Origin of the sequence: Chryseobacterium sp. JV558, from assembly GCF_033712365.1 — a bacterium.
Classification (GTDB): Bacteria; Bacteroidota; Bacteroidia; order Flavobacteriales; family Weeksellaceae; genus Chryseobacterium.
The window spans coordinates 57,672-115,342 of record NZ_WJHU01000008.1 but is presented as its reverse complement, the minus strand read 5'-3'; the positions used below and the strand labels follow the sequence as shown (position 1 = coordinate 115,342).

53 protein-coding genes and 3 tRNA genes (2 of these 56 cut by a window edge) are annotated in these 57,671 nt (G+C 36.2%); 32 read left to right on the top strand and 24 right to left on the bottom strand.

The window, feature by feature from the left end:
• From GFU89_RS20665 to GFU89_RS20655, 3 genes are all read right to left on the bottom strand, one after another.
• Window positions 1–347, bottom strand: the 5' portion of a protein-coding gene (locus tag GFU89_RS20665) for a T9SS type B sorting domain-containing protein (RefSeq protein WP_318848920.1). It extends 2,740 nt beyond the left edge of the window; only the first 347 of its 3,087 coding nucleotides appear in the window; the start codon lies at window positions 345–347; its stop codon lies off the left edge, out of view.
• A gap of 57 nt (window positions 348–404) precedes the next feature.
• Complete coding sequence (locus GFU89_RS20660) at window positions 405–3,569, bottom strand: T9SS type B sorting domain-containing protein (RefSeq protein WP_318848919.1); 3,165 nt, start codon at window positions 3,567–3,569, stop codon at window positions 405–407.
• Window positions 3,570–3,647: 78 nt separating this feature from the next.
• Entirely contained in the window at window positions 3,648–5,942 is a 2,295-nt protein-coding gene (locus tag GFU89_RS20655; RefSeq protein ID WP_318848918.1) for a fibronectin type III domain-containing protein, read from the bottom strand.
• Between the two features lie 386 nt (window positions 5,943–6,328).
• Between GFU89_RS20655 and GFU89_RS20650 the strand changes: the two genes are divergently transcribed.
• The 4 genes from GFU89_RS20650 (at window position 6,329) to GFU89_RS20635 (ending at window position 10,819) form a co-directional block, all read left to right on the top strand.
• The gene (locus tag GFU89_RS20650) at window positions 6,329–7,972 is read left to right on the top strand and encodes an AraC family transcriptional regulator (RefSeq protein WP_318848917.1); all 1,644 of its coding nucleotides are present in this window, start codon (window positions 6,329–6,331) and stop codon (window positions 7,970–7,972) included.
• The gene (locus GFU89_RS20645) at window positions 7,972–9,105 is read left to right on the top strand and encodes a hypothetical protein (protein WP_318848916.1); all 1,134 of its coding nucleotides are present in this window, start codon (window positions 7,972–7,974) and stop codon (window positions 9,103–9,105) included. Before GFU89_RS20650 ends, GFU89_RS20645 begins: the two co-directional genes overlap by 1 nt.
• Before the next feature lie 387 nt (window positions 9,106–9,492).
• Entirely contained in the window at window positions 9,493–10,080 is a 588-nt protein-coding gene (locus tag GFU89_RS20640; protein WP_318848915.1) for a Crp/Fnr family transcriptional regulator, read from the top strand.
• 55 nt (window positions 10,081–10,135) lie between these two features.
• Window positions 10,136–10,819, top strand: a complete 684-nt coding sequence (locus tag GFU89_RS20635; protein ID WP_318848914.1) for an MBL fold metallo-hydrolase — start codon at window positions 10,136–10,138, stop codon at window positions 10,817–10,819.
• Between the two features lie 419 nt (window positions 10,820–11,238).
• Here the strand turns inward: GFU89_RS20635 and GFU89_RS20630 are convergent.
• From GFU89_RS20630 to GFU89_RS20620, 3 genes are all read right to left on the bottom strand, one after another.
• A tRNA-Arg gene (locus GFU89_RS20630) sits at window positions 11,239–11,312 on the bottom strand.
• Window positions 11,313–11,344: 32 nt separating this feature from the next.
• Window positions 11,345–11,419: transfer RNA gene (locus tag GFU89_RS20625), tRNA-Pro, on the bottom strand.
• 16 nt (window positions 11,420–11,435) lie between these two features.
• A tRNA-Ser gene (locus GFU89_RS20620) sits at window positions 11,436–11,520 on the bottom strand.
• Window positions 11,521–11,655: 135 nt separating this feature from the next.
• Between GFU89_RS20620 and GFU89_RS20615 the strand changes: the two genes are divergently transcribed.
• The 4 genes from GFU89_RS20615 to GFU89_RS20600 all read left to right on the top strand — a co-directional run bounded on the left by GFU89_RS20615 (window position 11,656) and on the right by GFU89_RS20600 (window position 16,227).
• Complete coding sequence (locus GFU89_RS20615) at window positions 11,656–12,681, top strand: N-acetylmuramoyl-L-alanine amidase (RefSeq protein ID WP_318848913.1); 1,026 nt, start codon at window positions 11,656–11,658, stop codon at window positions 12,679–12,681.
• 72 nt (window positions 12,682–12,753) lie between these two features.
• Entirely contained in the window at window positions 12,754–14,154 is a 1,401-nt protein-coding gene (gene aspA, locus GFU89_RS20610; RefSeq protein ID WP_318848912.1) for an aspartate ammonia-lyase, read from the top strand.
• Between the two features lie 82 nt (window positions 14,155–14,236).
• On the top strand, window positions 14,237–15,091 hold the full coding sequence (locus GFU89_RS20605; protein ID WP_318848911.1) for a glycosyltransferase family 2 protein: 855 nt from the start codon (window positions 14,237–14,239) through the stop codon (window positions 15,089–15,091).
• Between the two features lie 92 nt (window positions 15,092–15,183).
• Window positions 15,184–16,227, top strand: a complete 1,044-nt coding sequence (locus tag GFU89_RS20600) for a hypothetical protein (RefSeq protein WP_318848910.1) — start codon at window positions 15,184–15,186, stop codon at window positions 16,225–16,227.
• Here the strand turns inward: GFU89_RS20600 and GFU89_RS20595 are convergent.
• From GFU89_RS20595 to GFU89_RS20560, 8 genes are all read right to left on the bottom strand, one after another.
• On the bottom strand, window positions 16,220–16,909 hold the full coding sequence (locus tag GFU89_RS20595; RefSeq protein WP_318848909.1) for a TMEM175 family protein: 690 nt from the start codon (window positions 16,907–16,909) through the stop codon (window positions 16,220–16,222). The genes GFU89_RS20600 and GFU89_RS20595 overlap by 8 nt on opposite strands.
• Window positions 16,910–16,976: 67 nt before the next feature.
• The gene (locus GFU89_RS20590) at window positions 16,977–18,476 is read right to left on the bottom strand and encodes a lipopolysaccharide biosynthesis protein (RefSeq protein ID WP_318848908.1); all 1,500 of its coding nucleotides are present in this window, start codon (window positions 18,474–18,476) and stop codon (window positions 16,977–16,979) included.
• Between the two features lie 9 nt (window positions 18,477–18,485).
• Window positions 18,486–19,280: an FkbM family methyltransferase gene (locus GFU89_RS20585; protein WP_318848907.1), complete on the bottom strand. Its 795-nt coding sequence runs from the start codon at window positions 19,278–19,280 to the stop codon at window positions 18,486–18,488.
• A 285-nt stretch (window positions 19,281–19,565) separates the two neighbouring features.
• A complete protein-coding gene (locus GFU89_RS20580) occupies window positions 19,566–20,231 on the bottom strand; it encodes a DUF2461 domain-containing protein (protein ID WP_318848906.1) in 666 nt (221 codons plus the stop codon).
• Between the two features lie 96 nt (window positions 20,232–20,327).
• Window positions 20,328–21,557, bottom strand: coding sequence for an ABC transporter permease (locus tag GFU89_RS20575; protein WP_318848905.1), 1,230 nt, complete (start codon window positions 21,555–21,557; stop codon window positions 20,328–20,330).
• A 23-nt stretch (window positions 21,558–21,580) separates the two neighbouring features.
• Entirely contained in the window at window positions 21,581–22,330 is a 750-nt protein-coding gene (locus GFU89_RS20570) for an ABC transporter ATP-binding protein (protein ID WP_318848904.1), read from the bottom strand.
• A 94-nt stretch (window positions 22,331–22,424) separates the two neighbouring features.
• The gene (locus GFU89_RS20565) at window positions 22,425–23,690 is read right to left on the bottom strand and encodes an efflux RND transporter periplasmic adaptor subunit (RefSeq protein WP_318848903.1); all 1,266 of its coding nucleotides are present in this window, start codon (window positions 23,688–23,690) and stop codon (window positions 22,425–22,427) included.
• 3 nt (window positions 23,691–23,693) lie between these two features.
• The gene (locus GFU89_RS20560) at window positions 23,694–25,004 is read right to left on the bottom strand and encodes a TolC family protein (protein ID WP_318848902.1); all 1,311 of its coding nucleotides are present in this window, start codon (window positions 25,002–25,004) and stop codon (window positions 23,694–23,696) included.
• A gap of 227 nt (window positions 25,005–25,231) precedes the next feature.
• Between GFU89_RS20560 and GFU89_RS20555 the strand changes: the two genes are divergently transcribed.
• The 7 genes from GFU89_RS20555 to GFU89_RS20525 all read left to right on the top strand — a co-directional run bounded on the left by GFU89_RS20555 (window position 25,232) and on the right by GFU89_RS20525 (window position 32,297).
• Window positions 25,232–26,947, top strand: coding sequence for a DEAD/DEAH box helicase (locus tag GFU89_RS20555; RefSeq protein WP_318848901.1), 1,716 nt, complete (start codon window positions 25,232–25,234; stop codon window positions 26,945–26,947).
• A gap of 151 nt (window positions 26,948–27,098) precedes the next feature.
• Window positions 27,099–27,737 (top strand): DUF47 domain-containing protein, encoded by a 639-nt coding sequence (locus GFU89_RS20550; protein WP_042723220.1) that lies wholly within the window; start codon window positions 27,099–27,101, stop codon window positions 27,735–27,737.
• A 20-nt stretch (window positions 27,738–27,757) separates the two neighbouring features.
• Window positions 27,758–28,900: an inorganic phosphate transporter gene (locus GFU89_RS20545; RefSeq protein WP_318848900.1), complete on the top strand. Its 1,143-nt coding sequence runs from the start codon at window positions 27,758–27,760 to the stop codon at window positions 28,898–28,900.
• Between the two features lie 100 nt (window positions 28,901–29,000).
• Window positions 29,001–29,972 carry a polyprenyl synthetase family protein gene (locus tag GFU89_RS20540; protein WP_047374128.1) on the top strand — a complete coding sequence of 324 codons (972 nt, stop codon included), beginning with the start codon at window positions 29,001–29,003 and terminating at the stop codon, window positions 29,970–29,972.
• Between the two features lie 76 nt (window positions 29,973–30,048).
• Window positions 30,049–30,999: a GSCFA domain-containing protein gene (locus tag GFU89_RS20535; RefSeq protein WP_318848899.1), complete on the top strand. Its 951-nt coding sequence runs from the start codon at window positions 30,049–30,051 to the stop codon at window positions 30,997–30,999.
• Window positions 31,000–31,527: a DUF4269 domain-containing protein gene (locus GFU89_RS20530; RefSeq protein WP_318848898.1), complete on the top strand. Its 528-nt coding sequence runs from the start codon at window positions 31,000–31,002 to the stop codon at window positions 31,525–31,527.
• A gap of 5 nt (window positions 31,528–31,532) precedes the next feature.
• Window positions 31,533–32,297 carry a TatD family hydrolase gene (locus GFU89_RS20525; protein WP_318848897.1) on the top strand — a complete coding sequence of 255 codons (765 nt, stop codon included), beginning with the start codon at window positions 31,533–31,535 and terminating at the stop codon, window positions 32,295–32,297.
• A gap of 57 nt (window positions 32,298–32,354) precedes the next feature.
• Here the strand turns inward: GFU89_RS20525 and GFU89_RS20520 are convergent, their stop codons facing one another.
• The 6 genes from GFU89_RS20520 to GFU89_RS20495 all read right to left on the bottom strand — a co-directional run bounded on the left by GFU89_RS20520 (window position 32,355) and on the right by GFU89_RS20495 (window position 37,632).
• A complete protein-coding gene (locus GFU89_RS20520) occupies window positions 32,355–33,650 on the bottom strand; it encodes a DEAD/DEAH box helicase (protein ID WP_318848896.1) in 1,296 nt (431 codons plus the stop codon).
• Window positions 33,651–33,829: 179 nt separating this feature from the next.
• Complete coding sequence (locus GFU89_RS20515; RefSeq protein WP_318848895.1) at window positions 33,830–34,468, bottom strand: porin family protein; 639 nt, start codon at window positions 34,466–34,468, stop codon at window positions 33,830–33,832.
• A 97-nt stretch (window positions 34,469–34,565) separates the two neighbouring features.
• A complete protein-coding gene (locus tag GFU89_RS20510; RefSeq protein ID WP_318848894.1) occupies window positions 34,566–35,054 on the bottom strand; it encodes a DUF6438 domain-containing protein in 489 nt (162 codons plus the stop codon).
• 261 nt (window positions 35,055–35,315) lie between these two features.
• Window positions 35,316–36,299 carry a GTPase ObgE gene (gene obgE, locus GFU89_RS20505; RefSeq protein WP_318848893.1) on the bottom strand — a complete coding sequence of 328 codons (984 nt, stop codon included), beginning with the start codon at window positions 36,297–36,299 and terminating at the stop codon, window positions 35,316–35,318.
• 62 nt (window positions 36,300–36,361) lie between these two features.
• On the bottom strand, window positions 36,362–36,940 hold the full coding sequence (locus tag GFU89_RS20500) for an adenylate kinase (protein WP_318848892.1): 579 nt from the start codon (window positions 36,938–36,940) through the stop codon (window positions 36,362–36,364).
• Between the two features lie 137 nt (window positions 36,941–37,077).
• The gene (locus GFU89_RS20495; RefSeq protein ID WP_318848891.1) at window positions 37,078–37,632 is read right to left on the bottom strand and encodes a phosphoribosyltransferase; all 555 of its coding nucleotides are present in this window, start codon (window positions 37,630–37,632) and stop codon (window positions 37,078–37,080) included.
• 398 nt (window positions 37,633–38,030) lie between these two features.
• Here GFU89_RS20495 and GFU89_RS20490 point away from each other — a divergent pair, with 398 nt between their 5' ends.
• Window positions 38,031–39,620, top strand: coding sequence for an ABC-F family ATP-binding cassette domain-containing protein (locus GFU89_RS20490; protein ID WP_318848890.1), 1,590 nt, complete (start codon window positions 38,031–38,033; stop codon window positions 39,618–39,620).
• A gap of 147 nt (window positions 39,621–39,767) precedes the next feature.
• Here the strand turns inward: GFU89_RS20490 and GFU89_RS20485 are convergent, their stop codons facing one another.
• The 4 genes from GFU89_RS20485 to GFU89_RS20470 form a co-directional block, all read right to left on the bottom strand.
• Complete coding sequence (locus tag GFU89_RS20485) at window positions 39,768–40,286, bottom strand: hypothetical protein (RefSeq protein WP_318848889.1); 519 nt, start codon at window positions 40,284–40,286, stop codon at window positions 39,768–39,770.
• Between the two features lie 91 nt (window positions 40,287–40,377).
• Window positions 40,378–40,935, bottom strand: a complete 558-nt coding sequence (locus tag GFU89_RS20480) for an AAA family ATPase (protein WP_318848888.1) — start codon at window positions 40,933–40,935, stop codon at window positions 40,378–40,380.
• A gap of 42 nt (window positions 40,936–40,977) precedes the next feature.
• Complete coding sequence (locus tag GFU89_RS20475) at window positions 40,978–41,904, bottom strand: alpha/beta fold hydrolase (RefSeq protein ID WP_318848887.1); 927 nt, start codon at window positions 41,902–41,904, stop codon at window positions 40,978–40,980.
• 61 nt (window positions 41,905–41,965) lie between these two features.
• A complete protein-coding gene (locus GFU89_RS20470) occupies window positions 41,966–42,364 on the bottom strand; it encodes a hypothetical protein (RefSeq protein WP_318848886.1) in 399 nt (132 codons plus the stop codon).
• 179 nt (window positions 42,365–42,543) lie between these two features.
• Here GFU89_RS20470 and GFU89_RS20465 point away from each other — a divergent pair, with 179 nt between their 5' ends.
• From GFU89_RS20465 to GFU89_RS20390, 16 genes are all read left to right on the top strand, one after another.
• Window positions 42,544–43,830 carry an adenylosuccinate synthase gene (locus GFU89_RS20465; protein ID WP_318848885.1) on the top strand — a complete coding sequence of 429 codons (1,287 nt, stop codon included), beginning with the start codon at window positions 42,544–42,546 and terminating at the stop codon, window positions 43,828–43,830.
• Between the two features lie 167 nt (window positions 43,831–43,997).
• Window positions 43,998–44,285: a hypothetical protein gene (locus GFU89_RS20460; protein WP_318848884.1), complete on the top strand. Its 288-nt coding sequence runs from the start codon at window positions 43,998–44,000 to the stop codon at window positions 44,283–44,285.
• Between the two features lie 242 nt (window positions 44,286–44,527).
• Window positions 44,528–45,376, top strand: coding sequence for an energy transducer TonB (locus GFU89_RS20455; protein WP_318848883.1), 849 nt, complete (start codon window positions 44,528–44,530; stop codon window positions 45,374–45,376).
• A gap of 164 nt (window positions 45,377–45,540) precedes the next feature.
• The gene (locus tag GFU89_RS20450) at window positions 45,541–46,314 is read left to right on the top strand and encodes a ParA family protein (protein ID WP_103231733.1); all 774 of its coding nucleotides are present in this window, start codon (window positions 45,541–45,543) and stop codon (window positions 46,312–46,314) included.
• Between the two features lie 69 nt (window positions 46,315–46,383).
• Window positions 46,384–47,274, top strand: a complete 891-nt coding sequence (locus GFU89_RS20445; RefSeq protein ID WP_318848882.1) for a ParB/RepB/Spo0J family partition protein — start codon at window positions 46,384–46,386, stop codon at window positions 47,272–47,274.
• The gene (locus tag GFU89_RS20440; protein WP_318848881.1) at window positions 47,274–47,912 is read left to right on the top strand and encodes a DUF5683 domain-containing protein; all 639 of its coding nucleotides are present in this window, start codon (window positions 47,274–47,276) and stop codon (window positions 47,910–47,912) included. The genes GFU89_RS20445 and GFU89_RS20440 overlap by 1 nt, the downstream gene beginning before the upstream one ends.
• A 60-nt stretch (window positions 47,913–47,972) precedes the next feature.
• On the top strand, window positions 47,973–48,674 hold the full coding sequence (gene dapB / locus GFU89_RS20435; protein ID WP_318848880.1) for a 4-hydroxy-tetrahydrodipicolinate reductase: 702 nt from the start codon (window positions 47,973–47,975) through the stop codon (window positions 48,672–48,674).
• A 135-nt stretch (window positions 48,675–48,809) separates the two neighbouring features.
• Window positions 48,810–50,453, top strand: a complete 1,644-nt coding sequence (lepB, locus tag GFU89_RS20430; protein ID WP_318848879.1) for a signal peptidase I — start codon at window positions 48,810–48,812, stop codon at window positions 50,451–50,453.
• Window positions 50,453–51,127 (top strand): signal peptidase I, encoded by a 675-nt coding sequence (gene lepB, locus GFU89_RS20425; protein WP_318848878.1) that lies wholly within the window; start codon window positions 50,453–50,455, stop codon window positions 51,125–51,127. Before lepB (GFU89_RS20430) ends, lepB (GFU89_RS20425) begins: the two co-directional genes overlap by 1 nt.
• 11 nt (window positions 51,128–51,138) lie before the next feature.
• On the top strand, window positions 51,139–51,756 hold the full coding sequence (locus tag GFU89_RS20420) for a WbqC family protein (RefSeq protein ID WP_318848877.1): 618 nt from the start codon (window positions 51,139–51,141) through the stop codon (window positions 51,754–51,756).
• 89 nt (window positions 51,757–51,845) lie between these two features.
• Complete coding sequence (locus GFU89_RS20415; protein WP_318848876.1) at window positions 51,846–53,528, top strand: S8 family serine peptidase; 1,683 nt, start codon at window positions 51,846–51,848, stop codon at window positions 53,526–53,528.
• A gap of 124 nt (window positions 53,529–53,652) precedes the next feature.
• Window positions 53,653–54,144 (top strand): lipocalin family protein, encoded by a 492-nt coding sequence (locus GFU89_RS20410; RefSeq protein WP_318848875.1) that lies wholly within the window; start codon window positions 53,653–53,655, stop codon window positions 54,142–54,144.
• 25 nt (window positions 54,145–54,169) lie between these two features.
• Entirely contained in the window at window positions 54,170–54,859 is a 690-nt protein-coding gene (locus GFU89_RS20405; protein WP_318848874.1) for an OmpA family protein, read from the top strand.
• Window positions 54,860–54,966: 107 nt separating this feature from the next.
• On the top strand, window positions 54,967–55,854 hold the full coding sequence (locus GFU89_RS20400) for a decaprenyl-phosphate phosphoribosyltransferase (protein WP_318848873.1): 888 nt from the start codon (window positions 54,967–54,969) through the stop codon (window positions 55,852–55,854).
• Entirely contained in the window at window positions 55,851–57,170 is a 1,320-nt protein-coding gene (locus GFU89_RS20395; protein WP_318848872.1) for an FAD-binding oxidoreductase, read from the top strand. Before GFU89_RS20400 ends, GFU89_RS20395 begins: the two co-directional genes overlap by 4 nt.
• On the top strand, window positions 57,170–57,671 hold the 5' portion of the coding sequence (locus tag GFU89_RS20390) for an SDR family NAD(P)-dependent oxidoreductase (RefSeq protein WP_318848871.1). The gene runs 224 nt beyond the window's last position; only the first 502 of its 726 coding nucleotides appear in the window; its start codon is at window positions 57,170–57,172; its stop codon lies off the right edge, out of view. The genes GFU89_RS20395 and GFU89_RS20390 overlap by 1 nt, the downstream gene beginning before the upstream one ends.

The window sequence follows — 57,671 nt, the reverse complement described above, 5'->3', positions numbered from 1 at the left end:
TCCGAAAACCTGTAAGTCGCAAAGAAAGGTAAATCACCGTGAAGGTAAAGTCCTCTGGTTTTTACACTCATGGCATCAGTAGTATTTTGCCCGGTCATCAGATTCCATGGTACATCAAATGTCTGTGGACTTCCTTTGCTGATGGTGACTGTTCCTATTACCGTATTATTATTGTAAATCGTAACCGGGAAAGGAGTAGTACTATCCGTGGAAAGATACAAAGCCTGTTTGGGAGAACCGTTAGAAGAACTCACAACCATAGGAGCAAACCAGTGATCCGTATCCCGTTGTGCATATGCAGAAGAGGAAAGAACTAACAGTATAAAAATGAATAAGATCCTTTTCATAGATTTTAGGGAAGATTAAATTAATTTGAGTATAACAGCTGTTGTGTAAACTTTGGACTACTCTTTATTTTTCAATAAGATCCATCCGGTGTATTTAATAATGGCATCTTGCAGAGCAGACTCTTTCCAGGTAATTACGTACCAGTAGGTTCCGGTAAACAGTTTTTTATTGCTGAATAAGCCATCCCATGTGTAATTATTAAAGCGTGTACCTGTAAAGACATTGTTCCCATATCGGTCATAAACCATAAAGGACAAGTCTTTTTTATAAGCAAAATCTGCGTAGGAAATAGTGTCATTAATATTATCTCCGTTGGGAGTAATAGCGCTGATAAGATTGATGACCGTTAATTCTACTTTTATCGGTTCACAGTTGTAAGAATCTTTTACATAAAACTTATTCTGCCCATTAGGAAGACCTGTGAATATATTAGAACTCTGCCAGTTGATCCCATCAAGAGAATACAGATAGGGTGGCTGCCCTCCGGTTACAGTAAGAGTGGCCTTGTTGTTTTCAATATCAATATTGTTGATAACAGGTTTGGATGCTGCTTTTACCGTAATATTCTGTTTGGTAAAACAATGATCATGTCCTAAAATGACCCAGTAATTTCCCACTCCTACATTGGAGATAGAGGAAGTGGTATCTCCTGTATTCCATTCATAAGAATCATAGCCAGGTCCGGCATCTAATGTTGTTGTAGAATTAAAACATATGAATTGATCTTTAAGCAATGGGGAAGGATGAGGCAACGTGACAGTAAGAGTTACTGTCGCAATAGTATAACATCCTGTAGGATTGATTACTTTAATATATACTGTTCCGCTGGAGGAAAGATAGACATTAGGATTTAGAATAGCATTGATCCCGGATACTGCATCCTGTAGGGTTTTATAATATTCTTTTGTAATACCGGTTTCACTGGTAACAGATGCCTGGGTAAGGTTAAAACTTCCTTTATCCGGAGCTGAATCAATATAACAAGACGTTAAAGATGCATTCCGAACCTGTGGTGAAGAACTGAACAGAAGAGTGATCTTTGCCTGAGCAAAACACCCTTCAAGGGTTGATACTTTTACATAAATATCTTTAGGAACAGAGGATACATAAGCATTGGCCGGAATAATTTCATTGGTTCCCGCAGCCAGATCTGTAGAAGTAGGATAATATTTTTTAATACTTCCCGATGGACCTCCTACATTGGCAGAAGTAAGATCAAAAAGTCCGCTTCCATTATTGCTGCAGGCTTTAATAGAGGTATTTGTTACTGTGACAGTTTGTACTGTAATATTTACTTTTACTTCTTCACAATCTGTAAATTCAGGAACATTGCCGCAGAATTTATAGGTGAAAGTGTCCGCAGTTCCGGTATTAGCTGTATAAGTAAGTATTCCTGTTGTTGGGTTTACAGTGAGTGTACCGTTGGCAGGCGGACTGATGATTTGTACCGTTCCCGGAACCAGAGTTTGGGATGAATTGGTAAAAGCAGGAGTTATGTTTACAGGAGTTCCTGTTGAACATAATGTTAAAGCTTTTGTGGTATGAGCTAAACAGGAAAATGCCTTGTAAACTGGTGTTGTGACAGGAGGGCAGCTTCCTCCCACAGAAACGGTAACGGTATAATTTCCTGGTTGGGTAGGCGTATATGTATTAGTATTTGCTCCCGGAATAGCACTTCCGTTAAAATTCCACTGATAAGTTGCATAGCTGTCATCTGCTTCCAGAGTCATCCCCGGAATGCAGGTTCCGTTTTTCTTAGAAATAACAGGGACAGAAGAAAATCCGGCAAAATAACCACCGTAACCAACAGCATCATATCCAGCTACAATTCCTGCTGTAACAGCTTTGGTAGATTGAACGGTGATATTGCCTGTAACGTTTTCTACAGAATAGGTCTGCCAGTTTGCATTTCCTGTAACGGGATAAGGCCCCTGAACACCGGATAAAGTATTTCCATTTACAGATACGGTTGCGCCGGATTCAGTAATGATCTGTAATCTTACAGTGGGAGTCATGGGTGTGAAATAGGGAAGAACATTAATCATCCCGATTTCATCAATTTTCTTGGGTAAAAAACAGTTGAGTGGTGGAATGTAATTAGCTCCACCTGTATTGTAATATGTTCCGGAAGTACCGCCGGACATTAGCTGATAAACATATATTTTTTTAGTAGAGCGGATACGCATATTGTAATGCCCGCTGAAATTCTGGCTGATATACCCCGTTGAGCTTATTCTGTAGAATTGTCCCTCATTCAATGTCGCTTTTGGAATTGTTTCATCGTTTAGGTAGACTTGTGTGTTATTCTCAGTAGCTACAACAATAGCTCCTTCAAGTTCATAAGATAGAGGAGCTGTTCCTTTCATTAATACAAACTCATCTCCCAGACGCTCCACAGGAACTGACTGATCCATAAATATATCGCTTCCCCCTGCGCCATTACCAATAAGAGTCTGCTGTCCGTTAAAATTACCATTAGTAACTGTGATCGGTTTGTTTGACTCAATTTTAGCCCCAATGAAACCAGTAAGATTTCCTGCTGCAGAGCCTTTGCCGTCAATGGTATAAGATTGTCCTTTATTTAAAGTAATAGTCATGGAAGGAGTGGTTGTTCCTGTATTTCCGTTGGAGAACTGTACAGCCGGATTATATCCTGATACGGTAACCGTGGTATTATCTTCCGTGGCTAAAATACCACACGTGAAATTAAAAGTAGAATCAGGCTGTGGTAAGTTGACGTGAGCGACATAGAATTTTGTTCCGATTCCTGCTTTTCCTTTAGAAGTAAGTATTTCTCCATGTTTGTCTATCGAAAATCTGAAAGTACAGAAAAAAGGTTTCTCCCCTTTTACATAAAGCCCACGGGTTGTGGTTGTAAATACCTGTGACTGGGATTCTGTAATCATATAATCTTTAAGAATATCAAAAGACTGAGGGTTTCCCTTACTGATGGTAACAGTTCCAATGACGGTATTATTGTTATAAATCGTAACAGGAAAGGGAGTAGTAGAGTCTGTAGATAGAAACAATGCCTGTTTGTTGGTGTCAGCTGTAAAGCCTTGTTTTATAGGAGCAAACCAATGTTCCGTATCTCTCTGGGAAAAAAGCATATTGCTTGCAAAAAATAAAATAAGCACTGCAAAAAGAAGCTTTCTGACCAATAGAAGCCAGTGCTTTCCGGTTTCGGAAGCAGGCTTATAAACGAAGTAAAAGTCTTTCATTGAATAAGTTTAAGGAGGATAAAACTGTCATAAAAGCGATGGACGAGTTCCCACCGCTTTTGATGACAGAGACAACATTTATTTCTTTATGGCTTTTACGGTATGAGAACTACCGTCTTTCATAATCATTTTTACTAAATAGACTCCTGATGTCAAGTCTTTTAATGAAATAGTATGGTCAGGATTTCTGATCTCAGTGATGAGTTTACCCGAATCATCATAAACCGTTACTGATTGTAGATTTTTACTATCAGTGATCGTAATTATATCCGTGAAAGGATTAGGGTAAATGCTTGGTTTTGATCTCACTGCGCTGTCCTTTACGTTCATGGTTTGTGTAGGAGCCCATGAAATATTATCCCAATAGTAGAGTGCATTCCCTGAAGTTGCATACGTATCTCGGATAGCTAGCCTTGCCCCTGTTGGAACAGTATTTGGAATGGCAACAGTGTATTCACTAGTTCCTGTAGCTGGAGTATAGGAGGTATTGATAATATTTAATTGCTGGATCAGTGTAAAAGAAGAAGCATCAGTAGGATTGGTCATATATCCAACCTCTAATTTTCCTGTATTCACACTGCAATAAGCATTAAGTTTCAAAGAATGAGTACCAGCATTGATATTGGTAAATTCAGGCAATACAGCAATTGATATATCTCCCGCAGAAATACTGCGTTGTAAAATATGTCTTGTGCCGGAAAGAGCTCCGTTTCCATTAAGGTTTACATTCGCTATCCCTGTTACAAGTCTTCCCCAGCATGGAGCATTGGTTAATAATCCTGTAGCATAAGAATCAAAATTTTCTGATAGTGTTGCTGCAGGTGCACAAAGAGTCAGCACCGATGCAATATTGCTCCATAGACTCTGATCAGAAGCGCTGCATCTTGATCTTACCCATATATAATAGGTTGTTGCAGAGTTTAATCCCTGAATGGTATAAGGATTTGCGGTTACACCTGTTATATTAGGTACAGTAGATGAGGTTGGGGGAGTATTGCTTGTACTGTAATAGATGTCATATCCCATTGCTGGTGCAGCTGCAGGAGCTGTCCATGCTATATTCGCTGTTGCGCTGGTTGCATTGGATAAAACGATATTTGTTGGAGTAAGGCAGGTAGGTTTAGGTTCCCAGTATACATTATCCCAGTAGATATTTACTGAAGGAACACCTCCATGTCTTACGGCTAGTCTTGCGTTGGCAGGAACAGTATTGGGAATCACGACACTGTATTCAAATCCATCATAAACAGTATTGCTGATATTCACAGACTGGATATTCACAAAAGAAGAAGCATCCGTATCATTAGTAACATAGCCTATGTCTAATACGCCTGCAGTGCTGCTTACTCTAGCTTTAAATCTCAGCCAGTGAGTTCCCGCATTTACATTACTGAACATTGGGAGTACTGAAATCACTGTATTGGCAGCTCCATTGGCACTTTGATACATTGCTTTGCTACTGTTCACACCACTACTGGAAGCAATATTCTGATATCCTGATCCCAAAATAATTCTATCCCAGCAGTCAGCGTTATTTGCCCCGTTTGCTGTACTTTCAAAATCTTCAAACATTGAAGTTTTAGCATCGCACTTGGTTTTAAATATCCCCCTCAAAGACCATGCACTTTTGTTAGATGTACTGCAAACTGATCTTACATAATAATAGTATGTAGTAAAAGACGAAAGTCCGCTGACAGGTGCTGAGATTGTATTACTGGTTCCCGATATTGGAGTAGAGGCATCCGGAATAGTGGTGGAAGAAGTATAATAATATTCATAGCTTCCCGGTGCTGTTGCAGGAGCACTCCAGGAAATCATTGCAGAATTGTTGGTAATATTGGAGGAAGTAAGTGTTGCAGGAACAAAACAGGTTGGAGAAGGATCTATCTTCAAGCTGAAATCTACAAAATTACCATAATTGTTAGGACCGCATGGGTTTACAGGATTCGGAAATGAAGTTCCGCTTTGTACCCTGATTCTATATATTCCTGCTGCCTGAGTAGGTGGAACAAAAAACTGGTCATCAATAACCGAATAGCTTGAAGGCCCTAAGGGATTCTCATAAAAATCATCAAAATCGCCATCATTGTTCCAATCGATCCAGACATAAGATTTTGTTGCAGACCCCGCGAAATCCAGATGAACATTCACTGTTCCTCCCGGATATGAAGTTACTGTCTGGCTTGAAGAATTGTCAACGTATGCCTGATAGGTTGCAGCCGTATAATATAAAGCTCCCTGATCTGAAAATATGGCATTTTTTAAATAATTAGCCTGGCTGGAAGTTCCGGCTGTAGGAACACAGTAAGTCTGTGCATTCAGTTGATGGGCCGAAAAGAGGAAAATCATCCATAATAAGTAGTGTTTTCTCATTTTATTTCTATTTTTTTAGGGTTACATATACCGGCTTTATTATCAGATTTTTGAGCGGTAGAATTAATTGTTGTAATACTTTTTTAATTTCTTTTTCTATATCAATGGGTAATGATCCATTGAATTATATCTTAAAAATCATATCTTAGATGATTATAAGATTATCTTTAATTTTTTATAATGATAATGCTTAATAAATGTGATGGGTTCATTGAAATTTGAGAATAAGTCTAATATTTTGAATCGACTTAAAGGTTTGAACAATATTAGCGTTATATTTGCCCTTCGTCAAGAAATAAGCTTGCATAATTCGTTGAATTTACAAGAATTTAAAAAATAAAATATTGTAAATCAATACTTTGTGTTTGTGTAGTTTAAAAGGAGTAATGATAGAAATATCAGATAAAAACAATGGGGAAATGATCCTTATGTTCAAAAAAATACTTAAAAATAATATATCAATATTGTTTTTCATTCTGTGGTGCCCGGTTTTTATACATGGGCAGGCTGCTCCGGATTTTAGTATTTTAACCGATAAAGCTTTTCAGAAATTATATCAGAATCCCGAAGAATGTATCAGCTATTCACAGAGCCTTTTGATCAGTGACAAAAACATTGAGCATAAAGTGATTCTCCGGAATATTATTTCCCAGGCTTATGCCTTGCAGGGAAACTATGTACAGTCTGTAAGTATTTCCAATCAGAAAGAAGACGATGACAAAAAAGGGACCCTTTCCCATTTTATCCAGTTATTTGATGATTATAACCTTGCAGATCAGTATCAGAACTTAGGACTATACGGACAGTCGAAAAAAATCATTGCAGGTATTTTAAAAGATCCGGAACTTTTAAAAAGCAGCAACCCAAAAGAACGGATGGTGCTCGCTAAACTTTTCCAGCTTCAGGCGATCAATGCCGGAATTTCCAGAAACTATAATTCCGCTTTACTGAATGTTGATAAAAGTGATTCCTACCTTAATAATAACAATGAAGAGAACAGGATTATCAAATGGGAAAATATTATTTTCCGGTCTACTTTTCTGATGAGGCAGAATAAACTGGGAGAATCAAAAAAATTACTTGATGATGTTATTCAGGACATTGAAAAACATGATAATAATGCTTTTATCTCTGCGTTTGCCTATGAAAGTATGTCTCGTTATTACTTTCTGAAAGGTGATTATAATGGAGCTGTAAAACAACTGGAAAAAGGATTTTCGGAAATCGAAAACCTTCCTTATAATGATCTGAAAATCATATTTTATGAATTGTTTGCCCGGAGCTATCTGGCACTTAATAATGATGAAAAATACTATTATTACAATAATTTATACACAGATTTAAAAGCAAAACTGGATTCTAATAAAAAAGAAGGCATACAGTATGTCGTTAAACTGCTTGAAACATATCATCATAAAAACCTTGAATTCCAGGAACAGAATAAAGAGAAGCAGCTTAAAACCGTCGGTATTATTATTTTAATTCTTATTGCAGGAATCATTGCGTATCTCCTGAGTGAATCAGCAAGAAGCAGACACCTTAAAAAACAGCTTGACTTCTTTGAAAAACTGAAAATAAAAGAAGAATCTTCAATCGTTGAGGTTGAGAGACTGAAAGATGAAGCGGTAAAAGAGATTAAAAATCAGGAAAAGGATCCATCAAAAATTTCAAAAGAAAAAGAAGAAGAAATTCTACAGAAACTCAAAGACTGGGAAAAATCTGACAGTTATCTGAATAAAAATATGTCACTGGCCATTCTTTCTGCCCAGATAGGAATAAATACTAAATATCTGTCTGAAGTCATCAATAATAATAAAGGAAAGAACTTTAACGGCTATGTTAATGAACTGAGAATTGATCATATCGCGCGCCTTTTGAAAACAGATCCGGCTTATCTGAATTATAAAGTAAGTTATCTGGCAGAATATGCTGGATTTTCATCTCATGGTGCATTTACGAACGTTTTCAAATCCATTACAGGAATGTCACCGAATACCTATATTCAGGAAATTATAAAAAATAAAAACTGATGAAACTCTTTATCCATATCGTTTTGATGGGTCTTCTGCTTTTTCAGGCACCTCTTGCCGGGCAGAAAATTTCTGATGATTCCCTGATGAAGATTGCTAATCAGGAAATTTATAACAATCCTGACAATGCCATAAACATTGGAAAGAGACTGCTCCGAAAAGAAAAAGATCTCAATAAGTCCATTAAAATCTATCTGATTTTGTCCACCGCAGGAATTGCCAAGAGAAACTTTGACGAATCTCTGCAATATATTCTGAAAGCAAGGGAACTGGTGCAGAAAACGAATGATCCCAAGATTCAGACCAGCTTTTTGATAGCAGCAGCTATGCAGTACCAGCAGATGGAGCTCTTCAGCAAAAGCTTAGAAACATTGGACGAAGCTGATGAATATTTGGTAAAACTGCCCGAAGATTCCTATCTGAAACATTTTGAAACAGCCAGAAGCTTTGCTCTGCGCGGGATGATCTATAAAAGCCAGTCGAATCCGGAAATTGCCCTTCAGGAATTTTTAATTGCCATCAGAAACTTTGAGAAAATCAAAGAAAAAAAAGAGAAAACATACTTTAACCAGAGTATCATTTACTACAATATAGGTCATTGTTATCTCAATCTCAATCAGCCGGACAATGCCGGAACAGCTTTCATGAAATCTATGAGTCTGGCAGGTTTAATCAAAGCTAAAAGCCTTGAAGCATTTGCTTTAAAAGGACTGGCAGAGATGAACAAGCAAAAACATCAAAATCAGGAAGCATTGAAACTGTTAATAAAAGCAGAAAACTTAGGCAAAGAAGCAGGAGATCTATCCCTTAATGAAGGTATTTATAAAGAAATGGCAGATAATTATCTGGCGATGGGAAATCCTAATCTTTATCAGGTTTACAGCAGGAAATACTTTGAAACAAAATTTAAAAGAGAACAGAGCGAATTGAGCTCTATCAATCACGCTATTGATGTTCACAATATAGAAACTGAAAAGAAAAGCGAAAGAGTAACCGCCAGATATAATTATTTTATTGCAGGGATAATTCTTTTGGGACTTTTTATACTAAGTATCTTTTCCTATTTCGTCATGAAGATCAGAAAACAGAATAAGAAATACCAGGATGAGATTAAGCAGCTTATCAGGGATTAAACAGAAGTTCTTTTAGTTTTGAATTAAGAATACAGCTATCTGGAAACTTTGGTGTCTTTAATTGTCTTATCTTTTATAAGTTTAGACTAAATCATGTTCCTATTGAACGTGGTTATTTATGTTGAGTAAACTTGTTGTGACGTTTTTTCATTGTCTGAAGCCATGATTAACGAAAAACCTCACCGCTTCTAGTGAATTTTTAAGTGAGCGCAAAAGAATGTAAAGCTTTGCGGTCAATCAGGATATTGATCTTAATTAGGTTTTAAGGGTTTTTTGTTGAATTTTAATACTTTTGTTGAGTCTACGATAATTGTTAGATTTGGATGTCAAATTTGGTATGTAATCATAGAAGGTTAGAAGAAAATTAAAGGACAAAAAAATTACGAAATGGTTGACGTATTTGAACATTACCTATTCTCAACAGGAGAATTATCCACTGAAGAAATCAACCTTTCTGCGCAATTCTTCAAACCAATCCGCTTAAAAAAGGGCGATTTTTTTATTAGTGAAGATGAACCCTGCTGTCATGTTGGATTTATTGCTAGTGGCGCTGTAAAAGCATACGCTATCGACAAAGATGGAAAGGAAAATATAACCTGCTTCAAGTTTGAAAAGGAATTTGTCACCTCGTTTCTGGAGTTTGTGAAGCAGGAAAAATCTAGAAGGAGTATCAGAGCTGTAGAAGATAGCGTAATCTATAGAATAAGCTACCCGGACTATCAGCAACTGCTTGGTCAGGTCACCGCTTGGAACGGAGTCATTAAATCCGTGATGGAGCAGGAGTACAACCAAAAGGAAGGTTATCTGTTGAACTACAATAATAAATCGACTGTGGATAAATACCGTCATGTATTGTCTAACGAACCGATGCTCGTTCAGCGCATAGCAACGCAGGACTTGGCATCGTACCTGGGCATTACACAACGATCACTTACACGGGCGAAGGGACAAATACATAGACCCAACGTATTATAGGACAAATGTCCTTATCCAGTACTGATCAGTGATATAGATTTGCATAAAAAAAACGATGCTACGTCAAATTGCTCCCGAAGTGTTCCAGATTTCACTGATGCCAAGAAACAGTATTAACTGTTATATTATCGATGGTGTATTGGTAGATTCCGGAATACGGAGTTCGTATACTACTGTAAAGAAAGTTCTCCAGAAAATCCCTGTTTATCAACATGTACTGACGCATGCGCATGCAGATCATCAGGGCTGTAGTGATCAGATATGCGATGAGTTTGCGATACCCTTACTCTGTCATCCCGATGAAGTTTTTAGGACAGAAACGGGTATGGTAACCAACGATTATCCAACTCCGCAACATTGGGTAGCAAAGCTTCAGCAGAAGTACTGGGCTGGTCAGGGACATAAAGTCGAACAGACGATCGTTGAAAATGATAGGATCGGGGACTTTCGGGTAATAGAAACACCCGGACATTCTGCTGGTCATATTTCTTTATTCCGAGAGCGAGATGGTGTATTGATCATTGGAGATGTGGCAACAAATATGAACCTGCTCACAACAGCGACCGGTCTGCGGCTTCCGCCAAACATATTCACCTCGGATCAACAGAGCAACATCCAATCGCTCCAGAAGTTAGCAAAACTGAATCCTGCCATTATCTGTTTCGGTCACGGACCGGTCATGCAGAATACAGATCGGAAGTTTGAGCAGTTTGTGGCTAAATGTAGCGCGACTCTGTAAAGATATATCGTGCTGTAATTACGGTTTAAAAAGATCTTTCTCAAAAAATCACAACCTATCAGAAAAAGACATTATAATCTTAAAGATTTTGAATTTTCGAAGAAATCCTGTGGAATAAATATTGAAGCACTTCCAGATGATTTCAAACAAGTAGCAGCAGAATTCTAGCTTCAAAAATTGAATTCTGAATATCCCAATTGTAAAAGTTTAGCTCACAGATTTTTATTGGTATAAAAAAAGAGACAACTATCAAATAGTTGTCTCTTTAAGTAAGCGCGAAAGGATTCGAACCTTTGACCGTCCTGATTGAAATCGGGATGCTTTATATTATCTGATTTATTGATGTCGTAGGATTGTAAAATAAGATGGGTAACCTTCTAAAAGCAAAAAACCTCACAATAGAAATTGTAAGGTTTTTGTGAGCGCGAAAGGATTCGAACCTTTGACCGTCTGCTTAGAAGGCAGATGCTCTATCCAGCTGAGCTACGCACCCATTAAGTAGTTTTGAGAAAACTACTAAAACAGTCGGGGCGGCAGGATTCGAACCTGCGACCTCCTGGTCCCAAACCAGGCGCGATGACCGGACTACGCTACGCCCCGAGAATATATAAATGAGCGGAGGGTAAGGGATTCGAACCCTTGCGACACTTTCGCGTCGACAGTTTAGCAAACTGCTCCATTAACCACTCTGGCAACCCTCCTTTTTGTTTATTTTTTAATGATCGTTGTTCCGTTATTGCGAGTGCAAATATAGAATAGATTTCTTTATTTACCAAATAAAATTCAAGAAAAATTTGTGTATTTTTGAAGTAATAAATCATCCAAAAACCAAACTGATGCGTAAAACATTATATATCATCGGATTAAGCACTTTTGTTTTTTCATGTACTTCTCAACAAAATGTAAAAAAAAATACATACAAACCAAAAACCCCGATAACACAGGCGAAACCGACGGTTCAGACAACACCTCCGGTTGCTCCAAAACCAAAAGTTGTATCTGATCATGGAGTAGACTTTTTTACTACTAATATAGCAGACCCAACAAAAAATGATAATACGGTAAGTTATGGTTCTATTGTTTCTGCAAAACCAGGTGGATATAAAGTCGTAAAGACTTATTTCCCTGCAGTCGCCCAAAACTTCAGACAACGCTACTTAATATTACACTATACAGCTATTCCAGACGATAAATCGATTACCGTTCTTACCCAGCAGGCAGTGAGCGCCCATTATCTGGTAAACAATATAGGAGATAACGAGATTTATCAGTTGGTAGACGAAAACAAAAGAGCATACCATGCAGGTGTAAGTTCTTGGAGAAATGACAAAAACCTCAATGATACTTCTATCGGTATTGAAATTGTAAACGCCGGCTATACTACAGATGCTACAGGTAAAAGAACATTTGCTCCTTTTAGTGATGATCAGGTGAAAAAAGTGGCAGCATTGGTTAAAGATATTGTGGCAAGATATCAGATTCAGCCTACTTATGTACTTGCTCATTCAGATATTGCTCCTACAAGAAAACAGGATCCGGGACCTATGTTCCCATGGAAAAAGTTATATGACGAATACCAGATTGGGATGTGGTATGATGACGCAGCCAAGCAGACTTACCTTGAAGCAGCACAGGCAGACATTACTGCAAAGTATAATGATTCCAGCTTTATTTTCCTTATTCAGACTTCATTACAGAAATTTGGATACGGATTGGATCTTAGCGGGAAATGGGATGATGCCACCAAGAAAACAATTGAAGCATTCCAGTACCACTTCCGTCCACAGAATTATGATGGAATCATGGATGCCGAAACATGGGCAATACTGCAAGCTTTAAATCAAAAATATCCAGTAAAATAATTCAAATTAAAGCGCATCGGTTAGATGCGTTTTTGTTATCTTTAAACGATCAAAAACAGTAAAATATCTGTAATGGAAAATTTCAGGAAAGAAAGTGATCTATTAGGCGAACTGAATGTGCCTTTAGATGCTTATTATGGGGTTCAGACACAAAGAGCTATCGATAATTTTAAAATTTCAGGGCAGCTTTTGTCTTCATATCCGGATTTCATAAAAGGGTTGGCTTTTGTAAAAAAAGCAGCAGCAAAAACCAATTATGAATTAGGACTTCTAGACGAAAACCTATATTTTAAAATAGCAGAAGCATGTGATGAAATTGTAGACGGGAAATATCATGAGCAGTTTCCGGTAGATATGATTCAGGGTGGGGCAGGAACTTCTATCAACATGAATGCAAATGAAGTGATCGCCAATATTGTATTGGAGAAATTAGGGAAAAATAAAGGAGAATATGAATTCTGTTCACCTAATGATCATATCAACCTTTCACAGTCAACCAACGACGCTTATCCTACAGCCATCAAAATGGGATTGCTGCAGATGAACATCGGACTGGTAGAAAAGCTTGAAAAAATTATTGCCGCATTCCGTGCAAAAGGACAAGAGTTTCATGATGTTATCAAAATGGGACGTACTCAGCTTCAGGATGCAGTTCCAATGACTTTGGGACAGGAATTTGAAGCCTATGCAGCTACGTTGGAAGAGGATATTTCCAAACTGAATAATAATGCAGACCTTTTCGTAGAAGTGAATATGGGAGCAACAGCTATCGGAACAGGATTAAACGCTCCCGTAGGATATGCCGTTCTTTGTGCTAAAAACTTAGCTCAGATTACAGGATTCCCGATTGTTTCAGCACCGAATTTAGTGGAAGCAACTCCTGATACAGGATCTTATGTAATCTACTCTTCAGCTACGAAACGTCTTGCGGTGAAATTATCAAAGATCTGCAACGATTTAAGATTGCTTTCATCAGGTCCAAGAGCAGGTCTTTTTGAAATTAACCTTCCGCCGATGCAGCCGGGATCTTCTATCATGCCGGGTAAAGTAAATCCGGTAATTCCGGAAGTGGTAAACCAGGTTTGTTTCAAAGTATTTGGAAATGATCTTACCGTGACTTTTGCAGCAGAGGCAGGGCAGTTACAGCTGAATGTAATGGAACCTGTACTTTCTCATGCCATCATGGAAAATATCAACTTCCTTTGCAATGCCTTAGATACCCTTCGCGACAAGTGTGTAGTAGGTATTACTGCTAATAAAGAAATTTGCCTGAATATGGTAAAACACAGTATTGGTATTGTAACAGCACTGAACCCTTATATCGGGTACAAACAATCTACACAGATTGCCAAAGAAGCATTGGAAACCGGAAAAAGCGTTTACAACCTTGTTCTTGAAAAAGGAATTCTTTCTCAGGAGAAACTGGATGAAATCCTTGATCCGAAAAATATGCTGAAACCGCATAACAAATAAATTCAATAAACAATGAATGATCAATGATAAAAAGCTTTTTAGAGCATTATTGATCATTCATTATTAATCACTTATAATTCCCGTGAGGTTTTTAATTATAATTCCTGCCCATAACGAAGAAGATAACCTCTCCTTTACGCTTGATTCTTTACAGCAGCAAAGCAACAAAGATTTTAAAGTAGTGGTAGTGAATGACGGTTCTACAGACAGAACATCTGAGATTATCAGAAAATATACAGAAACTGATTCCCGTTTTGAAACAGTTAATCTTCAGAAATCGGAACATCAGCCAGGATCTAAAGTCGTTCATGCTTTTAAAAACGGACTTCAGACTCAGTCTATGGATGAATTTGATATCATCTGTAAATTTGATGCCGATATCATTCTTCCGGAAAATTATCTGACAGCAGTAGAATTAGCTTTTGCAAGCAACCTAGAATACGGGCTTGTAGGAGGTCTTCTGTATATAGAAAAAGACGGAAACTGGATCTATGAAGGAAATTCCAATAAACATCACGTAAGAGGCCCTATGAAGGCTTATCGTAGAGAATGTTTTATTCAGATTGGTGGTTTAAGAGAAACATTGGGCTGGGATAATATAGATTCCATACTGTTGGAAAATCTGGGATGGAAGGAAGTTGTTCTTCCGGAGCTCCATGTGAAACTGATTAAAGTAAAAGGTGCGGATTATACAATACGGCCAGCAGATTATTATGGCAGGTACTTTTATTTCTTAGGCCTGAACAGGTTTCTGGCTTATGTAGCCTCTTCAAAAGAAGCGATGAAAAGCAAGTCTCCATCATTTTTCTTTGATATTATCAATTCCTATGAAAATTGCAGGTCCAAAAAAATGGAACTTAAAATCACGAAAGAAGAGCAAAAAGCTGTTAATGATCAGCGCTGGAGGATGCTGAAGAAGAAGTGGTTGAAGATGTAGGTAAATAATTTTGTATATTTTAATCAATAGAAACAAAAAAATAAAAATCCATTGGCTTTAGTCAAAACTTAAGATTTAACTCTCATTCACCTGTGAAAAAAATAGCTTACATAGAAATAGACACTCACGCAGAAATTGCTCAGGCTTTCATGGATGTTATGGAAGGTTCTCAGGATTTCGCCATTGACTATTATTTTTCAAAAAAAATTAAAGATCAGATAAACTATAGCAATGAAGCTGTGTTTTTATCAGACAGTTCTATGATCCTGGATCAGCTGAAGGGAAAAGGATATGATTTGGTTATCATAGGGACTGTACATCGTTATTTTAATACATTTTTAGCAATAACAAAAAAGTACAATACGGCAATCATTACTCATAATCTTAATTTTACAAAAGCTTCAAAGCTCGATCTGATGAAGAGTGTTTTCAAAGGAGATATTATCTTCAGGCTAAAACTGTGGCTGAAAGAAGGATTATTCTACAAAACTAAAGTTTATCAGACGTCCAGATCTCTTTTCGTACTGGATGAAGCATTAATTTCAGAGAGATATCAGTTTTTGCCGCTGTTTTATACAAGAGATTTTGACAAAATAAGAAATGAGGATCTTGTGGTGGTGATTCCCGGTGGAGTTTCGCAAAAAAGAAGAGATTATGCCTATATTCTTGAAACCATTCAAAAACTAAATACAGATAAGTCTTATACGTTTGTTTTCCTTGGAAAAGCAAAAGGACATGAATTAAGACAACTTGAACAACTTTCTGCAAAACAGCCTGGAAATATTGAGATCATTTATTTTTCCGAAAGAGTTTCTTCTGAAGAGTTTAACAAATGGATGCAGAAAGCGGATATCTTGTGGTGCCCGATTCAGAAGGATACAGAATTTTTCAGTATGAAAGAAACGTATGGACTGACTAAAATGACAGGAAACCTTGGTGATGCCATTAAGTATGGAAAACTGGTTATCTTTCCAAAAGACTATCGGTCAAATTTAAAATTTATTCTTCCGGAAGAAGAAAACATTCTTACTCAGTGGGAGAGATTAGCGGGGATCGATTTTGATTTTCAAATAAAATATAGTAAAAAGGAAATTTTAAAAGATCTGGAAAATAGGTTGAATAATCTTACTAGATAATTACGCTTTTTTGATTGTTTTTTTTTACGAATGTATCAAATATTTTTTTTGATAATCCACATACAAGAAATACTAATAAAACGGTCTGAACATTGTTCGTCAAAAACGTTACTAAAAATATAATTGAAAAAATAATTGTTGTGAATAAAAGGTCAGAAGTGAATTTTTTTCTTTCCTCTAAAGTCATTTCGAAAGAATATTCTTTGTGTTTTACAATTGCAAGCCAATAAAGGGTGTAGATAGCCACTCCTGCAAGAATATGATTTAACAAGAAAAATCTAAATGCTAATATAACAACATTTTTATTGTCAACACTCTCAGCAAAAAAAGCAGTGGTAAAAGGAAAGAAGATGATGGGCAGCAACATAGCCATATTGGCGATTACAATTTGTTTATTGTAATTATGAATATGCTTGAATAGAAAATGATGACGCATCCAATACGTTACAATGAGAAAAAAGCTCAACAAAAGAGCAAAAAAATTATATTTAAGCTCAACTAACTGTTCCCAGGCATTATCAAAAGTGGTTTCTTTCGTTATATGAGGAATTTTAAACTCTATAATAAGAAGGGTAATAGCAATAGCAAAAATTGCATCACTAAAAAAGGCTAAGCGTTCTACTTGAAAATCTTGCTTAGGATGCTTATCACTATCAGCTGTGTGTTGTTGTTTCTGAGCCATACCGATTTCATATTATATAGTACTCGGTTAATCTGTTTATATAATATTTACGAATGTAGTATTTTTTTTACTTAAACTTAAAAATACTCTTAATAAATTTCATATTCAGATAGTCTTCAACCGGGAAAATCTTGGTGAAGTAATTTCCAATGTAGATCAGCACCAAAACAACTGCTGGCTTGTAAATCAGGTTGATCAGATTGCTGTTGAAGTTTGGAAGAACAATCGCGACAGTAATAGCCAGAGTGCAGATAATAGAAACAAAAATCATTTCAATACTCAACGGTGAAACTTTGAATACAAAATAATTGAAAACAATTTTCACAACATTGTAGATGGAAAGAGAAATAGCCGTAGATAAAGCAATTCCAATCAGTTTAAGGTCTGTATTTTTAATAAAATAATAGTTGAGTCCAATAGTCAGCCCCGCCAGTAAAAGCATCACCAGAATATTGAATCTGTAATATTTTGAGAGTGAAATAATATTTCCGTTGAAACCTGTTGCAAGATCTATCAATACTGCAGAACCCCAGATCCAGACTACAGGTTCGTATTCTCTGAGCATCGTTCCGTTCTTCGGCATAAATTGTGTCAGATAAGGGAATCCAACCATAATGCATGAGAATAAAACAGCTCCAAGGAAATATAACGTTAAAGATGTTTTTTTGTGAAACCTGTCCAGCTCTTCCATATCTCCGTCTGCCAGCGTTTTGTTGATGATAGGTGCAGAAATATTAAATAATCCAAGCTGTGGAATAGAGATTAATGAGATCAGGGCGTATAAAACAGAATAGATTCCTACCTCTTCCATTCCCATAAATTCTCCAATCATAAAGCTGTTGATGGCCAGGTAATTTCCAAAAGTTCCCAGGAATCCGAAGAAACTGTAATTGAAAAACTCTTTCCAGAAATTGTTTTTCTTAAAATAATCCGTATTAAAATCAAGCTTGATTTTTTCCAGTTTATTGGTGTAATAAATATACCCCAAAAGCATTAAAAAGAATATTCCAAAAAAGAAAATGTAGGCAATTTTCTGCGATGTCGGAGCAGTAATATTCCGAGACAAAGCAAAGAAAAAGAGACAAAAAGCTCCCAAATTCGCTATTTTCGGAAACAGATTGTCGAAAATATTGGAAACAACGATTCTTTTATAATTGGAAGTGTATTTATTGAAAATAGCACAGAATGAAAGGATTAAAATCAGCGGGAGAATCATTTCCTTGATCTTCCATGCTTCCGAGTGCCTGAACTTTGGATAAAAATAGGGAAGTATAAAAAATACAACTGTAAAAACAAGAAAATTGATAAAAACTGCAAGCAGCGACAATGACAGCATATTTTGTTTTTTGCCGTCTCTTTCTACGGTGTGGAAAAATTTCACATTAGAATAGGAAATTCCCAGTACTACAAAAGGAACCAGCATTTCTGCAGTAGGGAGGATGTAGCGCAGCTTTCCATAAAATTCAAAATCATTCGGAAATATGAATATTGCGGAAACTGTGCCCAGCAAAAAACCAATATAACCGATAATGGAATATTTGAAGCCTTGTCTCGCTACTACACTCATAAAGTCGTTTTAAATGTTTTTAGGTATAAAAATAATATTGTTGATGTACTGAGTTTTATTTTTTTCGTCGTTTGTATTTTGTGTTATAATGTCCTCTGTAAGATTTTCCAGGGTGAAGCTGTTTCTGTTCAGATATTTTGCTTCATATCCCCAGCTCATCACTTCAGATATTTCATTCCATATAGGAGTTTGGTGGTGTCTTTGTTCCATTTCAACCATCAAAGTTGGTTTGAACTGTCTGATAGTTTCTCTCGCTCCGGAAAGTGTTTTTATTTCGTTTCCTTCAACGTCTATTTTGATGAAATCAAGCCTGTTGAAATGTTCTAGTGCAGCCCATTCATCCAGTTTGATCACTTTTACTTTTTCTGTATAGCTTTTTTCTTCTCCTTTTTCCTTGTAAGAAGTGTTTAAAGTACCACGGGAAGCAATTGTTTTTCCGTTAATGATAGGTACTTTGAACTCAGCAATTCTGTTTTCATCAGAAAGAGCCAGAGGAAAAATGTGCATTGCTGGAAATAGTCTTTTTAATCGTCGGTACAGCTTTTTATTGGGTTCAAAACCATAGATATGGTCATGTTTCAATGTATTTTCCAACTGGTATAGGAAAGTTCCTACATTCGCACCAATGTCCAGTATGACAGCATTTTTAGGAAGGTATTCTTTGATCCATACCAGTTCCGGTTCTACATTGCGTTCCGAAAAATTATTTTTATTAAGATTATTTAACGTTTTAAAATATCTTTTTTTATAGAAATTCGGAGTTATATATTGTAGTTTTTCTGCGATTTTTTGGTATAAAGACATCGTAAGCTTTTTGACGAACAGCAAAGATAAGCAAAAATGTAAAACTTTTCTTAAAAAATGTTAAATATAATGCGTTGATTTTCAATAATTATGCTCAGTGTCTGTTTTTGTATGATACTGAATTCTAATGTATTTTCAATTTGTCACAGAAACTCCTATGTATCTTTAACATCTTGTACAAAACATTCTATACAACATATCCTCAGCATGAATATGGACAATCGCCAGTGGAAAGTGTTATTTGTGGTCAAAAATTGTTTTCATTAGCTCTAATAGTCAAGTTTATTAGAGAAAAGGAGTATTCAGAAAATCATTGAAAGGTTTCATCAGTTTAAAAACTTTTGTCATATTTTTCACTGCACTTTTATCTAGTACTTCTTCGTCTTTCAGTTGATATACCACAATAAAGTTCTTAAGCTTCAGATATTCTCCCATAGGATCTTCTTTTTCGAAACCTTGAGGGATTTTTTTCAGTTTGTCATCCTGGTCCAGTTCCGGGAAATGTTTTTTGAAATCCTTATTGTTGAGAATTGTAAGGAAATCATTACCATACAACGATATTTCTTTGCGTACTTCTTTCAGAACAGAAGATTCAGGCATATAGATACCCCCGGCTAAAAAAGATTTTCCAGGTTCCATGTGAAGATAGTAACCTCCTTTCTGATTGCCTTTTCCCATTCCCAGAGAAGCTCCGAAATTGGTTTTATAAGGAGATTTGTCTTTTGAAAATCTTGTGTCTCGGTAAATTCTGAACAGGGCTTTTTTACTATCAATTTTAGCAAGTTCTTCATCAAAACCGGACATCTCTTTAATCAGTTCATCCAAAAATGAAACAATATTTTGCTGAGATTCTGTGTACAGGTTTTTGTTTTCATTAAACCATTCACGATTGTTATTCTTATTTAACTTTTTTAAAAAATCAAATGTATGGGAAGAAATGCTTGCAGACATATTTTGTTAGGTGTTATTGAGTGTTGTTGCGAAACGATTTTTCAATCTCAAAGTTCCGAATCCAGAGACTTGTATCACAATTCAAATGTACAAAAACTATTCATATCTTAATGCCTCAATAGGATCAAGTTTTGAAGCTTTCAATGCAGGATAATACCCGAAAAATACTCCGGTCACAGCACACACGATAAAGGAAACAATAATAGATGATTCCGTAATGAAAGTAGGCCATGAAAGGAAAAAAGTAACCAGTTCTGAAGATAAAATACCCAAAAGTACCCCAAGAATTCCACCGGTGATACTGATAAGCACTGCTTCAATAAGAAACTGGTACAAAATATCTTTTCCTCTGGCGCCAATAGACATTCTCAGCCCAATTTCTTTGGTGCGTTCCGTAACAGATACATACATGATATTCATAATTCCGATTCCTCCTACAATAAGAGAAATACCTGCAATGGCTGATAAAAGTACCGTTAAAAGCTGGCTGGTAGAACTCATGGTAGAGATCAATTCAGCCTGAGTTCTTACACTGAAATCATCATTGCTTCCATCAGGAGGCAGTTTATGCTGTTTTCTTAAAATCTCCGACACCTGGTCTGTGGCTTGTTGTGAAGTATTCTCGTTTGAAGAAGCGGCGTAAATCGTCTGGACATACGTGATTCCTAAAAATCTTCTTTGAACAGTGTTGAACGGAGCGATAATGACATCATCCTGATCCTGCCCGAATGCATTGGAACCTTTGGGAGCAAGGATGCCGATAACTTTCATAGGAACTTTATTGAATCTGATAATACTTCCTAGTGGATCTTCACCGTTAGGAAACAGACTGTTATAGACAGTTTGCCCTAAAAGACAGACTTTATTGGAAGAAGTTACATCTTTTCTGGTGAAAAGGTTGCCATCCGCAATGCTCCAGTCTCTGATATTAAAATATTCTTCATTCACACCTTGCAGCTGGGTAGGCCAGTTGTTGGGACCATTGATCGACTGCCCGTTGGTCTGTACAGCAGGAGAAACATAAGAAACATCAGGTGCTCCCTTTGAAATAGCATCTGCATCCTGCGGTCTCAGTGTCTGTAACCCTGAAGCTCCTATTCTGGCTCCTCCGGAAACATTCACATTGCTGGACGGACGTATGGTAATCATATTGGAGCCCATTGAAGAAAGCTGATCGCTGATGCTTTTTTTTGAACCCTCTCCAATGGCGGTCATTGCAATCACTGAAGCCACACCGATAATGATACCAAGCATGGTTAAAAATGCACGAAGCTTATTCCGTAACAGGGCTTTCCAGGCAATTCTAAAAAGATTAGAGAGGTTCATTGCAATAGATTTTTAGTTTAAAACTATTTATAATCATCATTTACCGGAAGATTTTCCAGGGCATCTTTGGCTGATTTTATATTTTCATTTTTAACGTCTTTAATGACTTTTCCATCCCGAAGGGTTACTGTTCTGCTGCTGAAAGTGGCTATGTCTGGTTCATGAGTTACAAAAACAATTGTTCGTCCTTGTTTATTCAAGTCTTGCATTAAAGCCATGATCTCATAGGATGTTCTGGTGTCTAGATTTCCGGTAGCTTCATCGGCGAGAATCATTACAGGCTCGTTTACTAAAGCTCTGGCAATAGCTACTCTTTGCTGTTGTCCTCCGGACATTTGGTTAGGAAGGTGGTCAACCCGGCTTTCAAGCTTTACTGCGGTCAATGCATTCAAAGCTCTTGTATGGCGCTCTTCAGTAGATACTTTTGAGTTATAGAGAAGCGGAAGTTCTACATTTTCTTTTGCTGTAGTTCTTGGAAGAAGGTTATAGGACTGAAATACAAAGCCGATTTTTTGATTTCTGAGAACCGCAAGTTCATCACGGTCAAGATTTTTAATATTAACACCGTCCAGAATATAATCTCCGCCCGATGGCTTATCCAGACAGCCTATGATATTAAGCAGAGTTGATTTTCCGGAACCGCTGCTTCCCATAATGGTCACGAATTCACCTCTCTCTACCGTAAATGTTACGCCTTTCAGTGCATGAACAACTTCTTCGCCCATCCTGAATTCCCTTTTCAGATCCATGATCTCCAGAATTTTTTCTGCCATGACTTTTTGTTTTTAGGTTTGCTAGTTGCTAGTTGCTAGTTGCTAGTTGCTAGTTGCTAGTTAATTTATTTAGGTTGATTGGCTAAAATTTATGTTATCTCGGTCCGCCGCTGCCGCCACTGTTCCTGTTGTTTCCGCTACCTCTTCTTTGAGGCATGAATGGACTTTTAGCCTGTCCACCAGAAGATTTTTTTGAAAGTACTTTATAGCCTGTAATGATATTGTCATTTTTATTTAATCCTGAAACAACCTGTATTTCGGTATCATTATCCATTCCGGTTTTTATCTTTTTACGGGAAATAGTGCTGTCTTTCGCAATAACCCAGACAGCAGCTTCATTTTTCTTTTCGGCTCCTTTATTTTGTTGCTTCCATTGGCCTTTTTCGTGTTTTTTACCGTTGGCAAACGGAGAATTTATTCTGTATTTTTTGATAATCAGGCTATCCGGTCTAAAGCTGGTTGCTGCTGCCGGAATTTTCATGACATTTTCTAAAACCTGCGTATAAATTGTAATATTTGCAGTCATTCCCGGCTTTAGTTTTAAGCCTGAATTATCTGCGTTGATGATGGTTGTGTAATTCACCACATTCGATGAAACGGTAGGATGGAGGCGGACTTCGGAAACCTGGCCGTCAAATGTCTCATCTGGAAAAGCATCCACTGTAAATGTTGCTTTCTGACCTACTTTTACATTTCCGATATCTGCTTCATCCACTGAAGCACGTACCCTCATTTTAGTAAGATCTTTAGCAATACTAAAAAGGGTGGGGGTACTGAAACTTGACGCTACGGTTTGTCCCTCACTTACATTCCTGTTGAGTATCGTTCCGTCTATCGGGGAATAGATATTAGTAAGAGACAGGTTTTTGTTGGCTGTAGAAAGCTGGGCATTTACAGAACCTACCTGTGCTTTTGCAGCATTGTACTGATTGGTGGCATTATCATAATCTGCTTTGCTGATGGCTCCCACTTTGTACAGCTGTGACTGTCTGTTGATATTGATTTCGTTGTAAGCCAGATTACTTTTGGCATTCTGGAGATTAGCTTTGATCTGCTGTGACTGGAACTGAAGAAGATCAGGGTCTAAAGTTGCCAGCAATTGTCCCTTTTTCACGGTAGAATTAAAGTCAACGTAAATATTTTTAATAATTCCCGATACCTGAGTACCTACTGCAACAGTATCCACAGGCTGAATAGTTCCTGTAGCAGTAATGGAATTGGATAGTTCTCCCATTTCAGGTTTTACTGTTTCCAGCTGAATTTTTATTTCTTTCTCTCTGATGAAGAAAAACCAGGCTGCACCTAGAACAATGATGCCACCCACTATCCAATACAACCATTTTTTATTCTTTGTTTTCATAGCTTACTTTAGATTTATAGGGTTACCTGCGTAAAATTCATAGATCTGTTTATTGAGAACGGCAGTGTATTTAGCCTGCAGATAATTCTGAACAGACTGTATATAAAGCAATCTCTGCTGCTGAAGCTGTACATAATCAATGCTTCCGATTTTCATCTGGGCATTCACAATATCATAACTCTGTTTGCTGATGTACATCTGTTTGTAGGCGGAATCATACTGAGATAAGGCATTCTGAAGATTGATATATGACTGTTCTACCTGCTGATTAAGGACGGTTTTAGTATTTAATAAATCAAGATTGGCTTGTTCAATAGCAATTTTTGACTTCTCAATTTGTGTTTTATAAACTCTGTTATTATAAATCGGAATTCCGAGACTTAACCCGATAGGCATATAAAAATTGTTTCCAAACTGATTAAAATAATTTCCATTGCCGTTTGAGTAATTGGTAGATATATTTCCTGTCAGGCTTAGGGTGGGCTGAATAGATGCTTTAGCCATTTTCAGATTCGTATTGGAGTTTTCTACGCTCAGTTCACCATATTTTACTTCAGGACGTTGGTTTTGTGCTGTATTTTGAACATCCTCTAATGGTTTGAGCTGATCCTCTACAATAATACTGTCAGGTTTTACAATCTGAAAATCATATTGGGAAGGAAGCTGAAGGATTTGTTTTAAATTAACCGTATTAGTCCGCAGATTATTTTGAGCAGAAGTAAGATTGTATTGATCCTGAGCTACCTGCGACTGAATCTGAAGATAATTTAATTTTGAAAGACTTCCTGCTTTATAGAGCTGATCCCCTTGTTTTAATTGAGTTTGGGTTGTTTTCAGAACATTTTCAAGAGAAATGATACTTTCCTGGTTCATCAGAATATTCAGAAAAGCCTGGGTAATATTCAGGGTAATATTATTTTCTGATTCCTGTACAGAGAGATCGGCCATTTGTAACAATAGATTTTTGGATGTTTCATTGTTTTTAATGTAATCGGCATGGTACAGGGTCATGGAAGAGCTGGCTCCGATATTTTGAGATTGCAGACCTGTCATATGAAGTCCGTCACTTCCGTTGAGGGTAAATAAACCTTGTGAAATTGTTCCGCTTAGATTTGGGTATTTGGCATCTTTTGCCTGAAGAAGATCTTGTTGTGCTGAATTTTTTGAAAGCCTTAGAGAATTAATAGAAATATTATTCTCTTTTGCGTATTCAATACAACTTTCCAGTGTCCAGAAGGATGGATAATTGGGTGTCTGAGCAAATATTTCAAAGGCTATGCATAAGAATATCAAAAAGAAAAATTTGCGTTCCATGGTTTTATTTTTGAAAATTCATAAATATCACAGAAAAAATCAATCCAATTTAATAAAAAAAAATAATGTTTAACAAGTATTTAACCTAAAGCTTGTTTTTTTACATTTAATTTTCAAAAAATTAAAAATATATTAAAAGATTCTGAATTTAAGTTTGTATATTTAAAACTTTATTCAAAAACAAGTCAAATATTTGTTGTATCTTTGCAAAAATTTTAAAATAGTTAATGAATTTATTTACGGAAACCAATTTAAGTCCTGATATCCTTAAGGCAATTGGCGAACTGGGCTACGAAAGCCCAACAGAAATCCAAAAACAGACTATCCCTTTTATTCTTTCAGATATTCGCGACTTGATCGCACTTGCGCAAACAGGGACAGGCAAGACAGCAGCGTTTTCGCTTCCGATTTTGGATATGATTGACGATACGAGTCGCAAAATCCAATTATTGGTGCTTTGTCCGACACGGGAATTATGTCTTCAGATTTCGAAGGACATAAAGAATTACTCTAAGTACATGAAGGACATCAAAACTACTGCAGTTTATGGTGGAAGTAGTATTGTAGATCAGATGAGATCTTTGAAGGATAAACCACAGATTATTGTGGGAACTCCGGGAAGAGTAATAGATCTTATCAACAGAAAAGCACTTGACTTTTCTGCGATTCATTGGTTGGTATTAGATGAAGCCGATGAAATGCTTTCTATGGGATTCAAAGACGAATTGGAAACCATTTTAAGAGAAACTCCGGAAACTAAACAAACTTTCTTATTCTCTGCAACGATGAATAAAGAAGTGGAAAGAATTTCCAAAAATTACCTTACAAAACCACACCGTATTTCAGTAGGTTCTATCAACGAAGTGAAGAAGAACATTACTCACGAATACTATGTAGTAGGGTACCGTCAGAAAAAAGAAGCATTGAAGAGATTAATTGATGCTAACCCTAATCAGTACTCCATTATCTTCTGTAGAACGAGAATGGAAACTCAGGAGGTAGCAGATTTTCTAATGCAGAACGGGTATGCAGCTGATGCTCTTCATGGTGACCTTTCTCAAGCGCAAAGAGATACGGTAATGAAGAAATTCAGATTGAAAAACATTGATATTCTTGTAGCGACAGACGTTGCAGCAAGAGGATTGGATGTAAACTCTCTTACGCACGTTATTCACTTCTCTTTACCAGATGATCCTGAAGTATTCGTTCACAGAAGCGGAAGAACAGGTAGAGCTGGAAAAGATGGTATTTCTATGGCTTTGATAAAGCCTGAAGAAAGCAGAAAACTGAAACAGATCAAATCTGCAACAAAAATTGAAATTAACGAAAAATTCATTCCTACAGGTGAAGATATTATCAAAGCTCAGGTAGGAGGTGTATTCGACAAATTATTGACGGAGCACGAGGATCTTTTCGAATTTGATGACAGCCTGATCCCGGATCTAAGCAAATTTACAAAAGAAGAATTGGTGCACCAGTTGCTACAGTTCCAATTGAAGGACCTTGCTTTATATTACAAAGACAAGCACGATCTTACTGAGCAGAAATTGAGCAGCAGAGACGATGATTACTCAAGAAGAGACCGTGGGCGTGATAGAGACAGAGACAGAGGTCGTGATAGAGATAACAGAGACAGCAGAGACAGAGATCGCGGAAGAGATAGAGACCGTGGTGGAAAACCAAGAAGAAAAGATGAGAGCATGGTAAGGTTCTTCTTTAATCTTGGGAAAAAAGACCACTTGAAGAAGCTTGATGTTTTAGATATTATCAATAAAGCTACTGATGATGGAAAAAGCAAAAAAAGAGCTGAAATCGGAGATATCGAAATCTTAGAGAAATTCTCTTTCTTCGAAGTTGAAAAATCGTTTAAAGACAATGTCTTGAGCAATATTCAATCTATGAAGTTCAAAGGAAAAGATATGAGAGCTGAAGTAGCTAACTAATCTTATCAATTACTATATAAAACCGGCTTTAATGCCGGTTTTTTTATTTGATAATCAGGAGGTAAGCGAATGTTAACAAAACTTAATGTCATATAGTTTCACGTGCAATCCTTTTTTAGGAAATTTGCACACGAATTATAAATACTAAAAAATGGGAATTGGTAATATTTTCCACGCTTTTCAACCAAAAGATAAAATCTTCTTTGTACTTTTCGAAAAAGTAACTGAAAATCTAGTTGCAATGTCAGAAGATTTCAACACGGGAATCAAAGATTTCGATCTTAATGACGATTCAATGTTGAAGAAAATGAGTGACTTCGAACACAAGAATGATGAACTTACTCACGAAATTTTCGTAGAATTAGGGAAAAACTTCATTACACCTTTTGACCGTGAGGATATCCACACATTGGCAACAGGACTGGATGATATCGCTGATTATATCTACGCTTCCACAAAATATATCTTTCTGTACAAATCACCGGAGATGAAGGCTTACTCAGACTTCTCTTTATTGATCCATAAAGCATGTCTTGAAATTCAGAATGCTATGAAAAACCTTAAAGGGTTCAAAAACATGGAACAGGTAAAAGAAGCTTGTATCAAAGTAAATTCTATCGAAAATATTGCTGATGATTTGTTGTCAAATTCTATGGTAGAATTATTCGAAACAAATGATGCGATAAACATTATTAAAGTTTCATCTGTACTTAATTATCTTGAAATAGTAACTGACAAAGCAGAAGATGTTGCCAATACAATTGAGAACATCATGATTAAATACGCATAATTAATAATTATAATTAACAAATGGAATTTCCTATTTTACTTATAGTTATTATTGCTTTGGCTTTGGTTTTCGACTACATTAATGGTTTCCATGATGCTGCCAATTCAATTGCGACTATTGTTTCTACAAAAGTTTTAACTCCATTCCAGGCTGTACTTTGGGCAGCACTTTGGAACTTTGCAGCATTCTTTATTGCCGCTTATATTATTGGAGAATTCAAAATTGGTAATACAATTGCCAAAACTGTTAACGAGAATTTTATTACCCTCGAAGTTATATTTTCAGGTTTGGTTGCGGCCATTGCCTGGAATCTTTTAACTTGGTGGTTTGGTATTCCTTCATCATCTTCACATACGCTGATCGGAGGTTTCATTGGAGCCGCTTTGATGCACGCTTTTATGTTGGATTTTCATGATGTTGCTGCAACTCAGCCAAACTTAGGAACTTGGGATATGCTTAAAACAGCAGCCAGCCAGGTTACTCACCAGAGTGTAGTGAAATTTGATAAAGTAATTCCTATATTCCTGTTCATTTTCATGGCACCGATCATAGGGATGATTATCTCGATCATTATTACATTAATTATTGTTCACCTTTATAAAAGATCAAACCCATACAAAGCTGATAAATCTTTCAAAAGATTACAGCTGGCCTCTTCAGCATTATTTAGTTTAGGTCACGGCTTAAACGATGCTCAGAAGGTAATGGGGATCATTGGAGCAGCAGTTATTTATTATCATGTTAATATGCTTCAGGATGCTGAATATTTAAATATTGCATCTGCAGGACGTTTTGACTATTTTGCACAGCATTATATCTGGGTGCCTTTGGTTTCGTTTATTGCAATTGCTTTAGGTACAATGAGCGGTGGTTGGAAGATCATCAAAACAATGGGTACTAAAATTACAAAAGTAACTTCATTAGAAGGGGTAAGTGCTGAAACTGCAGGAGCTATTACTTTATTCATAACAGATCACTTTGGTATTCCTGTTTCTACAACACATACAATTACAGGTTCTATCATTGGGGTTGGTCTTACAAAAAGAGTTTCTGCTGTAAGATGGGGAATCACAGTAAGTCTTCTTTGGGCTTGGATTTTAACTATTCCAATCTCTGCAATTGTTGCAGGTGCTACTTATCTTGTAGTCTCTTTCTTATCATAAGAAAAATTAAAATATTTATAGAAACTTTGTCCGTTTGGGCAAAGTTTTTTGTTTTATAAAGCCTCGAAAAATCGTATTTTTGTTCAAATTAAAAGATTTTATGGAATTTTTAGACAGATACCAGCAGATTGTTGCAGACGCCATCACTAAATATACTTTTAAAGATAAACCTTCGGAGCTGTATGACCCGATGAATTATATTATTTCCCATGGTGGAAAGCGTCTTCGTCCTATTATGGTACTAATGGCTTGTGAGATGTTCGGCGGAGATCTTAAACAGGCTATTAAGCCGGCATTGGCTATCGAGTTTTTCCATAATTTCACGCTGATTCATGATGATATTATGGATGAAGCTCCTTTAAGAAGAAATAAGCCTACCATTCATACTTTACACGGTCTTAATGTGGGTATTCTTTCCGGAGACGGACTGATGCTTAAAGCTTATAAGTTTTTTGAGGATCTTGAACCTGAAATCTTCAAAGCATGTATCAGAATATTTACCCATACAGGACTTTTGCTATGTGAAGGACAGCAGTATGATATCAACTTTGAAACTCAGAAAGACGTTACTTTTGATGACTATATCAGAATGATTACTTATAAAACAGGGGTTTTGAGTGCTTCTTCATTTGAGATCGGAGCTTTGATAGCAAGAGCAGATTTTAAAGATGCCAAAGCTATTTTCAATTTCGGAAAACATATCGGAATTGCATTCCAGATTATGGATGATTATCTTGATGTATTCGGTGATCAGGCACAGTTTGGTAAAAAACATGCAGGCGATATTTACGAAAACAAGAAAACCGTACTGTATTTGTTAGCAAGAGAACATGCTACTGATGAAGAAAGAAAAGAACTGGACTACTGGTATTCTAAAAAGACGGAAAACGTTGATAAAGTTTACGGAGTAGAAAAGATATTCAGAAGAACAAAAGTGGATGAAAAAGCCTTACGTCTGATTGAAAAACATAATGAAATTGGACAAAGCTATCTTCAGAAAATTGATGTTCCTGAAGAAAAGAAAAAACCTTTTATCGAACTGGCAAATTATTTGTTGAGAAGAGAGAGTTAATATAGGCAGCAGATGGTAGGTAGCGGGTAACAGCAATTTACCTGCTACCTATTTCCTGCCACCTAATACCTGTACAATGAAATTCAGAACAGAAGTTGATATTCCTGCCTCAAATAAGAAAATTGAGATTGAAGATAAAATATTTTCAATAGGCTCATGTTTTGCCTCTGAGATGACTGATTTACTTCAGGATGGACAACTTCAGACCCTTAATAATCCTTTTGGAACGATTTTTAATCCTTTTTCCATCAACAGCGCAATCAATAGATTACATGATTCTGCGTTTTATGAAGAGGAAGAATTGATTACCTACAATGAAGAATATATTTCTCTGGATCACCACACCAGTTTTGATACCCGCTATATTCATCAGACCTTAGACAAAATAAATGGAGCCATTGAAGCCGGAAATGCCTTTCTTCAGGAAGCAGACTGGATCATTATAACCTACGGTTCCTCATTTATCTATGAATTTCTTCCTAAGAACAAGCTGGTGGCCAACTGTCACAAAATTCCACAGAAGTTTTTTGAGAAAAGATTACTTTCCCATCAGGAGCTGACGAGCTCGATTTACCAGACGATTCTGGATCTTAAAGACATCTGTAAAGAAGGAGTTCAGATCCTGTTTACTGTTTCACCCGTAAGGCATACTAAGGATGGAATGGTAGAAAATCAATTGAGTAAATCCAAATTAATTACAGCCATTCACGAGTCTATTTCTTTATTTGAAGACTGCCATTATTTGCCGGTCTATGAGATTTTGATGGATGATCTCCGCGATTATCGTTTTTATAAAGAAGATATGATTCATCCCAGCACACAGGCGGTTAATTATATTTTTGAGAAGTTTGGGAATGCCTATTTTTCAGGAGATACTCAGGATTTTATTAAAGAGAACTTTAAGATTATCAGAGCCTTGGAACATAAGACCAGCGACAAGAAAGATCCTAAGTTTATAGAATTCCGGGAGAAATTAGACCAAAGAATTGAAGTGCAGCGTAAAAAGGTAAAACATAAAATATTTTAAATGCTTGATTTTACCAGAATTGACTATCTGAAAAGTGGGAATGAAAGACAGAAAAGGGCGTATGAAGTTCTTGCAAAACATCAGATTTTTGAAAAATTAAAGGAATATTCACCCATTTTAGCAGGAACCGTTCCTATTGAAATTGATATTGAAGGAAGTGATCTGGATATTATTTTTGAGGTGGATTTAAGATTTGAAAAAGATTTTTTAGATGAAATAATGTTCAACAGGCTCATTCCTTACGATGTTGAAACGAAAGTTGAATATCCTATTATAAACGGCGAAAAATGCATTACATTAAATTTTATGCTGGAAGGATTTCCCATTGAAATTTTCGGACAGAATAAGCCTACAAAACAGCAAAACGCTTACCTTCATATGATTGCTGAATACAAAATATTACAGGAAAAAGGAGAAAAATTTAAACAGAAAATAATAGAACTTAAAAAAGAGGGAATAAAAACTGAGCCGGCTTTCGGAATATTGCTGGGACTTAAAAATCCCTATGAAGATCTGTTAAAATATTAAGAAAAATGATTGATACACATACACATTTATACGCAGAAGAATTTGATGAAGATAGAAAAGAAGCTATTCAGAGAGCTTTAGACAAAGGAATTACAGAATTCTATCTTCCTGCAATTGATTCCGAATCTCATGAGAAGATGCTGCAGTTGGAAACAGAATATCCGGGACAAATCTTTTCAATGATGGGATTACATCCTTGCTATGTAAAACCGGAATCTTGGGAAAAAGAACTTGAAATTGTAAAAAAACATCTTGATCAGAGACCTTTTCCTGCAATAGGAGAGATCGGAATCGACTTGTATTGGGATAAAACAACGCTGGATATTCAGGTGAAAGCCTTCGAACAGCAGATTGACTGGGCGATAGAAAAGGACCTTCCCATTGTGATTCATACAAGAGATAGTTTTGATGAGGCATTTGAAGTATTGGAAAGAAAAAAACATCCGAAGCTGAGAGGTATTTTCCATTGTTTTTCCGGAAACCTGGAGCAGGCACAGCATGCTGTAGACCTTAATTTCATTTTAGGGATCGGTGGAGTAGTAACCTTTAAAAACGGGAAAATTGACCAGTTTCTGAATGAAATTCCTCTGGATAAAATTGTTCTGGAAACAGACTCTCCTTATCTTGCTCCCGTTCCGCACAGAGGAAAAAGAAATGAAAGCTCCTATCTTGACCTGGTAGCTGGTAAACTTGTGGATATCTATGGGAAAGATTTCTCTGAGATAGACCGTATCACTACAGAAAATGCAAAGAATCTTTTTCAATCATAAAAGTTCTCAACTTTAAGATAAATAAAAACCCTTTTCAATTTGAAAAGGGTTTTGTTTTTATTTCTTTCTGGTGAAATTCTTGTTTTTAGGTTTTTTAAACCCGGCCGTAGCTCCCGCTGATGGCTTTTTATTAGGTCTGGAATTATTATTACCAGATGTTTTAGGTCTATCACCGCCTGAAGAAGCGGGTCTGTTATTAGAATCCCTTTTCTGAGCAATCAAATTATCAGTATGAAACGGATGTTCTTTGATCACAGGAATTTTCTTTCCGATCAGTTTTTCAGTATTCTTTAGATTTAAAAGATCAAGTCCGTCTACAAAAGAAATAGAATTACCTTCAGCTCCAGCTCTTCCTGTTCTTCCAATTCTGTGTACATAAGTTTCCGAAACATCAGAAAGCTCAAAATTGATCACAAATTTCAATTCGTCAATGTCAATCCCTCTTGCAGCAATATCTGTGGCAACAAGAATTCTTGTTTTTCCGGATTTAAAGTTGTTTAAAGCATTTTGTCTCGCATTCTGAGACTTATTACCGTGAATGGCCTCAGCAGAAATGTTATCTTTCTGAAGCTTTCTTGCAATTTTATCAGCGCCATGTTTCGTTCTTGAAAATACCAGTACCGAATCTGAAATGTCATTTTCAAGAATGTGGGTCAATAGATCCAGTTTATTTTCCTTTTCAACAAAATAAACCGACTGTTTGATGGTATCTGCTGTAGAAGAAACCGGAGTAACCTCTACTTTTACAGGATTATTAAGGATAGAATTGGCCAGCTTCTGGATTTCTCCTGGCATTGTTGCGGAGAAAAATAAAGTCTGTCTTCTCTGTGGTAAAAGCTTAATGATTCTTTTTACGTCGTGTACAAACCCCATGTCAAGCATTCTGTCAGCCTCATCAAGAACAAAGATTTCAAGATTTTTTAAGCTGACGATGCCTTGGGCAATAAAATCAAGAAGTCTTCCTGGTGTTGCAACAAGAATATCAATTCCTTTTCTCAGAGCAGCTTCCTGATTCCCTTGTTTTACCCCTCCAAAGATAACAAGTTGCTTTAATGGAAGGTACTTACCATAGGCATTGATGTTTTCTTCAATTTGAATTGCCAATTCTCTGGTAGGTGTAAGGATTAACGCTTTTATATGTTTATTGGGAACTTTATTTTTGGATAAATTCTGTAGAATAGGAATAGAAAAAGCAGCAGTCTTTCCTGTTCCCGTCTGTGCACAGCCTAAAAAGTCTCTGCCTTCTAGGATATCAGGAATAGATCTTTCCTGGATAGGAGTAGGAGTCGTGTATCCCTGCTCCTGGATTGCTTTTGCAATAGGTTCTATTAAGTTTAAGTCTGTAAAATTCAAATGAATTATTTTAAAATTTAAATAAAAATTCCTTCAGTCTGAAAGAATTACATTCTGCAAAGGTAGTCTAAATATTTTTAAGTATCTTATTCCACTTTTTTAGACTTATGTATATATTGAAAAACAGAAATGGCCACCCGAATATGAGCCGCCATTTATTTCTATTAAAAGTCTGAAGTTTATTTGAACCTATATCCTACACCCGCCTGGAGAAATCCAATTTTTATAGGAACTGAATTGCTTTTATTCATTTCTATAAAATTGAAATGGTATCTGGCATCAACAAAAAATTTCTCATTGAGTTTGTATTCAGCGCCAAGGAAAGGAAATAAACTCAAGGTTTTTACAGATTCGTAATTATGGGTTTCGGTCTCACCAAAAGGGGTATTCATTTTTACTTTGGATGATATGTTAAACCCTAAGTTCATTCCTACAGATGCAGATAGCTCTGGAACAATATAGTATTTTACTGAAATAGGAACCTGTATCTGATTGAATTTGTAATCAAAGTTGATATTCCCCGTGTTTACCACCTCGTTGCCTACCAATTCGTACCAAGGATAAGCATCCTTACCACCCAGTTGAGTGTACAGTAATTCAGCCTGCAAACCCAATTTAGAAGATAAAGGTTGTTCTGCTACGATACCTGCATAGAAATAGGATTTTGAATCCAGCTCAGTTCCAAAAAATTTCATATTGGATAAGGAATATCCTCCCTTTACACCAAAGCTCATAGATGCCGGATCTTTTGTGTTTTGTTGTGCATTAAATATTGCTGAGAAAGCAAATGCTGCAATGAAAAAAATGTGTTTCTTCATATTTATTTTAAATGGTTAATAGTTTACAAAAAAAAATAATTCCTCCAAATGAAGGAATTACTGTTGCAAAGATAATTTAAATATTTTTTTAGTGAAACTATTTCACTTTACTCCATTGCTGATTTTTTCTTAAGTTTTCAAAAAACTGATATACTTCTGAAAGTTTTTCACTTCCGTGTTTTCCGTAATCTTCAACATTTTTTGAAGTCCCGTCAGCGAATTTGATTCTTAAATAAGAGGTGGGAAGATCGGTGATATTTTTCTCACCATACTTGTCGTTTAAGCTTTTTACATTGAGCCCATTAAGCAAACTGATTAATTTATTGTAATCCTCTTCTTTGATTGTTCCTTCGAAAGTTCCTTCACGAGGCTTGGAAAATTCATCTTTTGAAGGTTTATCATTAAAATTAAAATGTTCTGCTTCAAAAACAGCCGTTCTGTCCGGGCTGATTGTCATTTTAAATACAGGACAGAATCCAAAACAGGGAGTAGCCTCATATTCAATGGTAGAATATTGGGAGTTTACTTTCTGAGAAGTACAGGAAAATAAAAATACAAATGCACAAAGGCCCAGTAAATATTTCATAGTTTTTTCAATTTCGGATGGTCTCCCAATAATTGTTCCAAAAGCTGCAATCTTCTTTTGTTTTTATGTTAAATATAAAATAGAAAACCTGTTTAAATTTTTATTTTGTTGAAATGATGAATCTTGACTATACTTTATTTCTTAATGATTTAAAATATTGAATGGAAGAAAAAAATGAAGACAGCCTCAGGTTCTCCTGAGGCTGTCTTTTATATTGCAGTTTCATTTTATAAAAAATATAACTGATGAATCTATGTTTTTCTATCCGTGTAATTGCTTCCAGATAGCATCTTTCAGCTCCATAAGACCTTCTCCGGTAACTCCTGAGAAGAATAAAGGCTGCTTGTTTTCAGGAAATTCTGCTGCAATTTCCTTTTTCAGTTCATCATCCAAAAGGTCAGATTTTGAAACGGAAATAATTAAATCCTTATCCATAAGTTCAGGATTATATTCCTTCAGTTCATTTTCCAGAATTTTGAATTCCTGGAAGTGATTTTCAGAATCAGAAGGAATTAAAAATAACAAGATAGAGTTTCTTTCAATATGTCTCAGGAATCTGTGTCCTAATCCTTTTCCTTCTGCTGCTCCTTCAATAATTCCTGGAATATCAGCCATTACAAAAGATTTGTAATTTCTGTAATCCACGATTCCAAGGTTAGGTGTCAGGGTGGTAAAAGCGTAATTAGCAATTTTTGGTTTTGCTGCAGAAACAGATGCTAAAAGTGTAGATTTTCCTGCATTTGGAAACCCAACAAGACCTACATCAGCCAAAATTTTAAGTTCGAAGACAACATAGCCTTCCTCACCATCCATCCCGGGTTGAGCATATCTTGGAGTCTGATTGGTAGAAGATTTGAAGTGTTCGTTTCCTTTTCCACCTTTTCCACCTTGCATCAGGATAATTTCCTGTTTGTCTTCAAGGATTTCTCCGATAATTTCACCTTCTTCATTTTTAGCGATACTCCCAATAGGAACATCGATATAAATATCAGAACCGTCAGCTCCGGTCAGCTGGTTTTTTGCTCCGTTTTCACCTCGTTCTGCTTTTATGTGACGGGTGTATCGAAGTGGAAGTAAAGTCCATTCCTGAGCATTTCCTCTCATAATGACGTGTCCGCCACGACCTCCGTCACCTCCGTCAGGACCTCCTTTAGGAATATACTTTTCACGGCGAAGGTGGGCAGAACCAGCACCTCCGTGTCCGCTTTTACAATGGATTTTTACGTAATCTACAAAGTTAGACATATAGTTTGTGTTGCGAGTTGCGAGCACGGAACGAAATTTCGTATCCTGCACCCATATCTCGATTATTTAATTTTCTCTACCTCAGCGAAAAGTTTTTGGGAAATCTCATCAATTTCTCCAACACCGTTTACCTCTACATATTTACCCTGCTGCTTATAAAGCTCGGCAACTTCTGCTGTTTTAGTATAATATTCTTTAATTCTGTTTTCGATGATCTCTACATTGCTGTCGTCTGATCTTCCGCTGGTTTCACCTCTTTTCAGAAGTCTTTCAACCAAAATTGTGTCCTCTACTACCAATGAAAGACAGATATCAATCTTATCATTCAGTACTTCTTTAACGATGGTTTCCAAAGCTTCTGTCTGAGCAGTTGTTCTTGGATATCCGTCAAAAATAAAACCGTTGGTATCAGTAGGTTTTTTGACCTCATCGATCAGCATATCTGTTGTTACCTGATCCGGAACCAATTCTCCCTTATCGATGTATGACTTAGCCAGTTTTCCAAGTTCAGTGTCATTTTTCATATTGTATCTGAAAAGATCACCTGTTGAAACCTGTTTTAAATTGAATTTCTCGATTAGATTCTGAGCTTGTGTTCCTTTTCCACTTCCTGGAGGGCCGAACAGAACAATGTTTATCATAATTTTGATACGCTTTCAGCAATTGACATTCGCTTTTGGCAGTTTGCTCTTTGCTTTCAGCTTTTTTAAGTTATTATTAAATTTATTTCTTTATATAATTTTTAAGCTAAAAGCTATCAGCTAATAGCCAACAGCGTTTAATGGTTGATTTGTCCGTCTGCCAGTTGATATAAATTAGGTAGGTTTCTTCCCAATTCATCATAATCAAGTCCGTATCCAAGTACAAATTTGTTTGGAATTTCTTTTCCAATATAATCCAGTTTGAAATCTTTCTTGTAAATCTCAGGTTTCAGTAAGAAACTAGCCAGTTTTACAGATTTAGGACGTTGTGTTTCTTTAAAATATTTGAAAAGACTTTCAACAGTATTTCCTGTATCTACGATATCTTCCACAAGAATAATGTGACGGTCTTTAACTTCTTTAGTAAGCTCCATTTTCTGATAAACAATCCCTGTAGATTCTGTTCCTACATAAGAACTCATTTGAATGAAGGCAATTTCACATTCCCCTGGGTAATATTTTAAAAGATCTGAGAAGAACATGACCACCCCATTTAAAACGCCAATGAAAACAGGTACTTCATCTTTGTAATCTTCATAAATTCTTAACGCTGTCTCTTTTACAATTTCCTGAATTTCGGCATCCTTTAAATAAGGAACGAAAGTTTTGTCGTGAACTTTAATGCTTTCCATAAAATTTTTAGTAGGAGGCAAAGTTACGGATTTTTGATTAAAATACTTTCCTGTTTTTATTAGTTTGAAAGTTTGATGGTTTCAGAATGGCAGATTTAGGTATCATGATGAAGGCTGTTTAAATCAGAATAAGTATAAAGCATTAAACGATATAGGAACGTGTAGCCTCAAAAAAATGAATTCTTTGAAAGATAGTAAAGGTCTGCTGTTTGATATGCAGAAGAAAAAAGAGATGATAAATGTCTTGATAATTTATAAAAAAATAAATATTCCGGAAAATGAGTACCTTTGTACTTTCAAAACCCAAAATACAGACATGTAGGATAGTATTTCTTTCAGATTCAATAAAACAGTAGCTAAAATGTTACTGGTGTTTAACCATTATTAAGAAAGAAATCATGATTTTACTGCAAAATATATCCTTTGGGTTTCCGGGAGGAGATCTTCTATTTAATTATACCAATTTAACAATACCTTCTCACACCAAATCTGCTTTGGTGGGAAGCAACGGCATGGGGAAATCAACCCTGCTGAAAATTATCGCAGACGAAATACAGCCTTTAAGCGGAAATAGTACTATTTCGGGACCTGTTTTTTATGTTCCACAGATGTTTGGGAATTGTAATGATCTTACCATTGCTGAATGTCTGAGAATAGACCAGAAACTGAATGCGCTCCAAAAAATAACCAATGGGGAAGTAGATGAAATTTATTTTGAAATTCTCAATGACGACTGGGAAATTGAAGAGCGTTGCCGACAGGCATTGGAGCATTGGGGACTTGACAATTTTGAATTGACTCAAAAGTTGGAAGGCTTAAGCGGTGGTCAGAAAACCAAGGTTTTTCTTGCCGGAATTCAGATCAATCAGCCTGATATCATTATATTGGATGAACCTACCAATCATCTGGATCTTAAGGGAAGAAAGTTACTGTATGATCTGATTGATAAAACAGATGCAACAGTGGTTATTGTAAGCCACGACCGAACTTTGCTTAATCTTGTTGATACCCTGTTCGAACTAAGTAATCAGGGAATTGCCACGTATGGTGGAAACTATGATTTCTATGCAGCACAAAAAGAAGTGGAGGAAGAAGCTTTGCATAATGATATTCATGCGAAAGAACGAGCCTTAAAAAAAGCAAAGGAGAAAGAAAGAGAAACGCTGGAACGCAAGCAGAAACTGGATGCAAAAGGAAAAAACAAACAGGAAAAATCCGGGGTTGCTCGGATTATGATGAACACCCTTCGGAATAATGCTGAAAAAAATAGCTCAAAGCTGAAAAGTGTTCATGCAGAGAAAATCAGTGGAATTTCAGAGGGTTTGAGAGGTCTACGCTCCTCTGTAAAGAATTCTGAGCAGATGAAGGTGAATTTCAATGATTCCAACCTGCATTCAGGAAAGATTTTAATGACGGCTGAAGATATAAATTTCAATTATGGGAATGGAAATCTGTGGAAAGAAAATCTCAATATTGAGATCCGAAGTGGAGAAAGAATCTCAATCAAAGGTTCGAATGGCTCAGGAAAAACCACTCTCATAAAGCTTCTGCTGGGAAATACCGAACCTTCCGAAGGGAAAATAGACAGAGTAGAGTTTAACAGCATCTATATTGATCAGGAATATTCTCTGATTGATAATGACTCTACTCTTTATGATTTTGTCCAGACCTTTAATGATAATGAGCTGCTGGAATTTGAGGTGAAAACATTACTGTCCAGATTTTTGTTTGGTAAAGATACCTGGGATAAAAAATGTGGTATGCTGAGTGGAGGCGAGCGGTTGCGGTTGCTTCTCTGCGGACTTTCTATCAGTAATAAAGCTCCGGATATCATAATCCTTGATGAACCAACGAATAACCTTGATCTTCAGAATGTGGAAATTCTCACCCATTCCATTAAAGATTATCAGGGAACGCTGTTGGTTATTTCCCATGATGAAATTTTTTTGGAGGAGATTGGGATTGATCGGGAATTGATGCTTAGCTAAAGGATTTTATAATGTATAGTGTGGAGAATATTCAATAGAGACGGGCTTCAGCCTGTCTTTTAATATCAATGAAAATCCATTGGCTTCAGCCAAAACTTATAAAACAAAATCCCGGAATCATTATCCGGGATTTTTATATGAAAAGAATTATTTCTTTGTCTTCTTAATCGCATCCAAATAAATCTTCTTGATACTGTTTTTTTCTTCTTTCTCACTGATATCTTCAAGAGCTGGAAGCAGGGTAGAATTGTGTGGGGTTTTCAGTTTTAAAATTTCACCCAATGCAAATGCTGCGCTCCAACGTACCACAGTTCCTTCATGTTTTGTATTCCCCAAAAGGTTGCCAATTGTCTGATCCAGATTTTCTGTGAACAAATGAGCGGTGTTACCTATTACTTTGGCACTTTCCCATTTTATTCTCGGTGCTTTTTCGGTAAGCGTTTGGGTGACAAATGAAAATGCGGTTTCATCCGCAAGGCTAGCATTCTGTTTTGTTGCATATTCTATTGCTTCAATGCAGGTTGCTTTTACGGGATCTTTGGATTTTTCAGCGAAAGCAATCAGTTCATCAACAGGTAAAGACGTGTCGATAATCCATTTACTGATGATATCAACCTTTTCCTTTGATTTTACAGTCTTATCTTTTATAATTTCTTCTAGAGTCACGATGATTGATTTTATTTTTTCAGTGTTCTAAAATAACAATTCTTCTGAAAGTAACATTACCTTTGTCATTACGAGCAAAGCGAAGCAATCTCTATTTAGTCTTTAAGTTTCCCTGTTTTATTGTATTCATAACAATATTCATCTTTTGAGACAGATCATAATCACCAGAAAATTCTATCAAAGGGATATTCATCTCAGATAACCATTCAAGATGGGCTTTTAATGTTCTGTTGGCAATACCTGTGTTGTGATCATAATCTTTAGCCCAATCCATAAACTCCTTAAATTTTTTTGCTCTTTCCGGATTGGTGATAATTTCATCACCATACCTTTCATGCTCTCTTTTTCGCAGTCTTTGCAATCTTATATCAGGAGGGAGATAGAGGAAAATAATCAGGTCAAATTCATGAAATATATTTTCACCCCAATGAATGATTGAACCTCCAAAAATCCAGTTTTCAGAAGCATGAAGTGTGTCCGAAACAGTTGAATTTCTTGTTTCAGGGTTTTGTCTTTCTGTAAAAGGAATTGGTGTTGGAAGCCAGAAAAAATCATCACTGTCGAAATATTCAAGATTGAGTTCCTCAGACAATGCTTTTCCTAAAGTGGTAACCCCGGAACCTGAAGCTCCGAAAATATGTATTCTCATGACTTTATTCGTTTATGAATCCGCAAAATCTGCGAAGGCATTTTAATTTTTTACTATCCAATGATAGATTCCGTTCAATACTTCTTCCCGTATTTCTTCATTAAGAATTTCATGGCGCATCTCCGGATAAATCTTCACATCTACATGCTGGAAACCGTCAGTTTTTAAATGGTCAACGGTATGCATAACCCCTTTTCCAAAATCACCAATCGGATCATTCTGGCCGCTTACAAATAGAAAAGGGAATGACTTGGAAATAGAAGCAGCCCAGTTTCTTGCTGTCGCTTTTTTATAAATGGTAAACAACGTATAGAAAGCATTGTGGGTAAACGGAATTCCGCAAAGGTCATCCTGCTCAAAAGCTTTTCGGTTTTTAGGATTTACACTGAGCCAGCTGGTATCGCTGAAATCTTTATCCTTTTTAAAATGTTTATTATTAACGTTTGTGAAAACAGAATTCAAAAAAGTACGGTGACGAGGAGCAATAGCTGTAGCTAATAACAAATAACCTCTTAACAAATCTATTCCCGGTAAAGGTCCGCCGGTTCCTGTAATGATAGCTCCTGCAAACTTACTGCTTGCTTTTTGAAGAAGACAACGGGTAATAAAAGATCCCATCGAATGCCCCAAAATAAAGTGCGGAACATCCGGAAACTGCTTTGCAAGATAATCAGCCATCATTTCTGCATCGGTTACAAGCCTTTCATCCGGTTTTTCAAGCTGAAAGAAACCAATATCCTTTTTCTCTTTTACAGATTTTCCATGTCCCAGATGATCATAGGTCAATACAGCAATTCCATGAGCCGCAAAATATTCAGCAATCTCAGTATATCTTCCGCTGTGTTCCTGCATGCCGTGAACAATTAATAAGGTAGCTTTTATTGTTTCGGGTGAAAACAGAGTGTAATAAAGTTGGGATTCGCTGTTTATATTTGATGGTAAGTATGCTGATGATTTGGATAATGGCATAGGAACTTGTTTAGATGCTAATCAAAGATAGGGAATAAAAAAGGTTTTGAATGAACAGAAACTATTCCTCCTTTTTAATTGATATTGCCCATAATCTTTTATCCAGATTATATTTCTTTTCTACACTTAAATTTGTAATGGTCCAACCAAAATCAGTCTGGCTTTTATCAATGAGTTGTAATGTGTAAATTTTATCTTTTTCAAAAAAGTGATCTCCATAAAATTCAGGACATTTTACGATAATAGGAATTTTTTTATCTGGGTAGTTATTTATATTTGAATTAATAATTTCAAACTCTATCATAGTAGCATAAGCAATATATCCACAACCAGGAGGAAGAGAAACATCATTTACTATTTTTCCGGTCAGTTTATATTTTCGGTTTTCAATTCTTTTGGTTGAAAAACTCAAAGAAATACCTAGAATAAATATAAGAGACAGCAATTGAGTATTTTTCATTTTAAATATTTGATAGTAAATATAATCCATTTTATATGGGTATGAAAGCAAAAATTATATGTATAAAGCTATCTTCAACCTCATGATTTTCACCCCAACTCAAAATAAATATCCTCTAGAATTTGGTCGTCATTTTTTTTAAAAGTAATTTTGCACGAATCTAAAAACAAAAGTAAAATATGTCAACTTATGTAGTTGTAGGTCTTCAGTACGGAGATGAAGGCAAAGGAAAAATCACGGATGTTTTATCGGCTAAATCGGACTATGTAGTACGTTTCCAGGGTGGAGACAACGCTGGTCACACGGTTTATGTGGGTGAAGAAAAATTCGTTTTGCACCTTCTTCCTTCAGGAGTTCTTCAATGCAAAGGGAAATGTATCATTGCGAACGGAGTAGTGGTAAACCCTAAGTCTTTCATTAGAGAAGTTGGTCAGATTGAGAGCAAAGGCTTGAGAACAGATCATATCTTTATCAGCAGAAGAGCGCATGTAATCATGCCTTACCACATCCTTTTGGATACTTACCGTGAAGAGGAACACGGAGGGACTCAGATTGGAACTACCAAAAAAGGAATCGGACCTTGTTATGAAGATAAAATTGCAAGAGTCGGGATCAGAATGGTAGACCTTTTAAATCCTGAAATTTTAAGAGATAAAATTGAGAAAAACTTAAAAGTTAAAAATTCTCTTTTTGAAAAATATTACGGAAAACCAACTTTAGACGTTGAAGAAATCTATAACGAATATTTAGAGATCGGAAAACAACTTCAGGACAGAATCGTTGATACTGAATTAGAACTGAACGAAGCAATCAGAGACGGTAAAAACGTGTTATTCGAAGGAGCTCAGGCGTTAATGCTTGATATCGACTTCGGAACATATCCATACGTAACTTCATCTTCTCCATCTACAGGAGGAGTTTGTTCAGGAGCTGGTGTACCACCAACTTCACTTCAGAACCTAATCGGAGTAGCGAAAGCATACTGTACAAGAGTAGGAAACGGTCCTTTCCCTTCTGAATTGGATAACGAGCTGGGTGAAAAAATCAGACAGATTGGAGGTGAATTCGGAGCAACTACAGGAAGACCAAGAAGAACAGGTTGGTTAGACCTTGTTTCTTTAAAGCATGCTTGTATGATCAACGGAATCAACAATCTTGTGATCACTAAGCTTGACGTTCTTACAGGAATTGAAAACCTGAAAGTGGTAACCCATTATAAAACTGAAGACGGAAAAATCATTGATTATTTCACTTCTTCAACAGAGAAATTATACAACTACGAACCAATCTATCAGGATTTACCAGGTTGGAACGAAGATATTACAAAAGCAAGAAGCTATGATGAACTTCCTGACACTGCTCAGAAATACATCGAGTTTATCGAGAAATATTTAGGAATCAATGTATACTTGGTTTCTGTAGGTCCTGAAAGAAGTCAGAACATCATCAGAAAAGAATTATTCTAATATTCTTAAAAATAAAAATAAAAAAGAGACTGTCATTGGATGGTCTCTTTTTTTTGTTTTTAATTATCCTTGTCAAGGTTTTAAACCTTGACAAGGATAATGCTTATTATTCCAATTTTAAATTTTTGTATACTTTTGTTTTGAGTATAAACAGGAAAATCAATCAAATGGAAGAAAATAAAATACCCCAGCGTTTTCTGGATAATATTGTAATCAGCTTATACTTTACAATAGCTTATGCAGTTCTTCTGATTGTTTATTTAGGTATGCCTATAGGGGTCAGTTCAGATTTTTTACTGATCCTCTTTATAGTCTGCAGTTTGGTGTTTAGTATAGGCGCTATTTATTTTGCGGCTAAAAGTTATTCGAAAACAAAGATCAGTTCTGTTATTTTAATTATTATTAATACACTCGGATTACTAATACCGCTTGCTCTTCTTTTGATGCTTATATAACCTTTGTATTCAGCTAAGGTTCTTCTATTTATGTTTATTTGTTTTTATGAAAAATAGTGTTGTTTTTCTATATAAACTTTCTATTTAAAAATGTCAAAATTAAAACATTGTCATAAAATTTTCTAATATTATGTTGTTTTGCTAAAATTTTGGCAGATGTTTTGATATTACAACAGTGCTTATCGATAAGAGCTAACAAAACTAATAATCAAAATTTTTAACAGTTTAAAAAAGTAGTAGTGATGAAACAACATAATCAAAACCAGGAATTTCGTTTTAACGAAGTTCTCTTTGAGCACCGCAATAAAGAATATGGTGCCTATGCATTAAGAAACGAATCAGATAGAATATTAACCAAAGCGCTTTTTATCGGAGCAAGTTTAATGGCTGCAGTATCTATTACGCCGTTTGTGCTTTCTGCAATGAAATCAGATGTAGTTATAGATAGAATTAAGGATGATGGTGAAAGAACAATAATTAAAATTGTTGAACCACCTGAAAAAGATCCCCCTGTACAGATTGTAAAAACTGTTGCACCTCCAAACACGAAAACGTTTGACAGTACAGTGCCTACGCCATCAAGCGATGCTAAAGATGATGTAAAAAAAGATCCTATACCGGATGATGCTGTAGCGGGTTTTGTAAATAACTTTAAAGGAGATCCAGTGGCCCCTAATACACCCAATGTTCCAACGGTATCAGTAGGAACAGGTCCTGTAATTACCACACCACCACCAGTAATATCTGATCCGGTGGATAAAAATAAGATTGCAGCGCCTGGAGAACTTGGAGTAGAAGCTAATTTCACAGGAGGAATAGACTCCTTTAGAAATAAAGTAATGAACAATTTCGACGGTTCAGGATTTGAATCAGAAGATGTTGTAAAAACGACAGTTACCTTTATTGTAGAAATGGATGGAACCATCTCAGGGGTAAAAGCTAATGGAACCAATGCTGACTTTAACAGTGAAGCCATGAGAACAATTAAAAACATCTCAAGTAAAGGAAAATGGGTCCCAGCCAAAAACAAAAAAGGAGAATTCGTAAGAAGTTATTTCAAATTTCCAATCTCAATGAAGTTTGATAATTAATACGGAAAGACACATTTCAAATAGTTATCCACAAAGATTTTTTTTTGTGGATAATTTTTTTTATTTCTAAATTGCTTATTAACAATATTTTAACTCAATTTTGATTTTCCCCACTCACCGAGAGCAAAGAAAAAAGTGTATTTTTGAAACTTAAAGTTCTAATAATGGCAAAAATCATAGGTATTGCTAATCAAAAAGGAGGTGTTGGTAAAACTACCACCGCTGTAAATTTGGCGGCAGCATTAGGAGTATTGGAAAAAAAAATATTAATCATTGATGCTGATCCTCAGGCGAATGCTACATCTGGTCTGGGTGTTGAAGATGTTCAGTATTCTACATATAATCTACTGGAACATAGTGCAGACACAAGAGTCTGTATCAAAAGGACAGCAACTCCGAACCTGGATATTATCCCGTCACATATTGACCTGGTAGCTGCGGAAATTGAATTGGTAGACAAGGAAGACCGTGAGTATATGCTGAAAAAAGCATTAGCCAGTGTAAGAGATGATTATGACTATATTATCATCGACTGTGCACCGAGTTTAGGACTTATTACAGTCAATGCACTTACAGCAGCAGATTCTGTAATCATTCCGATTCAATGTGAATATTTTGCATTAGAAGGACTTGGGAAACTTTTGAATACCGTTAAAAATGTTCAGAAGATCCACAATAAAGACCTTGGAATTGAAGGTCTTCTTCTTACGATGTATGACAGCCGATTGAGATTATCCAATCAGGTAGTGGAGGAAGTAAACCTGCATTTCCCGGAAATGGTTTTTGAAACCATTATCAGCAGAAACGTAAGATTGAGTGAAGCACCAAGTTTCGGGGAAAGTATCCTGAACTATGATGCAGAAAGCAAAGGAGCTGTTCAGTACATTCAGTTAGCTGAAGAAGTTCTTTTGAGAAATGAAAACTTAATAAAGAATTAAATTAATAATAAATGGCCAATAGGTGGATGCTAGCCACCACTTATCAAACATCATTTATCAATTATATCTATGAAGGACAAAAAAAGAGCTATGGGACGCGGCTTGGGCGCCATTTTAAGTGCAGAATCTAAAGCAACTGTAAATTCAGCCACTGACGAGGGGGCTGATAAGTTTGTGGGAAATATTGTGGAAGTTGCACTTGAAGATATTTATCCGAACCCGACGCAGCCGAGAACTTATTTTGATGAAAAAGCATTAAATGAACTCGCGCAGTCAATCAAAAACTTAGGTGTAATTCAACCGATTACCCTGAGGAAAGACGGTGAAAGGTTTGAAATCATTTCCGGGGAAAGACGTTACAGAGCAACTAAAATTGCCGGGTTAACGACTATTCCGGCTTATATTCGTTTAGTAAATGATCAGGAGCTTCTTGAGATGGCTCTTGTTGAAAATATTCAGAGAGAAGATCTTGATGCCATCGAAATTGCACTTACTTACCATAGGCTTTTAGAGGAAATAGGTCTTACACAGGAAAACCTGAGTCAGAGAATAGGAAAAGACAGAAGTACTATTACCAATTCTATCAGGTTGTTAAGATTAAACCCGGATATTCAGAATGCCATCAGAAGTGGTGAGATTTCTGCAGGACACGGTAGAGCAATCATCAGTCTCGAAGGTGAAGAAGATCAGCAGGTTTTATTTGACCTTATCATCAAAGAAAAATTAAACGTTCGTCAGGCAGAGCAGGCTGCTGCTGCATTGAAGAATCCAAAGTCTCCCGCTGCCAAAAAAGCAAATGTAGAGCTTTCCAATAACTATAAAAGAGCCCAGAAGACCATCGCTGATATTTTAGACATAAAAGTGGAGATTAAAGCTTCTGGAAATGGTAAAAAAGGTAAAATTGTTCTGGATTTCAAAAACGAAGAAGAGCTGGAATATATTTTATCCCATATTAAATAATGAAGAAAATATTTTTCACATTTTTCTTGTGTATCGCTGCACTGGCCTATTCACAAGTAAAACCTATTGATACCGTTCGGATGCAGACTCCTCCGAAAGAGGAATCCCGTGTGGTAAAACCAGGCAAAACAGAAACAAAGATCATTGAAGATCTTGAAAAAGCCAATGGTCCCACCGTAAAAACCATAAAACTGAATCCTACCAGAGCAGGTTTGTATTCTGCTGTTTTACCGGGATTAGGACAGTTTTATAACAAAAAATACTGGAAGATTCCCATTGTTTGGGGAGCAGTAGGAGCCGGAGTGGGTATTGCTGTATGGAATGATAATCAATACAAGAAATATCGTGAATACTATATCGCTAAACTTAACGGTACTCCAAACGAATTTGTGGACAGCCACCCGTTTTTAGATAAAAAAGCATTGGGGAACGCTCAGGACAGGGCAAAGAGACAAAGGGATTACGCTATTGCAATTACAGGACTTATTTATATTCTGAATATTGTAGATGCTGTAGTAGATGCACACCTTTATGAAAGCCGTCATGATCCGGATTTGGTTTTTAAACCATCAGTTATTCAGGATCAGTATGGCTACAGTGCTCCAAAAACTGGGTTCAGTTTAAGTTATAGATTTTAAAGACAATATATCTGCAAAAGACTCAGGTTGAAGGCAGTATTTAAAAATAAAAAAGATTATATGAAAATAGCATTAGTTGGTTATGGTAAAATGGGTAAGATCATTGATGAGATCGCACAGAAAAGAGGTCATGAAGTAGTTGCCCGCCTTAAAGAAACCCCAACTGCTGAGAATCTTAATAATCCGGATGTTGTGATTGAATTTTCATTGCCTGAAGTGGCATTTGAGAACATCAAAGCTTGTCTTGAAAATAAAATCCCGGTGATCTGTGGAACTACAGGCTGGCTGGATCAAAAAGATGAAATAGAAAAACTGGCTGTAGAAAACGGAACAGCATTTCTATATGGTTCTAACTTTAGTTTAGGAGTTAATTTATTTTTTGCTTTAAACGAAAAACTTGCGGATCTGATGAAAAATGTAGATGAATACTCTTGCCAGTTGGAAGAGATTCACCACATTCATAAAATAGATGCTCCAAGTGGAACCGCTATCTCCATTGCAGAAGGAATCATTCAAAACAATCCTAAGTTCGATGGCTGGAAATTGGAAGAAACAGAAGGTAAACAACTTGGGATTTTTGCAGTACGTGAAGATGAAGTTCCGGGAACCCACAGCGTATATTACAAAAGCGAAGTAGACGAAATCGAGATCAAGCATACCGCTTTCAACAGAAACGGTTTTGCATTGGGAGCTGTAGTAGCTGCCGAATGGATTAAAGATAAAAAAGGAAACTTCGCAATGAAAGACGTTTTGGGGCTTTAATTTGTAACAAATTCTGTAAATTGCAGACAAATAAACAGAAAATGATGAATAGTGAATTGTAAACAGCGGACTGCTTTTATCATTTATTACTCATCATTTTTATCATTTATATCATAAGAATAGGCACAAAAATTTATGAATTATTTTTTAACTTATACAGTATATGTCCTCATACTATCCGTATTGATGGGGATTTCATCTTGGAAACTGTTCAAGAAAATGGGCTATAGCCCTTTATTTGCTTTTATCCCTTTCTACAACTATTTCATCATTCTGAAAGAAACGAAACATCCGAAATGGTGGGCGATCCTATCTTATCTTCCGATTGTAGGGCCAATCATGATGTCTGTTTTCCATCTTTATTTGGTGAAAAAGTTTGGGAAAACCCTTTTCAAAGATCAGATTCTTACCGTGATTTTGCCGTTTATCTATATGGCAGTGGTCAACTATTCTAAAGATGTAGAGTTAGAAGATGAAAATGCAAACGATCTGTTTCTTACAGACGAAGAAAAGAATGATAAAAAGAAAGATACATTTGTGGGTTCAATTACCTTCGCGGTAGTTTTTGCCACTATCATCCACGTTTTTATAACACAGCCGTTCGGGATTCCTACAGGATCCATGGAAAGAACATTACTGGTGGGTGACTTCCTTTTTGTAAACAAATGGAGCTACGGTTACAGACTTCCGATGCGTCCGGTAGCAATACCTTTCCTTCAGGGAACGATTATGGATACAGGACAGAAGGGAAATCCAAAAGATGATCCAAAATCTTACGTGGATGGAGTAAAGCTTCCTTACACAAGAATTTTACAATTCAACAAGCCACAGAAAAATGATGTAGTCGTTTTCAACTATCCTCAGGATTCCGTACATACAGCAATCGACAGAAAAGATCCTTACGTAAAACGTTGCGTTGCTACAGCAGGTGATACTTTTGAAATGAGAGCTGGAAGACTTTTCGTAAACGGAAAACCGGAAGCTGTTTTAGGAGATCAGGAAGTACAGCACAGATATATTGTAACAACGGATGCTCAGTTAGATATCCCAACTTTATACAAAGCTTATGGATTTTTACCGGTTCAGGAGTTTCAACAGGATAACGGAGGATTTATTTATGGTTTTCAGGGCTTAACAGATAAGACTGCTAAAGAAATTAAAGAACTTCCTCATGTTCTTGATATGAAAGAAGAGGTTTCAACAAAAGGTGAAGCTGCAGTATATTACAGAGACGAAGCAAAAACGAAAATTGATACCACACAATCTATCTTCCCAATTAATAAACCTTGGAATCAGGATTGGTATGGCCCACTAAGAATTCCTAAAAAAGGTGATGTGGTAGCCATCAATCAGGAAACACTTCCAACCTATCAGTGGATCATTTCTGAATATGAGCACAACAGCTTAGAGAAAAAGAACGGAAAAATCTTTATCAACGGAAAAGAAGCCAGCCAATATACCATTCAGCAGGATTATTATATGATGATAGGGGACAACAGAGATGCTTCATTAGACGCAAGATTCTTTGGTTTCGTTCCAGAAGAAAATATTGTAGGAAAACCGATGTTTACATGGATGAGCCTTCAGGGTGCTTTTGCGGACAGCAGCTCTACCTATCAGGCACCATTCAAAATCCGTTGGGACAGGATGTTTAAAGCAACCAATACAGGAGAAGCCAATAAAACCTCTTACTGGTGGATTGCAGCGATGATTTTGATACTGTTCTTCGGATGGGAGTATTTCGTGAAATTGTTCAGAAAGAAAAAAACTGAAGAATAGTGTTTAAAAGTAAAATATTTAATAGAGTCCTTTTAACGGGAAGCTTTATTATAACTCTTTTTTTTATTGCAAAACTCTCAGGGGTTTTGCAATATGCTTTTGTACCCTTGGCAGGTAATGAACCCACAATCAAAAAAAAGTCATTTATTTTTATGACCAATATCCTTCCTTATGAAAAGTTTAAAATGATTGCTTACAATCAAAAGAATTTAGATTATCCTCAAGGTGCCTATGTTCAAAGATTAGTAGGAAGAGAAAATGATAAGATTTTGATTAAGAATGGTGAATTATATGTTAATGATACATTGATAGATAAATTTAATGTTAAACATTCTTATAAAATTGACAGAGGTTATGCAAATGATCTTATATCCAAAGGAACTGAAGAGAATGAAATTTTTCAGATTGAGGATAATTATTTCATTACTCAATTAAGTGAGAAAGAACTTAATGATAATTTTTTTCATGAAAGGTTTATAAACCTGAATGCAAATGAGGATATTCGTAAAATTTATCATAAAGATTGGAGTGCCGATAACTTTGGTCCAATAAAGGTTCCGAATGGAAAATTATTCTTTTTAGGAGATAACCGTAACGCAAGTTTAGATTCACGTTATTTAGGATTTATTGATGAGAGTGATATTATAGGAAGAGTATTTTATCCTAAAAACTAGATTATATTATTATGCAAAATATTTTATTGCCGGCATTTTATTTGCCCCCAATTTCATGGTTTTCAGTGTTTTTAAATCCTGAGAATGAAATTACATTGGAACAATTTGAGAGCTTTCCCAAGCAAACCTATAGAAACAGAACAAACATCTATGGAGCCAACGGAAAATTGTCCTTAATAATCCCTATCCATCATAATGGAAAAAGAGAATTTAAAGATGTTGAAATCTCTTACCGTGAAGATTGGAGAGCTCTTCATTGGAAATCAATCAAGACAGCATACCAGAGTTCTCCTTATTTTGAATACTATGAAGATAAGTTCAGAAAAATATTTGATCTTCAGGAAAAGTACCTTCTTGATTTTAACCTTAAAGGGATAGAAGTAATCCAACAGATACTTAAAACAGAAAAGGCACACTCTTTGAATGAAGAATATATCAAAAATCCTGAAAGCATCAATTTCAGAGAAAAGTTTTCGGCAAAGCTTCCTTCAGAATTTCAAATGGAAGAATATTACCAGACGTTTTCTGATAAATTCGGGTTTTTAGAAGACTTGTCGGTTTTGGATCTTATTTGCAACAAAGGTCCCGAATCACTGGTATATATGAAAAATATAAAACAATCATATTAGCATACAATCGCTATTAATGAAATTTTCAGCATACAGCAGATGAATCTGGCGATTGGTATATGTCTTTAAAAAAAAATAAATTTCAACATATGAAAAAGGTATTATTAGCTGCAGTTTTTTTAGCAGGTTTTAGTTTCTCTTTTGCACAGGAATCTAAAGTTAAAAATATTGATCCAAAAGAAGATAAAGATCTTATGACATGGTATCATAAGGATTTTGCAACTTCAAAAGTATATGGAGTAAATACGGCAAATGCTTATAAATATTTAGAATCTAAAGGACTGAAGCCTAAAACCGTTGTGGTAGGAGTTTTGGATAGTGGAGTACAGGTAGACCACCCCGGATTGGTGAAAAATCTTTGGTCAAACCCTAACGAAATTCCAGGAAATGGAAAAGATGATGACGGAAACGGATATGTTGACGATATACACGGCTGGAACTTCATAGGAGGTAAAAACGGTGATATTGATATCGATAACATGGAAGTGACAAGAGTGGTTGCCAAATATAAACCTGTTTTCGAAGGAAGTGATTCTACTAAGAATAAAGCAAATCAGGCTCAAATGAAAGACGAGTTTGATATGTATATGAAGGCCAAAGATATGTTCAATAAAAAAAGTATCGAGGCTCAGCAGAATTTCAAAACCTATTCTATGCTGAATGAGCTGATTCCTAATATGGTAAAATTATTGGGAGGTAAGCCGGTAACTGGTGAAACTATTTCAGCAATTAAAGCGCCTACAGATCAGAAAGATGCAATTGCATTGGAGTTTCTGGGTCAGATTTCTCAAAGCCCTGAATTCAAAGGGAAATCTTCCGCTGAATTTGAAAAAAAGATGAAGGAAGAGATGAAGGAAGCAATAGACCATTTTGCTCCGGCAGCAAAACAATATGATCTTTCATATGACCCTAGAAAAGAAATTGTAGGAGATAACTATGATGACTATTCTGAAAAGAGTTATGGTAACAATCATTATGAAGGCGCAGATGCAGAACATGGAACTCACGTAGCAGGAATTATCGCAGGACTTCCGCAAGGAAAAGAAATTCAGTATGGTGTAGCCTCCAAAGTGGCTAAAATCATGTCTGTAAGAACAGTTCCAAACGGGGATGAAAGAGATAAAGATGTAGCCAATGCCATCAGATATGCCGTAGATAACGGAGCTAAAGTGTTAAATATGAGCTTCGGGAAACCTGTTTCCCCAGGTAAGAATGTGGTTTGGGATGCTTTTAAATATGCCGAAGATAAAGGCGTTCTTTTAGTAAAAGCTGCAGGTAATGAAAATGAAGATGTAGCAGAACATTTGGCATTTCCTACCAACTTTAAAAACGTTACTGATGAAAAACCATTTGTAAGCAACGTTCTTGTAGTAGGAGCAAGTACCAATAAGAATAACGCTTTGAGAGCCGATTTTTCTAACTACAATAAAAAAATGGTGAATGTTTTCGCTCCGGGAGAAGAAATTTATTCTACCGTTCCTAAAAATGAATACAAATACCTTCAGGGAACTTCTATGGCTTCTCCTGTGGTAGCTGGAGGAGCCGCTGTTTTATTAGCATATATGCCAGATCTGAAACCTTATCAGATCATTGAAGCGCTTGTGAAAAGCAGTAATCCAAGTACTATAAACGGATTTACTGATCAATCGCAGGCAGGAGGGGTTATAGACTTGAAAAAGGCAGCAGAATATGCTTATACCAATTTCTACAAAGGAAAGCCGTCAGGTACTGCTAAGCCTTCGAAATCCGTAAAAAAGGCTGTTAAAAAATAATTTATCTCCCTGTGTTTAAGGAGAAACCATAAAGAGTCCGAATTTTTTCGGACTTTTTATTTTTTATTTTAAATTTTGGCACGGTTTTTTGTAACTTTATAATAACAAAATAATAAACAACAAAATGAAAAAGTTACTACTTGCAGGGATGTTGGGAACATCACTTTTTGCAGTGTCGTGTTCCTCTGTTAACAAAGCAGCTACATCTCAAAATCAAAGAGCAGACTTCCTTAAATTAAAAGGAGATTGGCAGATCGTGAGCGTAGATTACGAAAAAGGCTATAAAATCAAACCTTTTGACGAAGGGGCAGATGCACAGTGTTTCGTAGGAAGCCACTGGAGACTGATTCCTAACAACTGGACAGGAGCGTATACTTTGAACGGAGGTGGAGATTGCCCGGCAATTACACAACCTATCAAGTTTGAAGTAAAAGACGGTAACACGTTTATGTTTAAAAAAATTGCTCAAGGTACTAAAGCAAAACAAAATACAGCCGGTTATACAATGACATTAATGAGTCAGACTACTGACCAGTTTTCACTTCAGCAAGATGTTCCTTTTGAAGGAGGTAATGTAAAAGTAGTTTACAACTTCCAGAGAGCGGGAATGAAATAATTTATCAACATAAAAGATCAAAAAAATGAATTTTAATAAAACATACGTAGGAGCCCTTTTCTTGTCATCAGCATTATTATTGACAAGCTGTGAAGCGGTTCAGAATTCAAATCACCAACAAAGAGGTACAGCAGTAGGTGTTGCTTCAGGAGCAGTACTTGGAGGTATCTTGGGTAACAATGTAGGAAAAGGAGGGAATGGAGCTATTGGGGCTGTATTGGGAGGTATTATAGGTGGTGTAGCTGGTAATGTTATCGGTAACAAAATGGATAAGCAGGCTAAAGATATTAAAGAAACTTTACCGGGAGCTCAGGTAGAAAGAGTAGGAGATGGTATTAAAGTAACAATGAATGAAAGTATTGTTAACTTTGCATTTGACTCTTCAAACCTTACTTCTGTTGCACAGACAAACTTAGATAAATTAGCTACAGTATTGGTGAATAACGCAGATACAAATATCAATATCTACGGATATACAGACAGCGTAGGTAAAGATGCTTATAATATGGCACTTTCTCAAAGAAGAGCTGATGCTGTAAAAGCTTACTTAGTAGGAAAAGGAATTGCATCAAGCAGAATGTTCTCAAAAGGAGAAGGTAAAAATATGCCGGTTGCAAGCAATGATACAGATGAAGGAAGAGCTAAAAACAGAAGAGTTGAGTTTGCTATCACTGCAAATGAAAAAATGATTAATGATGCCAAGCAAGGGCAGTAATTAATTTTACATATAAATATTTTCGTAAAAGACCGCCCCGGCGGTTTTTTTTGTATTTTTATGCTAGGAATTTTGAATTTATTATTTTTGTACTTGAAATAACATAAATGAAGAAATATTTGAAGCTGCTCCGTGTAGAGCAATGGGTGAAAAACCTTTTTGTATTTGTCCCTCTTTTCTTTTCAGGTAATATTACCAACATAGATCTGCTTACCAAAAGCATTTTCGCATTTGTCATATTTTCGCTTGCGGCAAGTGTTGTGTATATTCTGAATGATTACAATGATATCGAAGCAGACAGAAAACATCCTGAAAAAAGGAGAAGACCCTTAGCCAGTGGAGCTATTTCAAAAGCAACAGCTATAGGAATTCTTATCGGTCTGATCATCACAGATATTGTTCTTGTATTTTTTACACGATTCTATTTCCATGAATTGCTTTGGAAGTTTGCCATCATCATAGGTTTCTATGTGGTGATGAATCTGGCATATACATTTAGATTGAAACATGTTCCCATCATCGATATTTTTATTATTGCTATAGGATTTGTTCTTCGTGTATTGGCTGGAGGCTATATTACAGGAATCAGCATTTCACAATGGGCTATTCTCTTAACGTTTGTATTGGCACTTGTACTGGCAATTGGAAAAAGAAGGGGAGAATTGATCAATGCACAGGTTTCAGGAAAAACAAGAAAGGCATTGGATGGGTATAACGTTCAGTTTGCAGATATTGCACTATCTATTTCTATTACTCTGGCTATTGTGTGCTACCTGATGTTTACCCTGTCACCGGAAGTTCAGGAAAGATTTCATGAAAGGGTTTTTTATACGGTTATCTTCGTGGTTTTTGCCTTATTGAGATACCTTCAGCAGACCTTGGTTTACAACAGAACGGAATCTCCTACAAAAATTGTCTACAGAGACCGCTACATACAGGTTACCCTCTTGCTTTGGGTAGCTGCATTTTTAATTCAAATTTATTTTAAGAAATGAAGCCGAATTTCACACAGAAAGTTACAAACTGGGGTAATTTCCCGGTAGTGGAGAAAGAAATGAGATCAGAGGACAGTTTCAAAAAAATAAAAGAATTTGTACTCAGCCACAACGAGATTATTGCAAGAGGAAACGGAAGATGCTATGGAGATGCTTCGTTGGGAGAATCTATATTTTCAACAAAAAAACTAAATAAATTCATCAATTTTGACCGTTTAAACGGAGTGATAGAATGCGAATCCGGAGTACTGCTTTCAGATGTTCTGGAAATTGCTGTTCCGCAGGGATACTTTCTGTACGTTACTCCCGGCACAAAATTTATATCCGTAGGAGGAGCTATTGCTTCTGATGTTCACGGAAAAAATCATCATGCGGAAGGGTGCTTTTCAGAATATGTGATTGAATTTAAGCTAATGACTGAGAGCGGGGAAATTATTACCTGTTCCAGAGAAGAGAATTCAGAGAAGTTCTGGGCTACCATTGGTGGAATGGGACTTACTGGAATTATTCTTACAGCAAAATTTAAGCTTAAAAATATAGAATCTGCATACATTCGTCAGGAGAGCATCAAAGCAGAAAATCTGGACGAAATCTTTAAGCTGTTTGACGAAAGTGAAAACTGGACTTATACCGTTGCCTGGATCGATTGCCTTCAGAAAGGGAAAAATATTGGAAGAAGTATTCTGATGAGAGGAGAGCATGCCTTCCAACATGAGCTTCCCCAGAGTTTTTCGAAGACTCCTTTAAGATTAAAGAAAAAATTATCACCTACAGTTCCTTTCTATTTTCCGGGATTTGTACTGAATGCACTTACCGTAAAAATATTCAACTGGTTATACTATAAAAAGCAATCTAAGAAGGAAGTTAAGAATTTTATTGATTACGAAACATTTTTCTATCCTTTGGACGCTATTAATGATTGGAACAAAATCTACGGGAAATCCGGGTTTATACAGTATCAGATGGTAATCCCTAAAGAAGCAGGAAAAGATGGGATGAAAAGAATCCTTGAAACGATTGCGAAAAGCGGAAACGGTTCATTCCTTGCGGTTTTAAAACTTTTTGGAAAACACAATCCGGAGGCTTACAACTCATTCCCGGTAGAAGGGTATACGCTGGCTCTGGATTTTAAAGTCAATTCAAAACTGAAAAAACTGGTAGATCAGCTTGATGCAATTGTTCAGGAGTTCGGAGGAAGAATTTATCTTACCAAAGACAGTATGAGCAGATCATCACTTACCAATTATCTGAAAAATATTCAAAATCCTAAATTTGTGTCTTTACAGCACAAAAGAATCATAAACAACAACTCATAATGATAGTTCTGGGAAGCACATCTGAAGTGGCACAGGCTTTTGTGGAAAAAGCACTTCAGGAAGGAGAAAAGTTTGAAAAAATCTACCTTTTTACCTCAAATAAAGAAACTACAGAACGGTTTGCAAGACATATTGATGTAAAGTTTCTGCAGCAGGCGGAAGTCATTGAACTGGATCTGACTAAAGAAATTGATTACAATAGATTTGATAATATCAATTCAAATGTATTATTTTGTGCCGTAGGATATTTAGGTGAAGGAACAGAAGAAGGATTGTATGACAACAGGAATACGGAGCGTATCATAGACATTAATTATTCAAAACTGGTTCCTGTGATGAACTATTTTGCTCATAAATTTGAAAACAGAAGATCAGGAACGATCATTGGGCTTTCATCGGTAGCAGGAGACAGAGGAAGACAGAGTAATTTTATCTACGGAAGTGCAAAAGCAGCGTTTACAGCCTATTTGAGTGGTCTGAGAAACTATCTTTTTGATAAAA

Excerpts from the sequence above, each read along its gene's own strand:
- GFU89_RS20640 (WP_318848915.1), top strand. The coding sequence starts at position 9,493 with ATGGTTGACGTATTTGAACATTACCTATTCTCAACAGGAGAATTATCC.
- GFU89_RS20410 (WP_318848875.1), top strand. The coding sequence starts at position 53,653 with ATGAAAAAGTTACTACTTGCAGGGATGTTGGGAACATCACTTTTTGCA.
- GFU89_RS20490 (WP_318848890.1), top strand. The coding sequence starts at position 38,031 with ATGATTTTACTGCAAAATATATCCTTTGGGTTTCCGGGAGGAGATCTT.
- GFU89_RS20615 (WP_318848913.1), top strand. The coding sequence starts at position 11,656 with ATGCGTAAAACATTATATATCATCGGATTAAGCACTTTTGTTTTTTCA.
- GFU89_RS20530 (WP_318848898.1), top strand. The coding sequence starts at position 31,000 with ATGCTTGATTTTACCAGAATTGACTATCTGAAAAGTGGGAATGAAAGA.
- GFU89_RS20560 (WP_318848902.1), bottom strand. The coding sequence starts at position 25,004 with ATGGAACGCAAATTTTTCTTTTTGATATTCTTATGCATAGCCTTTGAA.
- GFU89_RS20395 (WP_318848872.1), top strand. The coding sequence starts at position 55,851 with ATGAAGCCGAATTTCACACAGAAAGTTACAAACTGGGGTAATTTCCCG.
- lepB (WP_318848879.1), top strand. The coding sequence starts at position 48,810 with ATGAATTATTTTTTAACTTATACAGTATATGTCCTCATACTATCCGTA.
- GFU89_RS20655 (WP_318848918.1), bottom strand. The coding sequence starts at position 5,942 with ATGAGAAAACACTACTTATTATGGATGATTTTCCTCTTTTCGGCCCAT.
- GFU89_RS20460 (WP_318848884.1), top strand. The coding sequence starts at position 43,998 with ATGGAAGAAAATAAAATACCCCAGCGTTTTCTGGATAATATTGTAATC.
- GFU89_RS20565 (WP_318848903.1), bottom strand. The coding sequence starts at position 23,690 with ATGAAAACAAAGAATAAAAAATGGTTGTATTGGATAGTGGGTGGCATC.
- GFU89_RS20420 (WP_318848877.1), top strand. The coding sequence starts at position 51,139 with ATGCAAAATATTTTATTGCCGGCATTTTATTTGCCCCCAATTTCATGG.
- GFU89_RS20545 (WP_318848900.1), top strand. The coding sequence starts at position 27,758 with ATGGAATTTCCTATTTTACTTATAGTTATTATTGCTTTGGCTTTGGTT.
- GFU89_RS20595 (WP_318848909.1), bottom strand. The coding sequence starts at position 16,909 with ATGGCTCAGAAACAACAACACACAGCTGATAGTGATAAGCATCCTAAG.
- obgE (WP_318848893.1), bottom strand. The coding sequence starts at position 36,299 with ATGTCTAACTTTGTAGATTACGTAAAAATCCATTGTAAAAGCGGACAC.
- GFU89_RS20650 (WP_318848917.1), top strand. The coding sequence starts at position 6,329 with ATGATAGAAATATCAGATAAAAACAATGGGGAAATGATCCTTATGTTC.
- GFU89_RS20455 (WP_318848883.1), top strand. The coding sequence starts at position 44,528 with ATGAAACAACATAATCAAAACCAGGAATTTCGTTTTAACGAAGTTCTC.
- GFU89_RS20535 (WP_318848899.1), top strand. The coding sequence starts at position 30,049 with ATGAAATTCAGAACAGAAGTTGATATTCCTGCCTCAAATAAGAAAATT.
- GFU89_RS20550 (WP_042723220.1), top strand. The coding sequence starts at position 27,099 with ATGGGAATTGGTAATATTTTCCACGCTTTTCAACCAAAAGATAAAATC.
- GFU89_RS20440 (WP_318848881.1), top strand. The coding sequence starts at position 47,274 with ATGAAGAAAATATTTTTCACATTTTTCTTGTGTATCGCTGCACTGGCC.
- GFU89_RS20500 (WP_318848892.1), bottom strand. The coding sequence starts at position 36,940 with ATGATAAACATTGTTCTGTTCGGCCCTCCAGGAAGTGGAAAAGGAACA.
- GFU89_RS20400 (WP_318848873.1), top strand. The coding sequence starts at position 54,967 with ATGAAGAAATATTTGAAGCTGCTCCGTGTAGAGCAATGGGTGAAAAAC.
- GFU89_RS20470 (WP_318848886.1), bottom strand. The coding sequence starts at position 42,364 with ATGAAAAATACTCAATTGCTGTCTCTTATATTTATTCTAGGTATTTCT.
- aspA (WP_318848912.1), top strand. The coding sequence starts at position 12,754 with ATGGAAAATTTCAGGAAAGAAAGTGATCTATTAGGCGAACTGAATGTG.
- GFU89_RS20475 (WP_318848887.1), bottom strand. The coding sequence starts at position 41,904 with ATGCCATTATCCAAATCATCAGCATACTTACCATCAAATATAAACAGC.
- GFU89_RS20510 (WP_318848894.1), bottom strand. The coding sequence starts at position 35,054 with ATGAAATATTTACTGGGCCTTTGTGCATTTGTATTTTTATTTTCCTGT.
- GFU89_RS20415 (WP_318848876.1), top strand. The coding sequence starts at position 51,846 with ATGAAAAAGGTATTATTAGCTGCAGTTTTTTTAGCAGGTTTTAGTTTC.
- GFU89_RS20590 (WP_318848908.1), bottom strand. The coding sequence starts at position 18,476 with ATGAGTGTAGTAGCGAGACAAGGCTTCAAATATTCCATTATCGGTTAT.
- GFU89_RS20540 (WP_047374128.1), top strand. The coding sequence starts at position 29,001 with ATGGAATTTTTAGACAGATACCAGCAGATTGTTGCAGACGCCATCACT.
- GFU89_RS20635 (WP_318848914.1), top strand. The coding sequence starts at position 10,136 with ATGCTACGTCAAATTGCTCCCGAAGTGTTCCAGATTTCACTGATGCCA.
- GFU89_RS20555 (WP_318848901.1), top strand. The coding sequence starts at position 25,232 with ATGAATTTATTTACGGAAACCAATTTAAGTCCTGATATCCTTAAGGCA.
- GFU89_RS20645 (WP_318848916.1), top strand. The coding sequence starts at position 7,972 with ATGAAACTCTTTATCCATATCGTTTTGATGGGTCTTCTGCTTTTTCAG.
- GFU89_RS20575 (WP_318848905.1), bottom strand. The coding sequence starts at position 21,557 with ATGAACCTCTCTAATCTTTTTAGAATTGCCTGGAAAGCCCTGTTACGG.
- GFU89_RS20465 (WP_318848885.1), top strand. The coding sequence starts at position 42,544 with ATGTCAACTTATGTAGTTGTAGGTCTTCAGTACGGAGATGAAGGCAAA.
- GFU89_RS20450 (WP_103231733.1), top strand. The coding sequence starts at position 45,541 with ATGGCAAAAATCATAGGTATTGCTAATCAAAAAGGAGGTGTTGGTAAA.
- GFU89_RS20580 (WP_318848906.1), bottom strand. The coding sequence starts at position 20,231 with ATGTCTGCAAGCATTTCTTCCCATACATTTGATTTTTTAAAAAAGTTA.
- GFU89_RS20495 (WP_318848891.1), bottom strand. The coding sequence starts at position 37,632 with ATGGAAAGCATTAAAGTTCACGACAAAACTTTCGTTCCTTATTTAAAG.
- dapB (WP_318848880.1), top strand. The coding sequence starts at position 47,973 with ATGAAAATAGCATTAGTTGGTTATGGTAAAATGGGTAAGATCATTGAT.
- GFU89_RS20570 (WP_318848904.1), bottom strand. The coding sequence starts at position 22,330 with ATGGCAGAAAAAATTCTGGAGATCATGGATCTGAAAAGGGAATTCAGG.
- GFU89_RS20585 (WP_318848907.1), bottom strand. The coding sequence starts at position 19,280 with ATGTCTTTATACCAAAAAATCGCAGAAAAACTACAATATATAACTCCG.
- GFU89_RS20515 (WP_318848895.1), bottom strand. The coding sequence starts at position 34,468 with ATGAAGAAACACATTTTTTTCATTGCAGCATTTGCTTTCTCAGCAATA.
- GFU89_RS20445 (WP_318848882.1), top strand. The coding sequence starts at position 46,384 with ATGAAGGACAAAAAAAGAGCTATGGGACGCGGCTTGGGCGCCATTTTA.
- GFU89_RS20525 (WP_318848897.1), top strand. The coding sequence starts at position 31,533 with ATGATTGATACACATACACATTTATACGCAGAAGAATTTGATGAAGAT.
- GFU89_RS20405 (WP_318848874.1), top strand. The coding sequence starts at position 54,170 with ATGAATTTTAATAAAACATACGTAGGAGCCCTTTTCTTGTCATCAGCA.
- GFU89_RS20480 (WP_318848888.1), bottom strand. The coding sequence starts at position 40,935 with ATGAGAATACATATTTTCGGAGCTTCAGGTTCCGGGGTTACCACTTTA.
- GFU89_RS20660 (WP_318848919.1), bottom strand. The coding sequence starts at position 3,569 with ATGAAAGACTTTTACTTCGTTTATAAGCCTGCTTCCGAAACCGGAAAG.